Raw genomic sequence first — 57,671 nt, 5'->3', positions numbered from 1 at the left:
AAATTTAGTAAAATTTGTGGATATGGCTTTAGCTCGCCAAAAATTTCACTGGCTTTTTTACCTTTTTTAAGCATCATCGCGACAACTTGCATTGAGGTAACAAGGCCGTCGCCAGTTTTAGCGTAGTCGTTAAATATCACGTGACCGCTTTGCTCACCGCCAAAATTTATACCATTTTCTTTCATCATCTCAAGCACGTATTTATCGCCTACGTTTGAGCGAAGTAGTTTGATCTTATGAGCTTTTAGATAGTCATCAAGCGCGGCGTTACTCATTACCGTAGCCACGATGGCTCCACCTTTTAGAGCCTTTTGCTCGTGTAAAAATGCAGCCAACGAGCCAAGTATCGCGTCGCCATGCACGACTTCGCCGTTTTCGTCAACTACTACAAGCCTATCAGCATCGCCATCAAATGCAAAGCCGATGTCGGCACGAAGCCTTTTTACCTCGCTTGCTAGATCTTCTGGATGAAGCGCGCCACAGTTTTGGTTAATGTTGCTACCATTTGGCTCGTCGTTTATGACGATGACATCAGCTCCAAGCTCGCTAAATACAGTTGGCGCAACCTTGTAAGCAGCTCCATTTGCCACGTCTAAAACTACTCGTAAATTCTTTAAATTTAGCTCTTTTGGGAATGAATTTTTGATCTGCACGATATATCTGCCGATAACATCGTCGATCCTCTTGTTTGCGCCGATCTCTGTCATCGTTTTTTGGGCATTTGCGATGAGCTCGTCGTCGTAGAAGATTTTTTCTATCTCGGCCTCTATCGTCTCATCAAGCTTGTTGCCAAAGCTGTCAAAAAATTTGATGCCGTTATCGTAGTATGGGTTGTGCGACGCACTTATCATTATGCCAGCGTCACAGCGCATATTTTCTGTTAAAAATGCGATCGCAGGCGTTGGCATAGGGCCTATTTGAAGGACGTTGTAGCCAACTGCAGTTAGCCCCGCAACGATAGCAGTTTCGATCATATAGCCGCTTTTTCTAGTATCTTTTCCAACCAAAATCACATTTGTCGCTGAAGTCTTTCTAAAATAAATTCCAGCTGCCATTGCAAGACGCATAGATGTTTGAGCCGAAAGCTTCTCACCAGCCTTACCACGAACCCCATCCGTTCCAAATAGTTTCATAAATTTATCCTTTTTTATTATAAAATTGTGCTATTTTATCAGAATTTACCTAATTTAAAATCTAAAATTTTACTTTCATTAAGGATGACTTAAATTAAGGTTAAATTTATTATATCTTTAATATAATCACCGACTAAAATTATTCAAAAAGGTATATTATGGCAAACCATAAATCTGCTGAAAAAAGAGCTAGACAAACTATAAAAAGAACAGAAAGAAATAGATTTTACCGCACAAGACTTAAAAATATAACAAAAGCAGTGCGTGTAGCTGTAGAAGCTAAAGATCTAAATGCTGCAAATGAAGCTTTAAAAGTTGCTAACAAAAGTATCCATAGCTTCGTAAGTAGGGGCTTTTTGAAAAAACAAACTGCTGCTCGCCGTGTTAGTCGTCTTGCACAATTGGTAAATACTCTAAAAGCTGCTTAATCTATAAAATTTAATGTTTGCTGATAAACTTCATCCATTTTTGGATCGCTATAATGAAATTTCTGCGCTTCTTAGCGATCCAAATATAGCAAACGATATCGAAAAGATGACAAAGCTATCAAAAGAGCAATCATCTATCGAGCCAGTCGCAACTGCTGCAACAAAATATCTAGAAATTTTAAAAGACATCGATGAAAATAAAGCCCTACTTGAGGACTCTGAACTTGGTGAGCTTGCAAAAGACGAGCTTAAAAATTTAGAAATTTCAAGAGAGAAGCTTGAAGAAGAGATCAAAATTTTACTTCTTCCAAAAGATCCAAACGATGATAAAAATATATTTTTAGAAATTCGTGCAGGTACTGGTGGAGATGAGGCCGCGCTATTTGTTGGAGATCTTTTTAATGCTTACATCAGATATGCAGAGCTTCGTGGATATAAATTTGAGATCGTTAGCCAAAGCGAAGGCAATACTGGCGGCTTTAAAGAGATCATCGTACTTATAAAAGGCAAAGGTGCTTACTCAAGACTAAAATTTGAAGGCGGCACGCATAGGGTTCAGCGTGTGCCAGAGACTGAGAGTCAGGGTAGGGTGCATACTTCAGCTGTGACTGTGGCTATTATGCCAGAGGTTGAAGATAGCGAGATTGAGATCAATCCAAATGATATAAGGGTTGATGTGATGAGAAGCTCAGGCCATGGCGGTCAGTCAGTAAATACAACCGATAGTGCCGTTAGGATCACACATATACCAACAGGCCTTGTTGTCACAAACCAAGATGGCAAGAGTCAGCACAAAAATAAAGAAGCTGCGATGAAGGTGCTAAAGGCTAGACTTTATGAGCTTCAAGAGCAAGAGAGACTTGCAAAAGAGACTAGTGAGCGAAAGAGCCAAGTTGGTACCGGAGATCGTTCTGGCAGGATAAGGACATACAACTATCCGCAAAACCGCATAAGTGATCACCGTATAAATTTAACACTTTACCGCCTTGATGCGATTATGGCTGCGGGATTATTTGATGAGATCATTGAGCCACTTATTACGCATTATCAAGCAGAAGCTATGCTAGAAGCTGGCATTTAAACTTTCAAATTTTTACTTCAAATTTTATAATTTATTTCTTTACCTAAAAATATTACTTTAGCTTAAAATACTTTTAAATTTACCAATCTTTAAAGTCAAATTTACAAGAATTTTACAAAAATAGATATTTAGAAGTAGTAGTTAGTAATATTTTTTCTCGTTTTTTTTAAAATAATATAAATTAAATTTTTAGATTTTATTTCTCAAATAGCGATTTATAGGGCATTTAAATGTATAAAATTTTTATTTTTGATATTATAATTTTGTATAAATAGTTTCTAAGTTTTGCTTAATAATTATACCTTACAATTTTACCATAATTTAATTCAAAACAAGGAGACAAAATGTCAATAAGTGCAAGAAATCAACTAAATGTTGAGATCACAGAGGTAAGAACAGGTGCGGTAAATTCGCTAATATCTGCTAAGCTTGCAGGTGGTGAGGTGCTAAAAGCAACTGTTACAGTTGATAGTGAAAAAGGTCTTGATCTTAAAGTTGGCAAAAAAGCTATCTTTTTATTCAAAGCTTCAAGCGTTATCGTTTCAAAAGATGACAGCATCAAACTTAGCGCTACAAACCAAATCAAAGGTGTTGTTAGCGAGATAAAAGACGGAGCTGTAAATGCTGAAGTTATTATCGATGTAAATGGCAGTAAAATTTCAGCTATCATCACAAGAGAGTCAGTTAGCAGCCTAGCTTTAAAAGCGGGAGATAAAGTAACTGCAATTATCAAAGCAACTCAAATTATAGTTGGTGTTAAATAATTTACGGAGCAATTTTGCTCCGCCCTTCTAAACCAAATTCTATTCTTAAGTTAAAATCTAAAATACTATAAAATTTATCAACGAAATTATAAATTTAAATAAGTCGTAGTGAATATTTTTTAGAAAATTTATAGCTAAAATTTATATTATTTTTTACTTTTATAGCCTATCTGCCATTTTAAGCAGAGCGTAGCACGTCAAAAGTTTACCACACAAAGTTGCCTAAATATCAACATAAAAGCCCAAGTCATAAGCTCTCAAACGGCTATGCCTATACCAAATTTATATGCATCTGGCGAGAATATAGGTGGCGTTCATGAGCCACAGCCGTCTAGGGTCGTCGTGATAACTGACCGCTTGACATTTAGCATAATCACTGCTAAGACTATCGGCTAAAACTAACTATAAATTTTTAAATCTATAAACTCCATTTTTCACTCGCTCGAAAATTTTCTTCTCTTCAAGTAGCTTAAATGTATTTATCACGGTTGGTTTGCTCACATCCAGCTTTTCACAAATTTCTGAAATTTTTACTACAATAAAGCCATTTTCATCACAGCTTTTAACTAGCAAATTTATAATTTCTACCTTTTTCTCGCCAATGATTGCCTTGTAAATTTCTTCATTCATGCTAGCTCCAAAATTTATATCCTATCGCTACGCACCAAAGCGCGCCACATAAGAAATTTGCGATCATCACAGCCGCACTTCCAGCATCCTTTGCCGCCTTTGCTAGGACGTGATAGTCTGGGCTTGCAAGATCAGTCACTCGCTCTAAGCCAGAGTTTAGGCACTCGCAAACTAGCACAAATGCCATGCTAAAGATCGAAAATAGGTTAAAAACAAGGTTAAATTTCCAAAAAAATAGCGAGATCGTAGCTACCAAAAATATGCAAATTTCTATCCGAAAGCTCTTTTCGTTTTTGAAAATTTCAGCCAAACCCTCTCTTGCATAGCCAAAATTTTTAAAAAATTTATACTTTGGCTGGTTTCTCATAATTTTCCTTTTTGTGATTTTTGGCATAATTATAATTAAAAAAAGGATGAAAATTGAAACTTATTAGCTGGAATGTAAATGGCCTTAGAGCACTTGTAACAAAAGATGGTTTCGCTTGGCTTACTGAGCAAAAGCCTGATTTCTTAGCGCTTCAAGAGATTAAAGTCAAAGAAAGTGATGTGCCAAAGGAAATTTACAACCTTGGCTTTAAAGATATCAGTGTAAACTCGGGTGAGAGGGCTGGATACTCTGGTGTGATGAGCCTAGCAAATTTTGATATTTCGACACAAAAGGCAGCTTTTTTCGACGATACGGAGGGGCGTGTTTTGGAGCATAGATTTGGCGATATTGTACTTTTTAATATCTATTTTCCAAACGGACAAAAGGATGACGAGCGCCTAGCCTATAAAATGGACTTTTACGAGAAATTTCTAGCTTACTGCAAAGAGCTTATAAAAAGCGGCAAAGAGGTAATATTTTGTGGAGATGTAAATACCGCTCACCGTGAGATCGACCTTAAAAATCCAAAGGCAAATGCCAAAACTTCCGGCTTTTTGCCTATTGAGCGAGCATGGATAGATGAGGTGCTAAAAAGTGGCTTTATCGATACCTTTAGAGCCGTAAATGGCGACGTAGCGGACGCTTACTCGTGGTGGAGCTACCGCTTTAATGCAAGGGCTAAAAATGTCGGCTGGAGGATTGATTATTTCTTTATTTCACAAGGATTAAAAGATAGGCTAAAAGACGCATTTATCTTGCCAGAGACCACAGGTAGCGATCACTGCCCAGTTGGCATAGATATAGAAATTTAGCCACTATTCCATTCTGCGAGGCTTGCCCAGTAAGAAACCTTGTGCGTAAGGTATTCCAAAATTTTTGATTTGGTTTAAAATTTCTTCTGAACTTGCAAACTCGGCTACTATTTTGTAGCCTTGCTTTTTTGCAAAGCTTACGATGGTTTCTACTAGAACTCTAGCATTTTCGTCAAATGGAAGCTTTTTGATTATCGAGCCATCTATCTTTATGGTGTCTATATCAAGCTCTAAAATTCGGTAGTAGTTTGAGTATCCTGAGCCAAAGTCATCAATGGAAATTTTACATCCATAGCCCTTGACGCGTTTTATAAAAGAATTTACTGCAACATAGTCGCCAAGCTCTTCACTCTCTAGCATTTCAAAACAAATTTTATTAGGATCTTTGCACTCGTTTAGCTTGCTCTCTATAAGCTCTCTCATACTAGCATCAGCAATATCGGTAATTGATAAATTTATCGAAAACATATAATCTGGATATCTCTTGGCAAGATCAAACGCAAGACTTATCACCTTTTTGGTTATTTGCGGATATAGTTGCGTTTTCATAGCAATATCTAAAAATTCGCCCGGATAGTGTATCTTGCCATTTTGGTCGATTATACGAACCAAAACTTCATAATACTTTGCTTCAGTCTCATTTTCTTCTAAGTTAAAGATGCCTTGTGCTTCTACGATGACTCTATCGTTTTCTAACGCATCTTCGATTAGCTGAACTGCCAGCTGGTTTTTGTGATATTTCATCTCAATGGCGTCATTTTCTAGATAGTAGTAAATATTGCTACCATTTTCTATTGCGAGCTGATTTGCAAGGACTGATTGCATTAGGCGGTTAGTTTGTGGGGTATCATTTGGCAATGAAACACCAAATACTACCTTTATGCCTGGTAAATTTTCAAATTTTTCATCAATAGCGACATTTATTCTATTTGAGCCAAAATATTCTCTTATATATTCAATATCTCTTACGATATTGTCGCCTTCATACCACATATAAAATGCGTCATCTTGAAATCTAAATAGCTTTGCTTTTATCTCAGAAGTATCTATACAAAGCTTTAGTGTATCAGCTACTGCTTTTAGCATTGCATCAATAATCTTAGTTTGATAAAAGAATCTTAAAATTTTAAAATTTTTAATGCTTAAGCAAATTAGCACTCCATCTTTTTGTGCGTCTAAAATTTCAGTTAAAGCAAAGTAGTTACCAAAGCCTGTTAGCTTATCGATTGAAGATTGTATTTTTATTTGTTCATTTTTTTGAGTTAGTTCGTTTAGTATTAGCGTCTCTTTAGTCCTATCAAGCTTTACAGCTATGTAGCCTTCAAATTTATTTTTAAAGAAAAATGGTGAAAATTTTACCTTTTCATATAAAAAATCACCACTTTTTGTTCTGCTTATAAGCTCATCGCTCTCCCAAGGTAGAGATTTTTGCAGAGCATCTTTTATGGATTCATAAAAGCTTTGTGGGTGCATATATGATTTTAGTATTCTAGGATTTTTACCGATTACATCCTTTAGTTTGTAGCCAGTTTTTTCTTCAAAGGTTTTATTTACATATGAAATTCTATTGTACTTATCACAATAGACAACAGAGCTATGATCGTTTTCAACCGTGGATCTTAAGAGTTTTATTTGCCTTAAACGCTCTGAGGCCATTTTGATTTGAAAGAGGCCAAATGTACAAAATATTATAAATGTAAGTAAGCAGATTATCTGAGCTATTTTTGTGTTATCCACTGCGTCAGAGTGAAATTCTAGGATTTTGTTTCTAAAATTTTCTATTAGATTATCAAGATGTAGCTCTTTTGCACTATTTGAGATTGTATGTAAAGTTTTTGTAGCTTGAGTCGCATAAAGCATCTTGTCTAATACATTTTGAGCTTTTTGGTTATCTTTATACTCGTTTTTATACATTTTTATTTGCTTTGAAATATCATCTATTACTTCAGGACTAAGCATCAAAGCACCTTTTATCGCATAAAATATAGGCTCAAGCTTATTTGGAAGCGCTAGATTTTGTATCTCATATTGACTTATTTGGATATAAGAATCTATAGATGAGTTTACATAAGCTGATCTTTGTGTAAAAAATACTTTTTTAATAAATACATCTCTTATTTTTTGTAGGTCTTTTGTTATTTCATTTTGATGAAACAATATCATCTCATCACTAAGCATTGAAAGGTTGCTTAAATTTGTATCAAAAGAATTTATGTCAGCATTGAGTTTGTCGTAGTTTGAGATATCATAAATATTATTTAAAGAAAAAGTTATCTCATTGTCTATAAATTTTAGATTTAAAATCCCGTCATCAAATTTATGAGCCGTATCAATGGCTATATCTGCTTTATATATAAAAAATGCACTAATGAAAAATATAGCTACTAAGAAGCTAAGTACGGTTCTTGTTCGTTTAGTACTCATTTAGTATCCTAGGCTTTTTACCATTTAATGTCAGAAAAAATGAGTATAAAGCATCAATTTCATCTTTACTAAGCTCATATCCTAGCTGATAGTTACCAATAAAGCTTATGGCCTCTTTTAGATCATTTATCTCTCCATGAGATAAATATGGAGCAGTCTTTGTAATATTTCTTAGTGATGGCACTCTTCTTAATCTTTTGTTTGCATCTAAGGCAGAAATTCTTTCTCGGCCAATATCTTGTGTCAAATTCCCTCCCAAATTTCTACCATTGTGACAAGCGGCACAGCCTATATTATTAAATATCTCAAATCCTTTCTTTGCACTATCATCTATGGCATTGCTATCACCTGATATAAAACGATCAAATGGTGAATCAACACTCAAGACAGCCTTTTCAAACTCAGCTATTGCATCTGCAATATTATCAAAATTAATGCTGTCATTATAAATTTTTTTAAATAAAATTTTGTACTCAGAGATGTTATTTACAGAATCGACTATCTTGTCGTTATCCGAGTTTAGTTCTATTCTAGAAGTTATGGACTCTTTTACTTGATCTTTTAAATTGCTAATTTTTGCATCGCTATAAAATAGATAGTTTGCTGCAGCATTTAATATGGTTGGAGGATTTAAAGTGCCTTTTTCCATGCTATCTTGGTTGCTCCCGCTTAAATTCCAATACAAGTTGTGACAAGTTTGGCAAGAGTAGTTTTCATTTGGGCTTAGTCTTTTGTCAAAAAAGAGTTTTTTACCAAGCAGAGCCTTTTCTTCATTATATTTTACTACTGTGAGAGGTTTGTAGGATTCATATTTACAAAATGAAATCGTGATGATAAATAGACAAATTATAACGCCCTTCATAATACCCCTAAATTTTAATTTTCTTTTTTATATCGGCAAATTTTTGATTTTTTATATAGTACATTATTTTATTGTTTTTTTGAAATTTATGATACAATTCGCTCGATTTAGAAAATATTTATATTTCAGGGAGGAGAAGTCATGAAAAAAGGCTTTACGATGATTGAGTTGATCTTCGTGATCGTTATATTGGGCATATTAGCTGCGGTTGCTATACCAAAACTAGCTGCAACAAGGGATGATGCAGAGATATCAAAAACTGCTTCAAATATACAAACACTTATTTCGGACTTGGGTTCTTACTATACTTCACAAGGCGAATTTGCTTCTGGTGCAGATGCTGTTAAAAAGATGTCAAATGTTAAGAATCCAGTAAATGCAAAAAATGATAAGTGCCTAGAAGTGGGTGCTGGAAACAACACTAATGGTGAGATAAAGATGACTATTAGCGTAGGCGGTCTTTGTGAACAAGTTTGGAAATTGCCAGGCTTAGTAGATGTTAAAGCCTTAATCGAAAGTACTGCCGACAACAAGACAGCTAATTCGCTTAAATTTGGCGGTATGGGCATAAAATATAATGAATAAAATTTAGCAAGGTATTTTCCTTGCTTTTTATGATTTTTGGCTTACTAAATTTTTAATATAACAAAGACTGATAGAAATACGAATTTTTTACACAAATAATTTATATACATAAGATTAAAAGCTTTTAAGATTTAATGCATTATCAAAAAGTATCAATCCTAACTTATGCTAATAGGTAATGGCCTTTTATTAAATTTAATTGATTTTGTTCTTTACAAATTTTAAAGATAAAAAACGTAAAATCAAGCCATGGATTTACTAAAAGACCCACTAAATAAGCTTATCATCTCACTATCACTCCCAGCTGGCACCGCAATGATGTTTAATACTCTTTATAATGTTACCGGCACATTTTTTGCAGCAAAAATTTCTACCCTTGCCGTAGCTGGTATGGCTATGAGCTTTTTACTTTATCTAAGTATTGTAGGCATTGGGCTTGGTTTTGGCTCAGCACTAACTGCGCTAATAGGCAATAGCCTTGGAGCAGGAAAGATAAAAATGGCTAAATTTTATGCAGCAAATGGAATTATCTTTGTGCTGGTATTTGCTATTTTTATGGGGTTTTGTGGCTATTTTTTAGCACCAAACTTGCTCACTTTTTTAGGAGCTGATCATCACTATTTAAAAGAGGCGCTTGATTACGCAGGTGTTATCTTTCTTGCTGCACCATTTTTCTTGATTATCAAATCTCTAAACGGCGTGCTTGTGGCACTTGGAGATACAAAAAGTTACCGCAATTGGCTATTTTATGGCCTTTTTATCAATACATTTTTTTGCTACTTTTTTGCATTCATTTTGGGTCTTGGTGTAAAAGGACTTGCTCTAGCAACAGCTAGTGTTCAGCTTTTGGGCATGATCTACCTTTTTGTAAAAGTTAAAAAAGCTAAGATGATCGAGCCAAGAAATTTAAGCTATTTTGTGCCAAATTTTAGCATTTGGGCAAAGATTACAAAGCAAGCTCTACCAGCTTGTTTAAACTATCTATCGATGTCACTTGGCTCACTTGTACTTTTAAAATTTATAAGCTACTATGGCGTAAATGCCATAGCAGGGTACGGTATAGCTTTAAGGATAGAGCAAATTTTGGTATTGCCGACCATTGGTATGGCCGCAGCAGTTTTAAGTATCGTTTCAAGAAACTATGGTGCTAAAAATTTTAAAAGAGCTAAGCAATGCTATAAAATTTCGCTTCTTTTTTTACTTATTTATTGTGCATTTGCTTGTGTTTTTATTAGATTTTTTGGTGAAGATATGATAAGAATTTTTGATGATACGCCGGCAGTTTTAGAGATAGCAGGGCTTTATCTTGGTATAAATTCTCTTGCTTACGTAGCTTATGGCACGATAAATGTCTCAGGCAGCACTCTTCAGGCCATAAAACGCCCAGTGGCCATCTTTTTGCTAAATGGATTTAGGCAATTTGTACTTCAAGGATCACTTTTTTACGCAGTAGTTTTCTATTTTGGTCTTGAGATAAAATTTATATGGCTGGCTCTATTTTTTAGTGTCTATCTCACAGCCATTTGCTTCGTCTTTTGGACGCTTCATCAGTTAAGAATGGCTACTGGCGTAAGCTTTTAAATTTAAAACAAAATGCAAAAAAGCAAAGTGAAGCAACTAAGATTATGCTAGCTCCGCCTGTTAGGTTAAAATAAAAGCTAATAAATAGACCACTAAAGCAAAAAACGACTGAAAAGATAGTAGAGATTAGCATCATCAGCCCCAGTCTTTTGGCAAAAATTTGTGCTAAATATGGCGGTATAGTAAGAAGAGCGATGACTAAAATAAGCCCTACAACACGAATCGTGGCCACCACATAAAGTGCCATCATACATACTAATAAATAGTGAAAAAATGTTGTATTTACACCGCGCAGCTTTGCAAACTCTGCATCAAAGCTAATAGCTACAAATTGACGGTAAAAAAGGGCAATGAGTGCTAAAAATAAGATATCTAAAATACTCATAAATGTTATATCTTGCCCGCTCACTGCTAAGATAGAGCCAAAAAGATAGCTCATAAGATCGGCATTGTATCCCGGAGTTAAATCGATAAAAATGATACCAATAGCCATGCCAAATGCCCAAATAGCACCGATAACTGAGTCGATGTTGGTTTTATCTTTTAGCGTGATAGTGGCGATTATAAGGGCTAAAAAGAGTGAGAATATACTAGCTCCAAGAAGTGGTTCAAGCGAGAAGAAAAAGGCAAGTCCGATGCCGCCATACGCTCCGTGCGCGATACCGCCAGCGATAAAAGTCATTTTATTTATAACAACGAGCGAGCCTATGAGCCCACAAATAATACTAACTAAAATGCCAGCAATAAAGGCATTTTGCATAAAATTTAACTCTAAAATTTCACTCATTTTATCTCTTTAGCTTAAAAACATTACTTTTGATTTTGCACTCACATTCACCAAGTGCGATCTCGACATCGCAAAAATGACTATGAGATTTTGCCAAATGCTCTATAAATTCTCTTTTTGCGGTATCTTCATGAGTTTTATGAATATGTAAATTTTTACTCACATAGGCGATTTTTGTAGCATAATTTAGCACGATATTTAGATCGTGACTTACCAAGACTACGCCAACACCGCTTGCATTTATATTTTTTAAAATTTCATAAATTTCAGCCTGGCCCTTTGTGTCGATACTAGCTGTTGGCTCGTCTAAAACGAGGACTTTTGCATTTGCACAAAGCGCTCTTGCGATATACACGCGCTGTCTTTGGCCACCGCTTAGCTCACCAATTCTAGCGCTTGCAAATTCTTTCATGCCAACTTTCTCAAGGGCTACAAGAGCCATTTGTTTCTCAGCTCGCGAGTAAAAACCAAAAATTTTTTTATCGATTAGCCCCATTAAAACTATTTCTAAAACCATCATCGGAAAGCTTTGATTTGAGAGAAAATTTTGAGGTACATAACCTATAAATTTACTGACTTCGCTTGGCTCTTTTCCAAAGAGCTTTATCTCGCCACTTTGAGGCTTAAGTAGCCCTAAAATAAGCTTTAAAAGCGTACTTTTACCGCCACCATTTGGACCGATGATAGCTAAAAATTCATCGCTACTATAATCTAAATTGATACCTTCTAAAACCACTTGCTTATCGTAGCTAAAGTTTAAATTTCTAATTTTTATAATTTCTTTCAAAACAGACTCTTTTGCGTAAATGTCGTAGTAAAAATAAAAAGCCCAAGCCAAAGCATAACGCTAAGAGCCATAAATTCGGCATAGATTTTAAACTTTTTTAACTTAATGTTTGTGCTCTCATTTATCTTGGCTCCAAAAACAGCCGCTAAAAATATCACTGCACTCATGCCAAGCGCCATAAATACGCCACTTATAACGCCTGCAAAGTAGCTGCCTAGCTCATTTGCTAGCACAAAGACAAGTATCGTGCCAGGACAAGGAATAAGTGCCGCAGCAGCTGCAACCAGCCATTCTTCTTTGCTTTTTGGTTTTTTTGTAATGCAGATATTACAGCCACAGTCGCTAGTAAATTTTGTATTTTTACTCAAATTTTGGCTTAAACTTGAGCTAAAAATATAAAATTTATTTAACTCTTTTTTGCTTGAAAGATAAATTTTTACCTTTTTATAAAGCATAAAAATCGCTACAAAAAAGATAATAACGCCAGAAAATGCTGTCGTAACGCTTGCTGTATCTTTTGTCAGATCGCTACTGATCTCACGTAATATCATAAAACTAGCAAGCACAAAAATAAACGCTCCCACAACATGTAAAAATCCGATCTTTAAAGAGAAGAAAAAGGCTTTGGCGTAGCTTCCACCAGTTGCGGCGAAATATGAGCTTGTAAGCACCTTGCCATGTCCCGCAGATGCAGCGTGTAAAAAGCCATAACCAAATGATATGAGCGCTAAAAATAGCAGAGTTAGCGGACTTTTTTGATCAAAATTTCTTAGAATTTGCTTTAATCTATCAAGCATGCTTAGACTTGTTTTTGAAACAAGATCAAACTTAGCTTCATCGATCTTATCGATCTGGCTTAAATTTTCATCTTCAAAATTTACTGAGTTTGGCTCTTTTAGAAGCTCTTTTAATGCAGGTTTTTCGTTATGAGCTTTGGCTGCAGCCTTACTTGAAAATGTAAAAAATATTAAATTTGCATTTGGATTTGGTATCGTCCAAAACTGATCTGATACCAAAAATGCGTTGTTTTGCGTAAATTTAAAATTAAAATATCCCTCTTTATCGTCCATTTCGACAGACACCACAAAGCCATCTTTGATAAGCAAATTTGTCTTAAAACTAACATCAAATTTTAATCTACCCTCATCAAAATAGAGTTTATACTTTTTTAAATTTAACTCAAGCTTCGTAGCATTTTCATCTTTGTAAAAGTACTCAATATTCGTTAAATAGTGCCTTGGCACAAGATAATCAAGTAAATTTAAGCGGATCTTTTTGATCTCGCTTTCATCTATCTTTTCATCCTGATTTAGGTCAAAATTTTGCCTCATAAGCTCTGAGAAATTTTGTGAAAATGTCCATGAAAAAGCAATTGTAGTGATATTGTTTTCGTTTGAGTCAAATTTTACGCTCACGTGAGCGGTTGGGCTATAAAGCGAGCAAAGAGCACACCCGAAGGCATTTATAGCGAAGAAGCAAATGACAATCAGGCGTGCTAACATTTTTTATAGACTCTTAGCAAAAATTTCTGCTGTTTTTTTCATCTCATCTAGCCAATTTTCCGGTAGCTGATCAATACTTATGACCTTTGAGCCAGTCTCTTTTGCTACTAAATTCGCAGCCTTTGTTGGAAACTGCGGAGCTATGAAAATGACCTTTACGCCGTGCTCTTTAGCCTCTTCGATGAGCTCTTTTAGCTCAGCTGGTTTTGGCTCTTTGCCCTCTATCTCGATAGCGATTTGCTCTAAGTTATAGCGTTTTGCAAAATATCCCCAAGATGGGTGATATACGATAAATTCGCGAGTTTTAACATCTTTTAGAGTATTTTTGATAAAGCTATCAAGCTCGTCAAGACTAGCTTTAAATTTAGCCAAATTCTCCTCATAGAGCTTTGCATTTTGCGGGAATTTCTCTATTAATGCCTTAGCAATATTATCAGCTTGGGTTTTTACTAAAACCGGATCAAGCCAAATGTGCGGATCAAGGCCATCATGATGATGGTGATGATGTTCGCCAGCTTCGTGGTCATGGTCATGATGCTCGTGATGTTCATGTTTATGCTCGCCCTCGTGCTTGTGCTCGTGATGCTCGTGATGTTCATGATGCTCATGTTCATCACTCATAGCGATCTTTTCGATACCTTCTTGTGTTTTTACAATGCGTAAATTTTTAAAAGATTTTGAAAAACGCTCTAGCCAAGTATCTTCAAACTCAATGCCAATAGCAAAGTAAAGCTCGCTCTTTTCAAGCTCCTTCATCTGTTTTGGTTTTGGCTCATAAGTGTGCGGATCAGCACCTTTGCCAACCATTGTATTTACGCTTAGTGTATCACCAGCGATCTGCTCAACAAAAAATTTTGTAGGCAATATACTAGTCGTAACAACTGGCTTTGCAAAAAGTGACAAAGCACAAACTGCTAAGAAAACAAAAATCTTTCTCACCATCTCTCCTTTGTTTGAAAAAATATTGCGGAAGTTTAGCAGATTGCAACTTGGTTGCAACTTAAAGAACAAAAGCCTAAATATAGTGCTTTTTAAATGAAATTTAAAACTTTTAGCGTTAATATACAAAAAATAAAAAGGGCAAGGATGAATGCAAGAAATTTCTTAGAAGAGCATAGTATCAAGGCAACTGCTTTTCGCATAAAGCTCGTTGAAATTTTGCAAAATGCCAAAACTCCATTAAGCTATGATGAAATTCTAGAAAGCCTTAATGCAAATAAAACCACTTTTTATAGAAGTATAGAAATTTTTGAAAAAAAGGGCCTTGTCATAAAAACTGAAAATAATCATAAAAGCTACTACGAACTAGCAAATGAGGCAAAAGCGTACTTTATCTGCGATGTCTGTCATAAAGTCACAAACATCGATATGCCACATCTAAACGTCGCTAAAAATATAAAAAGCGCCGTGATAAAAGGCGTTTGTGATGAGTGTGATCACGAGTAAAGAGCGATTATCTCAGCCGGAATGGCTTTTGGGCGATTTGTTTTTAGATCAACATAAACAAACTCGGTCTTGCCAGTTGCTATTAGTTCGTCATCTTTTTTAAACTCAAAATATCTACACGAAGTCACCTTGCCTTCAGCTTGCGTATAAGTGTGAATTTCTATCTCATCCATCAATTTTACGCTTTTTATATATTTGGCTTCATTTTTTCTAATGAGCCAGATCTCGCCTCTTTTATACTGCGCCTCAACCGTGTCGCCAACCGCTGCAGAGTGTGCAAATGCAGCCTCTTGCATAAGAGTGAAATAATAGACATTATTCATGTGTCCGTGCATATCAATGGCTTGTGGAGGGATTATTACTTTGTAGATAAAATCTTTCATTTATGGCCTTTTTTGCTAGAATTATAACCAAAAATAAGGAGCTAAAATGCAAAATTTATGGGATAAAAAGGCGTCAAATTATCAAAGGTTTGATGGCAAAGTAAGTGCTATTCAGCAACAAATTTTTGCTAAAGCCTTAGCTTGGGGAGTTGATTTTAGCGGTAAAGAAATTCTTGATATAGGCTGTGGTACCGGTGTTTGGACGATATTTTTATCAAAAACTGCAAAAGATATAACTGGCATTGATAGCTCAAAAAATATGATAGAAATTTTAAATGAAGATGCCAAAAGATTTGGCGTGACAAATTTAACCAGCGAGGTTTGCTCTTGGAGAGAATTTAAGCCCACAAAGCTCTTTGATATTGCAATTTGCACGATGAGTCCAGCAATTGCTAGCGATGAAGATTTTGCTAAATTTCATAATATCGCAAAGCAAAAACTCTATCTTGGCTGGGATAAGCCTAGAAGCTCTGATTTGATTGAGCCATTTTTTAAAAAATTTGGACGCACTCTCTCTCAAAAAAATGTTGTAAATAGGCTTGAAGCGTGGCTAAATGAGCAAGGGATCGCTTATAAGAGTGAAATTTTAAACGAAACAAGGATCGCTAGACGAAGTGTGCAAGAAGCTGCTGAAAATATCTGCTGGCACCTTGAGATAAATGGAGCTAAAAACTACGATGAAAAAGCGGTTTTAGCGATGTTAAAAGAGAGATTTGAAGGTGAGTTTATAGATGAGAAAATAGACTCACAAATGAAGCTTTTTGTCTTTTAAGCTAGTTTTGATCTAGAGAAAAATTTTTTACCAAATTCGCTAAAAATAACTCCAAAGATTATTAAGATCGCGCCAAAAATTTGTATGAGTGTTAGCTTTTCATCAGCGAAAAAATAGCCGATAAAGCCAGCAGAAACTGGTTCAAGACAGAAAAATAAAGCTGCTTTACTGGCTGTTGTATATCTTTGAGCGATGGTTTGAACAAAGTAGCAAAAAATGGTGCCAATAAATGCAGTGATAAAAATTGCTATAAAAAATTCCCTATCGTAATTTGGCAGCACGCTACCTTCAATAAATGCAAAGACAAATGAGAGTAAAGAGACGGTGAGAAATACCACAAATACAAGCAAATAAAGCTCGCATTTTCTTACAAAGTGGCCATTTAAGCTCGTGTAAAGTGCATAAAATATGGCACAAAGTAGGGCAAATGCCTCGCCAGCTCCTAAAGTAAGAGCGGCTCCACTTAAAAGCCAAAGCCCAAAAATGGCAATAAATGCACCAAAAATAGCAAAAATGGTTATTTTATTTTTAAAAATAAAAGCCGCCATAAAAGGGACTATCACGCACTCAAGCCCCGTGATAAAGGCGACGCTCGAGCTAAAAGTAAGCTTTAGAGCGTAAGTTTGCGTTGTAAATGATAAAAAGAGCACCGCACCAAGGATAACGCCGTAGATGACGCTCTTTTTGTCAAATTTCTTAGTAAATTTAAGCGCGACAAAGCCCATAAAGATAGTCGAGAGAAAAAACCGGCAAAAGAGCATGACAAAGACACTATTTGTTTTTAGTGCGTTTGCCATAGGTAAAAACGTAGCGCCCCAAACGATGGCAACTACGATGAGTGCGATGTCGGCTTTGTTTTGCGCGCTTAAATTTTTCATTTAAAGATCGAGTCTAGCACCTTTTTGCCGCTATCTAGGCTAAAGCCACTTCTTAGCCCCTTTTCCTTCTCGCTCATCACGTTAAATAGCCCATCTAGCGTCTTTCTCGTGATATATGCGTTTAGGTCTTCGCCATCATCTGGCACATATTCGCTTGCGCCTAAATTTTTAGCTAGGCTCTTTACTGATTTTATCGTTTCGTTGTTTTTTGCTGAGCCGCCGATGAAAGAATTTAGCCCATTATAGGCAGTTGCAAAGCTATTATCACTCATCATTTTCTCAATTATCGGCGTAAATGCCGCCTTTAGCTTTTGGCTGGAGCTTTGCTGCAAATACTTCGTAACGCTGTCGCTGCCGCCATTAAAGAGCTTTTTGACATCGGCTTCGCTCATGTTTTTTATGCTCTCGCTAAAAATTTCAGCAGCCTTTGGCACAGCCGTGGTCGCAGCGTTATTTATCGACTTGCTAAGATCCTGCGCCCACTTCTCTCCGCCTACTTTTTTGGCTAAATTTGACGCCATTTCAAGGCTTTTTGGGAGTGGAATTTTAGCCGTAGCATTGTTTATAAAGCCCTCTTTTGAAAGCTCGCTAACAGCGGCATTTAGCGCTTCACTAACTAAGCTTTTATAGTCGCCGCTTGATGCGTGAGTGGCGATTTTGACGCCTTTGTTTATCATATCGTCCATATTTGTGGCTTGTAAATTTAAAGCAAGCGCGCCACAAAGAATAACAAGAGATCTTTTCATCTTCTTTCCTTTTTTAAAATTAAAGCAAAATCATACAAAAAATATCTAAACACTTAAAATAAATTTAATCTTTTTGCACTAGAATTTAACCTTTTTTTAAAGGAAGACTATGCAACTTTTACTTCTTAGCTTCGCTCTTAGTATGGATAGCGCGGCACTAAATATGGCAAATGGCGCAAGGTATAAAAATTTAGCTCTTAATAAAATTTTATTTATTGCTTTTACGCTTGGCTTTTTTCAGTTTCTTATGCCACTTCTTGGCTATCTTTTAGGTGTTAGTTTTGCAAAATTTATAAGCTCTATCGATCACTTCATCGCATTTTTTATACTTTGCTTTCTTGGTTTTAGAATGTTTAAAGAGGCCTGTAGCAAAGAGGAGTGCGAGTATCTTAAGATAGGATTTAAGACCATTTTGTATGGGGCATTTGCTACTAGTGTGGATGCTCTTGCCGTTGGTGTCACACTTAGCTTTGAAGAGATAAACATCTTTCAAAGCTCACTTATCATCGGTGTAGTCTGCTTTGCATTAAGTCTGGTTGCTTTTTATATAGGTAAATTTATGGGTGAAATTTTAGAGAAAAAGGCGCTCTTTCTGGGAGGAGCGATATTAATTTTTCTAGGTTTTAAAATTTTAATAACGCATTTAATTGAAAGCGGCACAGTTCAATAAAAATTTAAAATAACAATTAAAAATAATATTTAAGATTAACTATATTTTAAAGCTTATATGGATAAGATTTTGATTTTTAGAAGTGGTGACCCATACGAGACTCGAACTCGTGTTACCGCCGTGAAAGGGCGATGTCCTAACCGCTAGACGAATGGGCCACATGTCGGTTATGAAATTGGGATTATATTTCTTTTATACTTAATTTTAGATTAATAAGGAAAAATTTTTGAAAAATTTTTTATTTACTTTGTTATCTGTTTTTATTTTTACAGGTTGCGTGGCTACCAAAACGCCGCAAAATTCACAAGCTTTTCAAGTTACTTTATTTTCTCCGATGATCAAGATAAATGACGTTGGATTTTTCCATAAATATAAAAATGAGCTAAATTTGCAAATTTATAGCTCTGGCGTAAACACCGCAAACATAAACATAAGAGATAAAATTTGCGTAAATAGTGCTTGCTTTAACAAGACTGAGTTTAATGAGAAATTTTTTCTAGCTCCGCACTATGAGAGCCTTTTTGAAGAAATTTTGCAAAGAGAAAAGATTTATGATGGCAAAGGCTTGATAAATACGGAGTGTGGTTTTAGTCAAGATCTAAGTTCATATTTTATAAAATACGAGGTTTGCGACAACTACGTCAAATTTATAGATAGCAAAAATAAAATAAGAGTGATAATAAAAGAGTTAAAATGAGATACATAGGAGCTCACGTAAGTGCGGCTGGAGGCGTGTTTAACGCTCCGTTAAATGCTGCAAAAATAGGAGCAAATGCCTTTGCGCTTTTTACAAAAAATCAACGCCAATGGAATGCAAAAGAGCTAAGCATCAGCGAAATAGAGCAGTTTAAAGAAAACCTAAAAATTTCTGGCATAAGCACAAAGCATGTTTTGCCACACAGCAGTTACTTGATAAATTTAGGCCATCCAGATGAGGAGGCAAGAGCAAAGTCGCTTGAAGCCTTTGTGGATGAGATAGATCGCGCCAGTAAGCTTGGGCTAGAGCTTTTAAATTTTCATCCAGGCTCACACCTAAAACAAATAAGTGAAAAAGAGTGCTTAGATAATATCGCAAGCTGCATGAACGTGGCACTTAAGCGCACAAGCGGTGTAAAGCTAGTCATCGAAAACACAGCTGCTCAAGGATCAAATTTAGGCTTTAGTTTTAAGCAGATTGCTTATTTGATAGGGCGAGTAGACGATGAGAGCAGAGTTGGTGTTTGCTTTGATACCTGTCACGCATTTGCTGCTGGATATGATCTAAGAAGTAAAGAGGCCTATGCCAAGACGATGGGGGAATTTGATGCGATCATTGGCTATAAATTTTTATCCGGCATGCATTTAAATGATGCAAAATTTGGGCTTGGCTCGAAAAAAGATAGACACGAGAGTCTTGGCAAGGGCGAGCTTGGATTTAGTGCTTTTAAAAATATAATAAATGATGATAAAATAGGCGAAATTCCTTTAATATTAGAGACGATTGACGAGAGTATTTGGGAAGACGAGATAAAAATTTTAAGAAATTTCGAAAAGGAAAAACTATGAAAAAAGTGCTATTAAGCATTATTATGGCATCTACTTTGCTAAATGCTGGAGGTTATAAAGTTCCTGAGCAAAGTGCTGATTCTTTAGGTCTTGCTGCTAGTAACGTGGCCTTTAGTTTTGGGGCTGATGCGGCGTATTTTAACCCAGCAAATATGATGTTTTTAGATGGACGCCATCACATAGAAAGTACCCTCGGCTGGTTTCATATAAATAAGCTTGAGTTTAAAAGTGATAGTGGCAAAAGCTACAAGTCAGAAAAATTTGACTCGCTGGCTGGTACATTTAGTTTTGTAACGCCAGAAATTTATGAAAACTGGAAATTTGGTTTAGCTCTTGCCGTTCCTGCTGCTGTTGGTGTATCGTGGGAGGATCCAGCTACCGCATTTACCACTAAAAGGTTTAAGCTGCAAGTTGTTGAGTTAAATCCAACCGTGGCTTACCGCATAAACGATAAGCTTGCCTTTGCTCTTGGTGCTAGAGGTGTTTACACCAAAGGTAAGATAGCAAGTGACTTTGGACGAATAGGCTACAGAGAGATAAAAGGCGATGGTATGGGTTATGGCTACAATGTTGCACTTACTTATAGACCTATTGAGGATTTGAGCTTCGCTGTTACTTACCGCTCAAATGTAAATTTAGAACTTAAAGGCCATACAGATGCTGATTTTTATAACCTACCTATAAGCTACCATGGCAAAACAAAAGTAGAGATCCCGCTTCCTGCTCAGCTTGTGCTTGCAACTGGATATAAATTTAGCGACTTTACTCTTTTGCTAGCTTTTGAGAGGACGTATTGGTCTAAATTTAAAGGCTATGACTTTGAATACATGGATAAAGGCCCAGCTCACTCGCATCCAGCTTTTGCAAGATTCATGGACGATCCAGTCATAAAAAATGCAAAAGATACAAATACATATAGACTAGGTCTTGCCTACGACGTAAATGAAAAATTTAGACTAATGGCTGGCTTTGCTTATGATGAAGACATTACAAGTAACAAGCATACTGGCTTAGAGCTTCCAAATACTACGTCTAAGGTATATTCTTTTGGAGTAAATTATAAATTTACGCCAAATCTTGAAATGGCACTTGGATATGTTTATCAACACCGTGATAAGAAGCGTGCGACAGGTATTACCAACAGTATTGCCACAAAAATGTCAGGGGAATTTGATACTGGTACGATCCAAATCCTTGGTACGACTTTTAAATATACATTTTAATTAGGGTCAATAATGCGATACTCTTATAATAATTTTTATGAAATTTTAACCAAAGTAGCAAAGGAAAATCCAAATCAAGTAGCTCTTTTTGAAGAAAAAGAGAAGCTAAAATATCGCGAATTAAAGCAAAATGTCGATAAAGTGGCAGCTTATTTGCAACTTGCTGGAGTAAAATTTGGTGATAAAGTAGCTATGGCGGTTACAAACTCAAAAGAATTTATTATCTCATACCTTGCGATAACTGCAATAGGCGGTATCGCAGTGCCTATGAATACTTTTTTAAAAGCAAACGAGTTTGAATATATCATAAATGATTGCGGTGCAAAGGTGCTTTTTGCGTCTAGCTTGCTTGCAAAAGAGTTAATTGCATTAAATGAGCTTGAAATTTTAAGAAAGATAATCTGGATCGGAGCAATACCAAAGAAACTTCAAAGTGCCTCAAAAGATGAATATATAGACACTGACGAAGAGTATGGCGAGAGCGCATATCTCACTTCAACGCCTCAAATTTCAAAAGAGGATATGAGTAAGAGCTATGAAAATAATGGCCTTGTTAAAAACGTAAATTTTACAGAAACTTTAAATCACAAATACGCTCTTAGTATCACAAAGTATCCGGTAATAGATGACTTAATGCATATAATTTATACTTCAGGCACTACTGGCAAGCCAAAGGGTGCGATGATAAGCTATAAAAATATCTTTTCAAATTTAATTGGAGCCCATGATCGTTTTATAGTGAAAAAAAGCGATCGTTTCATAGTCTTTTTGCCGATGTTTCATAGTTTTACACTAACTGCAATGGTGTTGCTTCCGATATTTGCGAGTGCATCTATGGTTCTTGTAAAATCAGTATTCCCATTTTCAAATGTACTAAAACAAACTTTGCTAAAGCGTGTAACTGTATTTTTAGGAATTCCAGCCATCTATACAGCTATTGGTAAAGCAAAAATTCCTTGGTATTTTAGATGGTTTAACCGCATTAGATTATTTGTAAGTGGTGCAGCTCCGCTTGCAAAGCAGACGATAGATGACTTTAGAGTGAAATTTCCACGCGCAACACTTGTTGAGGGATATGGCCTTAGCGAATGCTCACCTGTCGTAGCTGCAAATTTATATGATAAACAAAAGCTTTTAAGTGTAGGGCCTGTGCTTGATGGCTATGAGGTAAAGATCGTAAATGATGAGATGATGGAGCTTCCAGTTGGCCAGATCGGTGAGATCATTGTAAAGGGCGACTGCGTCATGCAAGGCTACTATGGTATGCCAAGCATCACTGATGAGACCATAATAAACGGCTGGTTAAAGACCGGAGATCTTGGAAAAGTCGATGAAGAGGGCTTTATCTATATCGTTGATCGTAAAAAAGACCTCATTATATCAAAGGGCATTAACATCTATCCACGTGAGATCGAAGAGGTTATTTACAAACTTGAAGCAGTTGAAGCAACAGCAGTCATCGGCGTAAAAGACGTACATGCCGATGAAGAGGTCGTCGCTTTCATACAAGTAAAAGAGGGCATGGATCTTGATGAAAAAACAGTAAGAGAGCATTTGAAGAAAAATTTAGCAAATTTCAAGATACCAAAGAGTATCTATTTTGCCGAAGAGTTGCCTAGAAATGCCACTGGTAAGGTGCTAAAACGTGTATTAAAAGAGCAAATAGAGCAGATGAAGGATAAATTTTAGTGAAATACTTGCTTGATTTTTTAAACCAGGACCTCAAAAAAAGCAAAATTTATGAGCTGATAAAGTGCGGCGACGAAGAGGGAGAAATTTTAAAATATCTAAGTAAAGCTTATGTGCAAGGAACGGCTAATATGAGCGTTTTTGAGCTACTTGGAGCAGTCTTTGGCACGCAAAATGATAAGCAGCTTTTGTATCTAAAATTTATAAAAAATTTGCTTGATAGCGGTTGGATTGTACAAAATTATAGTCTTTTTAAAATACCTGAGAGCACGCAAAGGGCTTCAGCTCAAGGGCTTCTTTCGTTGCTTCATTCTGAAATTTCACTCTCAAGCACATTTTTAAAGATACTTGAAGATGGCAACGCTGATATAAATTTACCAGAGCTTGCGCCTTATGAAGATCATTTGGAGTATTTAAAAGATCAGTTTTTAAAGATAGAGCTTTACTCTAAGGCTGCGATATTTGAAGGTGGCTCAAATGACGCTAAAAAGCGCATAAACGAGCAAATTTCTGAGCTTACAAAGCGCATAAACGAGCGCGTAAAACTAAGTAAGATCAGCCTAAAAATAGAGCAAATTTTTAAAGAAAACTCGCTTGATGAAAAAGAGCAGATCATATTTTTAGCCCTTTTAAAAGAGGAGTATGCGGGCGACTTTGAAAATGGTCGCGACCTAAACACGCTAGTTGGGCTAATAAGCAAAGACGAGCTTGAACGCATCAAAAATCGCACTCTTTTAGAGGATGGCTCAAGGCTCATCGAGGGCGCACTGATCGACTACGACGAGGTTTTAAACGCTTATGGCAACGTTAGCAAGAGCTTTTTTATAAACGAAGAAATTTTGCAAAGCATAATGCACCCAAAAAATGACAAAAACAGCAAGAAAATCAAGATAGAAAGCCTAGTAAAAGAGCAAGAAATTTTTGAGCTAATAGAGCCAGTAACGAGCCTAGAAGACGTCGTGCTAAACGAAAAGACAAAGCAGCTTTTAAGCACGATACTAAAGCAAGTCGATAAAAAAGTGCTCGCTAGACTTAGCAGCTGGGGCATAAAAACTAGGAAAAACATAGACGCCAAGATTATCTTTTATGGCGAGCCTGGCACTGGCAAGACGATGAGCGCCGTTGGGCTTGCAAAGAGCCTAAAGAAGCAAATTCTAAGCTTTGACTGCTCAAAAATTTTAAGCAAATATGTCGGCGAGAGCGAGCAAAATGTAAGGAAAATTTTTGACACTTACAAAGAAATTTGCAAAAAAAGTGGCAGCGAGCCAGTGCTTTTGCTAAACGAGGCTGATCAGTTTTTAAGCACGAGAGTGGAGAGCTCAAGCGGGGCTGAAAAGATGCACAATCAAATGCAAAATATCTTTTTAGAGCAGATCGAGCGCTTTGAGGGCGTGCTGATCGCCACGACAAATTTCTTGCAAAGCCTTGACGTGGCGTTTTCTAGAAGGTTTGACTATAAGATCGAGTTTAAAAAGCCTGATTATAACGGCAGGCTTGCCATTTGGCGTAAAATTTTGCCTGAAAATGCGAGCTTTGAAGATGGCTTTAGTGTAGAAAGGCTGGCAGAGTTTAACCTAAGTGGCGCGCAGATCGTCCTTGCGCTAAAAAATACTGCTTTGAAAGTTGCTATAAAAGATGATGGGATTTTTACCTTTGAGGACTTCAAAACGACGATAGAGCGCGAGCTAAACTCAAGTTTTGGTGAAGATAAGAAGATGGGATTTGGCTCTTAAGCCTTTCTCTCTTGATTTTATTGTTTGTATAAATTTAAACAAATATAAAAATAGCAAGAGCCACTGACATTGGCGAGGAATCTGCTTTTATCTAATTAGAATTCGCACGTTTGTCACCGCCAAAGCTAGGAAAAGTGTGAGCTAAAGTCAAGTTTTGATGAGAAAAAATAGGTCTTGGCTCTTAAGCTCTTCCAAATTTTACTATCTCATGTAAGCATATGCTTTGCGTCACTTGGTAAAGTCTAAAGTGCTAGGGATTACTGATATAAACGTAAAATTTTGCTTTCATAGTTAAATTTACGCCATGATTGCTACCAAAATTTACAGCAAGATAGATATCAGCACATAATTACTTAGTATAAATTTAGCTTGTTTGCTTGTCTCAAATTTACTACCGCAGATTTTGTAAGTGGGTAAGTTTTTGTAAAACCCAAATTTTGAAATTAGCCCACTTTGTGATCATTGTTTGGAATGCGTATGGTACTTAGAAAGAGTTTTTAATGCTTTGTTATTTTACATAACACAAAAACCGTCCTTACGAAGTCTAAAATAAAAAGCCTCATAAATTTCAAATTCTCTTTCATGATATTTGTAGCAGCGCTTTTTGAAATTAAACAAGAGATGAGAAAATATAAATTTATAAGTCTTTGACCGCAATTTTTATATCCGAAGCAAAGAAGTAATGCGTGATCACTTTAAAAATTAATATAAAAAATTGATTATATTTTTAGTAGCCAAATTTTGTAAAAAGACTTATAAATTTTAGAAATCTACTGATTGATCTTATCAAGTAGCTTTTCGACCTCTTCAAGCGCAAAGGCCTCTTCTGAACTTTGCTTTAAAAAATTTTCCATAAATTCTTTTTTCGAGATCGCAAGGTCAAGCTCCTTGTCGCTACCCTTTTGATAAGCACCGATGCGAAGCAAGACTTCGTTTTCTTTTAAAAGCGAGTAAAGACGCTTAAATTTCATCGCATTTAGCTTATGCTCTTTGCTGATCACATCGCCCATGACACGCGAGGCCGAGTTTTGGATGTTGATAGGTGGGTAAATTCCAAAGTCCGTTAGCTCCCGGCTTAGCACGATGTGTCCGTCTAGGATAGAGCGGCTTTGGTCGGCTATCGGATCGCTCATGTCATCGCCCTCAACGAGTACGGTGAAAAATGCTGTGATACTGCCCTTGCCCTCCTCTTTGCCGGCGCGCTCCATTAGCTGTGGCAAGAGTGTGAGTGAGCTTGGTGGATAGCCTTTTGATGTAGGTGGCTCGCCAAGCGCAAGGCCGATCTCACGCTGTGCCATCGCGAAACGTGTCACGCTATCCATGATGAAGAGCACGTCATTGCCTTGTTGTTTGAAGTATTCAGCCACACTCATCGCACAAAAAGCACCGTATTTTCGCATGAGTGAGCTGTCATCACTGGTCGCTACGATGATGACTGTACCCTCCAGGTCGCCGCCTAGGTTTTTTTCTATAAATTCAGGTACCTCGCGACCACGTTCGCCTATTAGTGCGACTACTTTTATCGGTGCTAGTGTGTTTTTTACGATCATGCCCATGAGGGTTGATTTACCCACGCCTGAACCTGCAAAAATTCCCAGTTTTTGCCCCTTGCCGCAAGTAAGTAGTCCATCTATCGTCTTTATACCAACGCTAAATGGCTCGTTTATAAGCCCCCTTTTCATCGCATCTATCGGCGCTCTCATAATAGGCATGTACTCGGTCGTCTCGATCGCTCCTTTGCCGTCAATCGGCTTCATAAATGGATCGACTACGCGGCCTAGTAAATTTGGCCCCACCGGTATGCTCATGCCCTGATCGCTCTCATAGACAAAGTCGCCTATCCTAAATCCCTCAACAAAGCCAAACGGACTGATATAAGCGCCATCTGTCTTTATTTGTGTAACCATGCCAAGACCATTTTTGCTCTTATCTTTTGCGACTATTCGCACGATGTCCCCGATGCTTGGACGAAGTCCAGTGATCTCGATAGTTGTAGCTGTGATTTTAGTTATGATGCCAAAGGTGTTTGAGAGCTTCATGCCCTCTTTAAGCTTTAAATTTATATGCTCTAAGCTCAAAAATGCGTTTCCCTAGGAGAGTTTATAAGCGAGAAAAATTCTCGCCTTGTGTCCGCGTTTTTGATAAAGCAGCCTCTAAGCGCTGAGGTTGTCGTAGTTGAGTTTATCTTTTGCACACCCCTCATCTCAACACACATATGTCTGGCCTCAACTACGACACCAACGCCTTTTGGAGCGATTACGTCCTCAAGCGCCTTTGCGATCTGCTCAGTCATCTGCTCTTGAATTTGCAAGCGTCTTGCGTAGATATTTACCATGCGTGGAATTTTACTAAGGCCAACAACCTTGCCATTTGGAATGTACGCTACATGCACGCGGCCAATAATAGGCAACAAATGGTGCTCGCAAAGACTGTAAAACTCAATATTTCGCATGAGAACCATTTCATTATTTGAGCTAGTAAATAGCGCGTCACCAAGGACTTCTTTTGGGTCTTCATCATACCCGCTAGTTAGAAATTTAAATGCTTTAAAGACACGCTCAGGCGTCTTTATAAGGCCTTCTCTATTTGGATCTTCGCCTATAATCGTTAGCATGTTTTTAACCGAATTTTCAAAACTCTCTTGCATAAATTTTCTCCATAATTTTATTGCTAGATTCTACGTTAAAACGCCTTTTATATCTATAAAAATTTACAAATTTAAAATGAAATAAGGAAAATTCTGCTATATTTTGGGCTAAAAATTTGTATTCATAAAGGAATTAGATGGAAATCAAAATCAAAGCTCTAGATAGCGTAAATACCCTAGCAAGCACAACCATAAGTGCAGATGCTATAAAGTCTAGCGTAGAAAAACTAGCAAAAAAAGCAGCAAAAACTATGAAAGTAGATGGCTTTAGACAAGGCCATGTGCCAGTCGCTGTCGTGCTAAAACGCTACGAGAAAGAGCTAATAAACGACGCTGAGCAAGATGTCTTAAGAGATGTAGTCGAAGAGGCTATCAAAAAAGCAGGCAAGAAAAATGACGACCTTATCGGCGAGCCTATCGTTTCAAAATTTGACAGAAAAGATGGCAAGATCGACGTTGAGCTAACAGTTTCATTTAAACCAAGCGTCGATGTGAGCGGCTATGAGAGCTTGATACCTGAGTTTTCAAACCCACGTGTTTTGAAAAAAGATATCGATGAGAAAAAAACTGAACTTTTAAAAATGATAGCTCCACTTGAGAAAATTGATGGCAAAAGAGGCCTAAAAGTTGGCGATTTTGCTAAATTTGACTTTGAAGGCTTTGTTGACGGCGTTGCATTTGATGGTGGCAAGACTGAAAACTATGTGCTTGAGATCGGCTCAAATCAATTCATCCCAGGCTTTGAAGATGGTATGGTAGGCATAAAAGCTGGTGGCGAAAAAGATATCGAGGTTAAATTCCCAGAAAACTATGGCGCTGCACATTTAGCTGGCAAAGACGCTATCTTTAAAATAAAACTTCATGAAATTCAAGAGAGAAAGATCCCTGAAAAACTAGATGAAGAGATATTAAAAACTCTACTTCCAAATGAAGAAAAACCAACTGAAGAGTTGCTTGATGAGCGTATAAAAGAGCAAATCCGTCAAGAGAAAATTTATAAACTTATAAATGATGAGCTTAAGCCAAAATTTGCTGAAGCTGCGGTTGAGAAATTTAAATTTGACGTGCCAAAAAATATTGTCGAGCAAGAGATTGATATGCAGTTTAGAAACGCATGGAGCTCATTTACTCCAGATGATATGAAGAAATTTAGAGAAGACAAAGATGCTCTTTCTAAAAAACGTGACGAGTTTAGAAAAGACGCTGAAAATAGCGTTCGCCTAACTTTCATCATCGATGAGCTAGCTCGCGTAAGAGGCGTGAAAGTAAGCGATCAAGAGGTCGTTCAAGCGATCTATTTTGAGGCGTATAGAAGCGGTCAAGATCCAAAAGCACACCTTGAGATGTACCGCAACCAAGGCATGCTTCCAGCTATAAAGATGTCAATGATTGAAGAGAAGCTATTTGGTGAGCTCTTTAACAAAGAAAAAGACGAGAAAAAAGCAAGTAAAAAAGAGAAGGCTGAGTAATGAGCTATTACGTTCCTGTCGTAGTTGAAAGAACTAGTAGGGGTGAGCGAAGCTATGATATATACTCCCGTCTTTTAAAAGACAGGATCGTTATGCTAAGTGGCGAGATAGAGGACGGCATGGCCGCTTCTATAGTCGCTCAGCTTCTATTTTTAGAGGCTGAAGATCCAGATAAAGATATCTATCTATATATAAACTCACCAGGTGGCGTTATAACAAGTGGCTTTAGCATCTATGATACGATGAACTACATAAAGCCAGATGTTTGCACGATCTGTATTGGCCAAGCTGCTAGTATGGGTGCATTTTTGCTAAGCTGTGGCGCACCAGGTAAAAGATATGCATTGCCAAATTCTCGCATCATGATACATCAACCACTTGGCGGCGCTAGAGGACAAGCGACTGATATCGAGATACAAGCTCGTGAAATTTTGCGTATGAAAGAGATTTTGAATGGAATTTTGGCCAAAAATACAGGTCAAAAGCTAAGTAAGATCGTAAAAGATACTGAACGTGACTTCTTTATGAGTTCGGCCGAAGCCAAAGAGTACGGACTTGTTGATAAAATTTTGGAGAAAAGTTTTAAATAAGGCCCAAAGTGATAAAGATAGATAATGCACCAGACCCTAAGAAAAAAGCGGTTGAGGTAAAACATATTCTAGAAAAAGAAAAGGTAGATATCTACAAATTTTCAGAAAATGTTTTGCATGAATTAAGCGACGATAATGTTCCATCTACGCCAAACAATTACTCTATTTATTTTGAGAAAATGCTTGATGGACAGCCTGATGAATTTAGAAAAGAGATCGGTGATATGATAGTTATAAATTCCGAGATCTCAGTACCATTAGGCAGTAATATCTCTATTGAAAAAGAGATAAAGCAAGGATTTATCCAAATAAAAAGCATGCTTCAAGCCGTGGTGCTAATCTATAAAAATTTAGGCATCATGAGAGGCCTAGTGCAAAAGCGCATGGATGCACTCAAAAATAATACAAATATCCTAGCTCTTCAAAATGTTTTAAGTGCATTTAACCATGACCTAATAAAATTAAACAGTCTTATGGATAAGCATCTTGATGTCATTAAAGTAAGCTATGACGAAGTAGCTAAGATGCTTAAATCTATTGAAGAGCAGTCGATTTATGATACGACATATGACGTTTATAATAAAAAATTTCTAGTAGCCACAGTGCAAAGTGAAGTAGAAGCCGTTAAAAGATATGGCTATAACGCATCGTTCTTACTAGTAAGAGCAAAAGATAGATTTACAAATCGTGTTAAAAATTTAAAAGAGCGAAACAATATGTATAAAGCTATATCACAGCTTCTTTTAAGAACTTCTAGAAGAAGTGATATAGTGGCTCATTACGGTGATGGCTGTTTTGCTATGGTTATGAAATATACTGATGAAAATGGCACAAGACAAGCCGGTAGCAGAATTTTAAATATGCTTTCATCTATACCTTGGAAGATAGATGGTGAAGAGTGTAAGCTTGATATCCAAGTGGTTTCAAGCATGATAACAAAAACAAGAAGTGCTGAAGAATTAATCTCTTACTCGTTAGATCAACTAATACTAACACAAGATGATGAGCAGCCTATATTTTTGGGTGAATAAGTAGGAGTTTGGGCTTGATCTTAGAGGTTTTATCTTATCCAAATAAAAAACTTTATGAAGTCTCAAAAGAGGTTAAAAATTTTGATGAGGAACTTCACAAACTACTTGATGATATGTATGATACGATGATTGCAAAAGAGGGTATCGGCCTTGCTGCTATTCAGATAGGTGTTGCAAAAAGAATTTTTATTATAAATCTAGCCAATGATGAGGGCGTACAAGATAAAGAAAATTTAATCGAAATCATAAATCCAAAATTTGAGCTACGTGAGGGTGAGTGTGTCTATCAAGAGGGTTGCCTTAGTGTGCCCGGATATTATGAAGATGTAAAAAGAAATGAAGTTGTGGCTATCAAATATCAAGATCGCTTTGGCAAAGAGCAAAGCTTAAAGGCTGATGGGCTTTTAGCTATCGCTATCCAGCATGAAAATGATCACTTAGATGGACATCTTTTTATAGAAAAAATCGGCTTTAATAAACGCAAAAAATTTGACAAGGAATACAAAAAGCAAAAAAAAGAAAAAGCTTCATGAAGTCTTTAAGATGTGCTACTTACGGCGATGGGCTAAAGATAATTGATGTTGAGTCTATCTTCTCTCGTGGGCTTCCTGGTTTTAGCATCGTTGGGCTTGCAAGCACAAGCATAAAAGAGAGCACAGAACGCGTAAAAGCAGCACTTCTAGCACTTGATTTTTCCTTTCCAGCACAAAAGATAACCATAAATTTATCCCCTTCAGATCTACCAAAGAGCGGATCACATTTTGACCTAGCTATCGCTCTTCTTATAGCTCTTCAAAAGGCAAAAAGCTTAGAGAAAATTTTTGTTTTTGGCGAGCTTGGACTTGATGGAAGTGTAAAAAGCACAGCAAATTTATTCTCAATCCTTCTTTTTTTAAGCACACAGGTAAAAAACGTAAAAGTCTTAGTACCAAAAGAGATAGCACAAAAAGCTTCTATGATCCCAAATTTAGAGATTTATGCGGTTAGTACTCTAGAGGAAGCGATTAGGTTTTTTAATGACGCAGAATTTGCAAAAAGTATACGTTTTACCGCTACTCATGAACTATTTTCAAACGTGATAGAAATTTCTGGTAAAAGATACGTTCCAAATTTAAACTTCGAGCTTGATTTTAAGGATGTTTTGGGTCAAGAAAGAGCTAAAAGAGCCTGCGTCATCGCAGCTGTCGGCATGCACAATATTTTATTCGAAGGCAGCCCAGGCAGCGGCAAAAGCATGTGCGCAAAACGCCTAGTTTATATCATGGCGCCACAAAGCCTAGAAGAGGTGCTAAAGTCTGCCGCTTACCGCTCGCTAAACCTGCAAGATAGCGAATTTACAAGTATTAGAGCCTTTCGCTCGCCGCACCACACCTCTACTAAAAGCTCGATCTTTGGAGGAGGCTCAAATGTAGCAAAGATCGGTGAAATCGCACTTGCAAATGGCGGAGTGCTATTTTTTGATGAGTTTCCTCACTTTGCAAAGCAGGTGATAGAAAGCCTAAGAGAGCCACTAGAGGACAATCAAATCCACATCGCAAGGGTAAATTCAAAAGTGACTTATGAAACTAAATTTATCTTTGTAGCAGCTCAAAATCCATGCCCTTGCGGAAATTTATTCTCTCGCAACCTAAACTGCAAATGCAGCGAAAATGAGATAAAAAACTATAAATCAAGAATTTCAGCTCCAGTGCTCGACCGCATTGACTTAAAAGTTGCTATGGACGAGAGTTCGCCAGGCGACAAGGCAGGTTTGAGCTCACAGCAGATGAGTCAAATGGTCCTAAAAGCCTTTATCTTTCAAAAAAAGCGCGATCAAGATGAGCTAAATGGCAAGCTAAATGATGCACAAGTAGAAAAATTTTGTCTACTGGATAATGAAGCAAGAGAAATTTTACAAAAGGCAGCCTTGAAGTACAATCTTTCCCAAAGGGGCATAAAAAGGACACTTAGAGTGGCTAGAAGCATCGCTGATATTGATGAGAGTGAGCAAATTTTAAAGCCCCACATCCTAGAGGCGCTTAGTTTTAGGGCATAAAATGAAAAATTTATATTTAGACACGAGAGTTTTGGACGAGAGGGCGAGAGAGAAATTTGACCTCAGTGAAGAAATTTTAATGGAAAATGCAGCCGCAGCCATAGCAAATTTCGTACGTAAGAAATTTAAAAAAGGTGAGAGATTGCTTGGCATTTGCGGCGGTGGAAATAACGGCGCAGACGTGCTTTGTGCTTTAAGGATGTTAGAGGGCGAGTTTGAGTGTGAATTTATCTTAGCTAGTCAGAATTTAAAGCCACTAGCCATTAAGCAGCTTGAGCGAGCTAAATCTGCTGGCGTGCGTGAGAGTAAAGATGTAGAAAATGGCTTAAATGGTGCAAAATGCATCATGGACGGGCTTTTTGGCTCAGGGCTAAATAGAAATTTAGATGAAAATCACATAGAGCTTGTCTCAAAGATAAACAAAAGCTCTGCCTACACCATCGCTTGCGATATGCCAAGTGGACTAAGTGGCGATGGTAAGGTACTAGGTGCTTGTGTAAAAGCAGATATTACGATCACGATGGGAGCTAGAAAGCTTGGGCTTTATAGCGACGCTGCAAAAGACTTTGTTGACAAGGTAAAGCTCGCTACTCTTGGCATAAGCGCTCAAAACTATGAGTGCGAAAGCGACTATCATTTGCTTGAAAAATGCGACCTTGTGCTTCCAAATAGAAAAAATCAGTGCGTAAATAAGGGCGACTTTGGCCATGCTTTTATCATATCTGGCGAGCACATAGGAGCTAGCATGCTTTGCGCAAAGGCGGCATTTGCCTTTGGGACCGGGCTAGTTAGCGTGATAGGCGAGCAGGGCTTAAATTTACCAACGCATATCATGCAAGCTAGCAAGATAAGCGATAAAATGAACGCTGGAACCGTTGGCATGGGGCTTGGCAAAAAGGGCATAGAAGAGCTTGATGCGCAAATTTTAAAGGGTAAAAATCTAGTGCTTGACGCTGATATTTTTTACAGTGCAAAAGTACTTGATCTACTAAATGAAAACTGTGTTTTGACGCCCCATCCAAAGGAATTTTGCTCACTTTTAAGACTTTGCAATATAGCAGATATCGACGTAAAAACATTACAAGAAAATAGATTTGCCTATGCTAAGTCTTGGAGCGAGAAATTTAAGGCAGTACTTGTTCTAAAAGGCGCAAATACAATAATTGCTAAAGATGGAGAAATTTATATCATGCCTTATGGTAAAAATACGCTTGCAAAAGGTGGTAGCGGTGACGTGCTAAGCGGACTCGTACTTGCCCTTTTAGCTCAAGGCTACGAGCCTCTAGATGCTGCCATCTCGGCTACACTAGCTCATGCGCTTAGCCTTAGAAATTTTGGCAAAAACAGCTACGCGCTCGAGCCAACAGACATTATAAAAGGAGTAAAATGCTTACGAAAAAAATAGCCGTACTTTTTAGCGGTAGTGGCTCAAATTTAGAAGCGATACTTAAAAAAGTTCATAATCAAATTTTTAATGGCGTAAAAATTGAAGTTTGCCTTTGTATCTGCAACAAGCCAGGCGCATACGGTATAGAGCGTGCTAAGAAATTTGGGCTTGATACGACGATAATAGAGAGTGCCAAATTTGTAAATAGAGAAGAATTTGACGCTGCAATTGTGGAGCAAATTTTAAAAAGTGGTGCCGAGTTAACGGTGCTTGCTGGGTTTATGAGGATATTAACTCCTGTTTTTACATCAAAGATAAAAGCCATAAATTTACATCCTTCTATATTGCCACTTTTTAAAGGCGCTCATGCGATAAAAGAGAGCTTTGAGAGCGATATGATGATAGGCGGTGTCAGCGTGCACTACGTGAGCGAGGAGCTTGACGGAGGTAAACTCATCGCACAAAGAGCGTTTGAAAGAGAAGACGGTATGAGCTTAGAGGATTGGGAGAGCAAAATCCATGCGATAGAGCATGAAATTTTGCCTGATAGCATAATAAAAATTTTAACAAAGGAAGCAAATGTTTGAATGGTTTAGTTCTCCAGAAGCGTGGATATCACTACTTACGCTAACTGGCTTAGAGATAGTTTTAGGCATAGATAACATTATATTTATCGCTATTTTGGTAGGTAAACTGCCTCCAGAGCAGCGCGGTAGTGGTAGGATTGTTGGCTTAGGGCTAGCTATGGTGACTAGAATTTTACTTTTACTTTCATTGTTTTGGATCATGAAGCTAACAAAGCCACTCTTTACTATCGCAGAATTTAGCATAAGTGGCCGAGATTTGGTGCTTATACTAGGCGGTCTATTTTTACTTGTAAAATCAACTCTTGAAATACATTCTAGTGTTTCTGGTGAGGGCGAAGAGCATAAAAATAGTAAAAAATCACATGCAAATTTCTTGGTTATCGTAAGCGAGATAGCAGTTTTGGATATTGTTTTCTCTCTTGATAGTGTTATCACAGCTGTTGGAATGGCTGAGCATATAGAGATAATGATCATAGCTGTTATTTTAGCAGTTGGCGTAATGATGATAGCGTCAAAAGGTATTTCTAATTTTGTAGATAATAACCCTACTATAAAAATTTTAGCACTTGCATTTTTGGTGCTTGTGGGCATGACGCTCATTGCTGAAGGATTAAGATTTCATATTTCAAAGGGATATATCTATTTTGCGATGGCATTTTCATTGGCAGTGGAAAGTATAAATATCTATGCTAAAAAGAAAATGTTAGCTAAATAATATTTTTACGATAATGAAAAGCTAATGATATGATGGATAAAATGTCAATCAAAAAATTCTAGCCCGAAAAGATAAATCTGTTAAAATTTGAAGGTAAAATTTTGATAAGCATAAAATGCATAATATATAATAGATTGATATTTATTCCGTTGTAATATTAGTGTAAAATATTCTTGTCAAGCTACTAAAATCCTTGAAATAAAGGTCATACTTTATGGTTAAGCAATAAGATAGAGAAGCAAAAAAATATGGTTTGTGTAAAAAATTAAGTATTTGGTGAAGTATTAATTAATATTTTTGATTGAATTATTTTTTATATATAATTTCTATTAATTTAAGTGTTTTTTAATTGACTTTATAAAAAAAACAAGTTAAAATACGACTTTTTAATGAGGTAGTGGCATAAACTTACAAACACGACTCAGGCGGGGTGTAGCGCAGTCTGGTTAGCGCATCTGGTTTGGGACCAGAGGGCCGAAGGTTCGAATCCTTTCACCCCGACCATGTTAAATGGTGAGTGTAGCTCAGTCGGTTAGAGCATCAGATTGTGGTCCTGAGGGTCGTGGGTTCGATTCCCATCACTCACCCCATTTTGGGCGCTCGTAGCTCAATTGGATAGAGCGACAGACTTCGGATCTGTAGGTTATGGGTTCGACTCCTATCGGGCGCGCCACTTAAAATACTTTATGCGCTCATAGCTCAGCTGGATAGAGCAACGGCCTTCTAAGCCGTAGGCCTCAGGTTCGAATCCTGATGGGCGTACCACTTTATTATTGTTGTGCGGATGTGGTGAAATTGGCAGACACGCCAGACTTAGGATCTGGTGCCCCACGGCGTGAAGGTTCAAGTCCTTTCATCCGCACCATTCTTTTTTTTATAATTTGAGATAAACTTATATTATTAAAAATTAAAGTTAGCCTTTATTGTAAAGCACTGGATACTTTTTCTTGTTTCTTGACATGTAATAATGTTTTTTGTATAATCTCAATTCTTTTTTAAGCAAATGTCTTGCTAGCTCAGTCGGTAGAGCATCTCACTTTTAATGAGGGGGCCGTTGGTTCGAATCCAACGCAGGACACCATTTTTGGGTTTATGACCCTTTCGTCTAGTGGCTCAGGACTCTACTTTCTCTGTGTAGAAACAGAGGTTCAAATCCTCTAAGGGTCGCCAGATATTTTTTAAATTTTAGGTCGCTTAGCTCAGTTGGTAGAGCGCCACCCTTACAAGGTGGATGTCATAAGTTCGAGTCTTATAGCGACCACCATTTTTAGGTGCAGCGGTAGTTCAGTTGGTTAGAATGCCGCCCTGTCACGGCGGAGGTCGCGGGTTCGAGCCCCGTCCGCTGCGCCATCTATTAAACCTTAGGTTAAGGTTGCGTCTCATAGAGCACCCATTATTGAGTGTCAAATTAAATTTTAAGATTATAAGTTCTAAGATAACACTTTAAGATTTATTATTACTATTTAATCTTGCCTCGTTAGCTCAGTTGGTAGAGCATATCACTCTTAATGATGGGGTCGTAGGTTCGAGGCCTACACGGGGCACCATCCATTTGGCCCATTCGTCTAGCGGTTAGGACACCAGCCTCTCACGTTGGTAACACGAGTTCGAGTCTCGTATGGGTCACCATTTCTCTAACCCTTGTTGCTTTTCAATTTATTACACAGAAATTTTTCTAGAAAATTTCTTCAAAATTTGTACTGATTTGCTTAGAAAATTGCTACTAAAAAAGTAAAATTATTTTTTATAATGTTGCTCAATGGATGTGTAATAAAGTAATAAATTTTAGAAGCTAATTTACAATAAGCTAAAAATTTCTATAAATACAATAAAACACATCATATAAATATAATTACAAGCGTTACAAGTTATTTTTTGCTTTGATCTATTGGGTAAAACTCATTAAGTATTTTTAATTTTTAAGCTTATAAATCGTAAAACAGCCTACATTTAGTATTGTTGATTTAATAAAATGGCCAATTCTCTTTATTTATGAGAAAGATGCTTAAAATTTAAACATACCAGTCATGCTCGTGCGTTAAAAATACATTAAGGCTTACGATAAATATAGTTCTTTTTATAATATAAAGAGTATTTGGTGGCAATGTAAAAAATATTAAAGACTCAATTATAAAGAAAGCTCAATTTAAATAGCAAAAATAAAGCCTACTAATTTTAAGCTCAAATATAAAACTTAGCAAGCAAGCTTTAGCTTTTGCCTATCATGTCAAGCTTAGCTTTGCAAGCATCTTTATACGGGCTTATAAAATTTGAGTCAGAGCACTCATTTAAATAAGGCCTAGCCAACTTAAACTGCTTTTGCCTTATATAAATTTCACTTATCAAATTTAAAGCGTGTAAGCGGTCTTCTGGTCCAAGTTTCATATTTAGTATAAATTTCGCCTCGTCAAGCGCCTCACCTAGGTTATCTGTCTTTAGTGAAGCTTCTGAGTAGTTAAAATTTATCTTTGGCGAAAATGTATTTATTTTGGCTTTTGTTTGTAGCTCAAGAGCTTTTTTGGCATATGTTGTAGCGATGGCGTAGTCATTACTTTTCATCGCATAGTCACTTATGGCTGTATATGCTTCGATAATCTTGAAGTCTTGGCCTCTTAGCTGCTCAATAGCGCTAATGGTTGAGATCGCCTCCGTAAAGCGTTTTAATGCAAGCAATGAGTAAAACCTGTCAAAAAGAGATGGTGTTGGATCTGAGTATTCGACTGATGAGCCAAGTGAAAGCGCGTCATTTGCAGCAATGATCGCATGCTCGTAGTCTTTATTTTTATATAAAATTTTGCTCAAATTTACCAGCCACTCAACTCTATCTTCTAAATTTTCATCTTTTGCATGAGCTTTTGCGAGCTCAAGTGCATCGTTGTAGCGGGCCGTTCTGTAATAGCAGTTAAAGAGCTTAAATTGCGGTAATGAGATTTTATTTATATCGTAGTTTTCAAGTAAATTTATAACAGCCGTGCAATCATCTTTTATAAAATACTCTTTTGTAAGCTCTAGCGCAGCCTCATTTATCAGCTCCATTGCCTTACTTAAATTTCCATCTTTTGCCATGGTTTTGTAAGATAGTGCATCGGAGAATTTACGCTCTTTAATATCCAGCTCAAGCTCGCTTATTAGAGCCTTTTGGCTAATATTTGTCCCAGCATATTTTTCAATTAGCTCTTTATATCTAGCATGAAGTGCAGTAGCATTTTTATCCTTTTCTTCAAAAAATAACCCATCTTTTGCTTTAGTCACCTCATCGATATAATCACCATATTTAAACTCTGTCTCATATCTATTTAAGTATTCGTATGCTTTTTTCTCATCTTTTGTTTTGGCTAGATTGAGCGCTAAATTTTTTAAAGCAACTTCATAAAAATCTTTCGTTCTATCGCTATTATTTATCAAGATTTCATAAATTTTAGCAGCCACATCAGGCATATCTTTACTTGCAAATGTGGTTGCAAGATTCATCGACTTTGTTGGGTTATTCATAAAAAATTTTTCATTCGCATTTGCGATTTTTAGTATAAATTTCTTTGCTTCATCAAATTTTTCTTTATCGATATTTGCATCAGCTAGGCTTAGTGCTGCTCTACTTGCAAGGTCGATGTCGTTTGTGGAGTAAAGCACTTTTTCATAGTCTTTTAGTGCCTCTTTTTGTCTGCCTATCTTGTAGAGATAATCAGCATAATCAAGCGCTGCAAGTTTTGTAAATTTTGAGTTTGCGTGCTCTTCGTTTAAGATATCAAGCATATATTTTGCATCACTTGCGATGCTATCTTTTAGGTAGGCTCTGGCGATCAGATATAGCACCTCTGGATAGTTTTCATCAGATGGGAATTTTCTGATCCAAGCCCTACCTTCACTTACGATGTCTTTTGGCTCGATCTCTTCAAACTCATTTTTTGTCTCAAAAATTTTATCAAGAGCCCTTAGACGAAATAGTAAAAATTCACTTGAAAAAAGGCTATTTGGATGCCTTTTTATTGCTGTTTGAGTATCTTTTACTACATTTTCATAAGCGCCCTTTTCATAAGCTCTTTTTATACTTATGTAGATATCAATGTCATTACTATCAAGCCCAGCAATAGGAGCTTTGTTAAGATCAAGCGCTCCGATACTAGGATTTAGCATATCTTTAAAATCAGGTTTAAAATTTAGCCCAGACTTTCTTTTGCTATTTTCACTGAGCGAAGTATCTATAATTATGCTAAAGTGTTTTGAAATGGTTGTTTTTGGGCTATCTTGTACGTTTTGGCTACTATAAAGCTCAGTTTTTATATTTAGCAGTTTTGACGGTGCTTTTGGCATTATGACGATAAAAAGCTTGCCATCTTGCTTTTTATATTTTATATCCATTAATGGCAGTGTCGTATCTTCAATTTTTGGCAAAATTTCATCATCAAGCATGCAGACATAGCGTTTGGTGTCGTAAGCTAAAATTTGCTCCACGCATTCAAATTCTTGCTCATCGCTTAGCTGAAGAACGCTATAAGGTTTATCACCATTTGCGCCGCTATTTAGGCTAAGATTAAAAGCGGTTAGATAAAGCGGAAAAAATAAAATAATTAAGAGCTTTTTCATGCCGCAATTATAGTTAAATTTTCTAAAATCCTGAAGCAAAGACAAAATGCTCAATAAATTCTAAAATCGCTCCAGAAAATAAAAAAGAAAAGGCCGTTCCAGCTACCGCAATGCCAACAATTACTTTTAGCGCCATCGAGATATTTGCAGTGTAGAGATTTTTATCTTTTACGATCGGCTCTTTTAGAAACATAAAGACGATTAGCTTTAAATAGTAATAAATCGCAATGGCAGAATTTATCATAATTATAACGCTAAGCACGACGTAATCAGACTTTATGAGCGATGAGATAAGCACCATCTTACCCCAAAATACGCTAAAAGGCGGTATGCCAGCAAGGGCGATCATGAAAATTCCCATTATCACGGCGTAACTTGGTAAAATTTTTATAAGCCCTGAAAATTTCTCAAATGGATGCTTAAAGCGCTTGTCCCAGCAGACCACATCGTCGCACCTTGCCACCCAGAGCATAGAAAATGCGCCCAAATTTGCAAACAAAAACATGATCCAGTAGAAAAATAAGGCGACATTTGCCTCGTGAGAATTTGCCACAAGCGCACAGAGCACGACACCAGCGTGAGCTATGGAGCTAAAAGCAAGCATCCTTTTTACGTCTTTTTGCACTAGCGCCATGATGTTTGCAAGGCTCATCGTAAGCACGGCGATGATATAGAGCATATCTTTTATCCACAAAATTTGTGAGCCCTCAAGCATCGCAAAAATTCTTAACGCAACGATAAAAGCTGCTACCTTTGGCACGATCGACATATAGCCTGCTAGCGGGGCATTTGAGCCCTCATAAACGTCTGGTATCCATGTGTGAAATGGTATGAGTGAGAGCTTAAAACCAATGGCTGAGGCGATGAAAACACAGCCAAGCAAAATGATCAAATTTTGATTTAGGCTAAGATCTTTTATCACAACGCCGATACGAGCGATGTCTATTGAGTTTGTCGCTAGATAAAACATCGCTATTGCCATCGCAAAAAAGCCAGCTGAGAGCGAGCCCATCGCAAAGTATTTTATCGCAGCTTCTACGCTTTTTGCCTTGTTGTGAAGGGCGATTAGGGTGTAGAGGCAAAGCGAACTGATCTCAAGTCCTAAAAAGATGATGAGTAGGTTGTTTGAGCTCACCATAAATAAAAATCCAGCGATCATAAACAAAAATAGAGCATAATACTCGTAAATTTTGTACTCAAAATACTCTTTTGTGCTAAGTGCGAGCGGGATAAAAAGAGCTGAGGCGATTAGGATGATGACTTGAGAGATGACCGAAATGCCATCAACCAAAAGCATATCCCAAAAGCTAAGGCTAAGACCATTAAAATCAAGTATTAGACCCAAATTTACAAATATTGCGATGATACAAAATACGCAGTAAAAATTTCTTGAAAGATCTTTTTTTATGGTGCCAACGATTAAGATAAAAAGCGCAAAGATTATCATACTAAGCATCGGAGCAACCGAAGATAAAGAAATTTCTTTAAGGTCTAAAAAGGCTATTTCATTCATAGTTTGCTCCCACCATTTAAAGATGAAATTTTATCCTTTGTGTCGCTATTTACGGCTCTAGTTTGCATTTTGCTTATGATATTTTGCACGCTTGACTCAAGCGGCTTTAGGATTAAATTTGGAGCGACGCCAAGAGCGATTATAAGCAAGCAAAGCGGCACAAGAGCGACTAACTCTTTAAAATTTAGATCTTTTAGGCTTAAATTTTTCTTCTTACACTCGCCAAAAAATACTCTTTTATAAAGCACTAGCATATAAACAGCGCCCACGATGATGCTAAAGCCACCAAGTAGCGCAAAGAGCTTGTTTAGCTTAAAGATGCCAAGCAGGCTCAAAAACTCGCCCACAAAGCCAATGGTTAGTGGCAGGCCGATACTTGCAAGTGTTGCTATAAAAAACACAAGCGCATACTTTGGCATAACCTTAGCAAGGCCGCCAAATTCGCAAATTTCTTTTGTGTGAGCCCTCTCATATATGACGCCAACTAGTAAAAATAGCGCACCACTTACGATGCCATGGCTTATCATTAAAAATATTGAGCCGCCAAGGCCTATTAAATTTAGTGAAAAAATGCCAAGCATGATAACGCCCATGTGTGAAATGGAGCTATAAGCGATCACTTGCTTCATATCGCTTTGTGCGTAGGCAACGAGGGCTGCGTAGATGATCATGATGATCGCTATGACGCAGACAAAGCCACTTAAAAGCAGGCTCGCATCTGGAAAGAGTGGAAGTGAAAATCTCAGAAAGCCGTAAGTGCCCATCTTTAAAAGCACGCTAGCAAGCAGCACCGAGCCGATAGTCGGAGCCTGTCCGTGTGCGTAAGGCAGCCACGTATGAAATGGAAATAATGGAGTTTTCACACCAAAGGCGAAGAAAAACGCTAAAAATAGCCAAATTTGAGCATTTTCTCCAATGCCAAGCTTATACCAATCAAGCAGATTAAAGCTAAAGACGCTGCTTTTTTGATAGCACAGATAGCCGATAAAGATGATCGCCACGAGCATAAAGACAGAGCCTAAAAACGTATAGATGAAAAATTTAATCGCAGCGTAAATTCTATTTTTACTGCCAAATGCGCCGATAATGTAAAGAAGCGGTATGAGGCTAAGCTCCCAAAAGCTGTAAAACATTATCATATCAAGCGCGCTAAAGACGCCCATCATCGTGGTCTCTAAAAAGAGTACGCTAATAACAAGGTGTTTTAAATTTCCATCATCGCTAAGTGCGGCGATAGAGATGAAGCTCATAAACGCACTAAGCACGATAAGAGCTAGTGAAATGGTATCGATGCCGACAAAATAGCTGATATTTAGGCTCGATATGAGTGGGGCTTGATGCGTTAAAACAAAGTCGTAGCCTTTAAAATCAACATTAAAACAAATAAAAAGCGTTAGCAAAAGCTCGATCAGCGCGATGCTTGCTCCATAAAATTTTATGCTTTTATTTTCTATTAAAAAGCCAAGTATTGCGCTTATTGCAGGGAAAAATATGATTACACTTAGCATTATTTGGCTCCGTTTAATAAAAATATAAAGCTTAAAAGCAAGGCAAATCCTGCAACCATAAATCTAAGCATGATGCTTAAGTCGCCACTTTGCATTTTGTTTGCTAAAAATGCAAATTTATTTAGCGCTGTTGCGACTAGATCGACACTACGATCAATTATCATCTCATCAATCTTTTTACAAATTTGTGAAACTAACGTGTAGCCATTTATGAAAAATTTCTCATAAAATTTTGGTATAAAGTAGGCATTTTGTAAAATTTTATAAGCTCTGCTCTCACAAATATTCTCTTTAAAAATTTCTCTTTTATAGGCAAATATAGCAAAGCCAGCACTTGCTAGCACTAGGCTAAGTGTTAAAACGAGTAAGAAAATTTCGCTGCCGTGAGATAAATTTAGTGAAAAATCTTTTAAACTTTTTTCTAAAAACTCACTAAAATTGCTCCAAAAAAAGCCACTTATGACTGAGAGAATTCCAAGTACGCCCATGCCAGCTAGCATATAGTTTTTAGCTTCATGCACGTGTTTCTCGCTCTTTGGCTTTGTAAAAAAGACGAGCATAACAAGCCTAAAGCTATAAAATGCCGTAAGCACCGCACCAAAGAGTAAAATGATCCATAAAAATTTATTTTCACTAAAGGCAACCTCTAAAATTTTATCTTTAGAGAAAAAGCCAGCAAATGGATAAAATCCAGCTAGCGCACAGCTTGCGATGATAGAAAGGAGTGCAGTTGGTTTCATAAATTTATAAAGTCCGCCCATTTTTTTGATATTTAGCTCATCATTCATCGCGTGCATGACGTTGCCAGCACATAAAAAGAGAAGTGACTTAAAAAATGCGTGCGTGACAAGGTGAAAAAGTGCGATCTTATAAGCGCCAAGGCCAGCAGCTACGAACATATAACCAAGCTGCGAAAGCGTCGAGTAGGCGACTATTTTTTTAAGGTCGTTATGCACAAGCGCGATGCTAGCGGCAAAAACCGCTACAAATGTGCCAAGATAAGCGATAAAGTGCGATACTTCAGGCGCGTTTGTAAAGATAAAATTTGAGCGTATGACTAGATAGACGCCAGCTGTTACCATGGTCGCAGCGTGGATGAGCGCAGAAACTGGTGTTGGTCCCTCCATGGCGTTTGCAAGCCAAGTGTGAAATGGAAACTGCGCGCTTTTACCCATGGCACCTATAAAAAGAAGTGTGGCGATGATGCCTAAATTTAGCCCAGAAAAGTCGCTTCTGGCGTTAAAAACCTCGCTAAATTTAAGTGAGCCAAAGCTATAAAATATATAAAAGATACCAACAAGCATAGCAAGATCAGCAACCCTATTCATTATAAAGGCCTCGTTTGCAGCGACGTTTGCACTAGGCCTTTTATACCAAAAGCCAATGAGTAGCCAAGAGCAAAGTCCAACACCCTCCCAGCCGATGAAAAGTCCTATGAAATTATCGCTTGATACAAGGACGTTCATGCAAAATACAAAGAGCCCCAAATAACTAAAAAAGCGGTTAAAACTTGCATCATCTCTCATGTAGCCAACCGAGTAGATATGCACGATGCTTGCCACGATACCAACGGTGCTAAGCATAACAAGGCTAATGGCGTCAAGATAGAAGCCAAAATTTAAATCCAGACCGCCAAAATTTATAAATTCTTTTAGTGATAAATTTAGCGGTTCATCTATGCCAAGGCTAGCTGTTAGCATGAGTGAGGCAGTTGTGCTGATTATCATTAAAAGTGAGCAAAAGATACCAAGTAAAAAATTTTTACTGCTATGTGAAAAAAGTCCGGAAATGATAAAGCTAAGAAGAGGGAAAAATAGTGAAATGCAAAATAAAGTCATCTCTTAGCCTTTCATATTTGTCATCGACTCTAGGCTAATGCTGCCAGTCTTTTTGTACCAAAGCACTAGTAAGCCAAGTCCCACGGCGACCTCACTAGCGGCGATTGCAACTATAAAAAATGCAACTATTTGTCCAGTTAGATCAAAGTGGTATTTTGAAATGGCAGCAAGTGCGATATTTGCCGAGTTTAGTAAAATTTCACTTGAGAAAAATAGCATGATCAAATTTTTTCTTCGCATTATGCCAATTAGCCCTAAGACAAAGACCAGACTTGCAAGGATGAGGTAGTGGGTAAGCCCTATCATAGCATCTCCTCTAGCGTATTTTGAGTGTTTAGGTCTTTATGTATTAAGATAATGCCAGCAACCATTGCTACAAGAAGCATTACAGCACACATCTCAAAAGCGATTAAATACTTGCTAAAAAGCAAAATTCCAATAGCCTCGATATTGCCAAGCTCGCTAGCAATGGGACTTAATCCATCAAATTTTGCACCATAAAGAGGTGCTAAAAATATAAATATCAAAAGAAGCGCTATAAAGCTACTTAAAAAATAGATAGTGATCTTTGCTTTTTTGCTACTTTTTGGCTCACATTCTTTACTGCTATCAAAAAACATCATTGCAAATGCATATAAAACGACCACAGCGCCTGTGTATACGATGATCTGTACTACGCCTAAAAATTCCGCTCCAAGTAAGAAAAATATAGCCGAGATAAATACCATGCCAGCAGCTAGCGCAGAGACTGCATTTAGTGCATTTTTACAAAATACACTAAAAGAAAAGCTAACTAAAACCAAGGCACTAAAAAGATAAAATGCAAAGCTCTCATACATCTTTTGCCCTTTTAAAATTTATACTACTCATCACTTTTTGTCTCATCTTCATTTTCGCTTATAAATGCATTTGGTGTCTTTTTGATTAAGCTATCAGCATTTTTAGGAAGCGCTCCGTATCCTTCAAACTCGCTTTGATCTTTTAAAAATTTATCCTTTGTCAAAAACTCATCTTTTGTACCAAATATGATCCTGCTCTCGCTAGCAACTTCGTACTCTTGTCCGCAAACTATTGCAAGCTCAGGACAAACATCAGCACAAAATCCACAATACACGCATCTACTTAAATTTATCGAGTAGCTTGCGACCTTTTTGCGGCCATCTTCGCCAAGTGAAGTTTTCATCGAAATGCAGTTGCTAACGCAAATTTTCTCACATAGCCCACACCCAATGCAACGTTCATTTTCACTTTCAACAAATTTCAAAAGCTTGTGAATACCCCTATATCTAGCATTTAGCTCCATCTTTTGCATAGGGTATTTTAAAGTGTGCGACTTACTAAAGAGCATCTGCTTTATAGTGACTTTTAGTCCGATCAAAAGATCAGGCTTAAATGTGACAGCGATGAAGTGCTTAAATTTATCAAACGCACTCTTTGGCTTTAACTTTTCATCTATTAAAATATATTTTTTCTCACTCATTTTTCGCCTTAGATTAGTAGCATAAAGCCAGTGATTACGATATTTAAAATTCCAAGCGGAAGCAAAATTTTCCAGCAAAATGCACTTAACTGATCAACTCTTAAATGTGCCCATGAAGCCCTTACCCAAAGAAAAAAGAAAAAGACAATGCTTGATTTTAAGATGATCATCAAAGCACCTGGGATAAATAAAAATTCGTTAAATCCACCTAAAAATAAAATCGTAATGATGATGCTAGCAGCGATCATATTTGTGTACTCGCCGATGAAAAACATCGCCCATCTCATGCCGCTATACTCGGTGCCATAGCCTGCCACTATCTCTGTTTCGTTTTCTGTTAAGCAAAATGGCGTTCTATTGCACTCCACAAAGCTTGCTATTAAAAATAGCAAAAAGGCAAGTGGCTGCTTAAATATAAGCCAGCCAAAAATTCCTTTTTGATAGTTGTTTATATCCACAAGTGAGAGTGAGCTAGTTACCATTACGACGCTTAAAAGAGCCATGCCAGCGACTATTTCGAAACTAAGAAGTGAGACTACTGCGCGAGCCGCGCTAATTAGTGCAAATTTATTATAGCTTGCAAGACCTGCTGCAAGTGGAGAGAAGACGCAAACTGAAGCAACACCAGCGATGTATAAAATACCAACATTTATATCTGAGAGAATCGGACGTAATGTATGTCCAAAAATTTCAAACTCAGGCAAAAACGGCACAGGTGCAAGCGCTGCAAATGCGGCGATGGCTGATATTAGTGGAGCTATTAAAAAGATAAATTTATTCGTATTTGCTGGCACGATGTCCTCTTTTGTAAAGAGTTTTATCATGTCAGCTACTATCTGTAAAATCCCAGCAGGTCCAACCATATCAGGCCCAACGCGGCGCTGCATGTAGGCTAGTACCTTTCTCTCAGCGTAAGTTGCTAGTCCTGCAAGGCTTGCCATGACGGCTAAGATGACCACGGCTTTAATGATAGTGCTTAGCACAAAAAATAGTGTTTCACTCATCTTTTGCCTTTGTGATTTTAACTGCGGCGTAGCTTTTGCCATTAAATATAACGTTTACATCAAGTTTGTCATCATAATCACCTAAATACGCACCAACTCCGCCAAGTTCGCTATCAAGCTCCACGCAAATGGCAAGCTTGTGCCCATCTTTTTCTAAAATAATCGCTTCATTTTGTGAAATTTCAAATTTAGCCATAAATTCGCTACTTGCATAAAGCTTCGCTCTTTTGGCTGTTTGCGTGGCATAGTTTGCGAAAAATGATGGCAAATTTATAGGATTTGCAAGACTTATAAGTGCCTCGTCATCTTTTAAATTTATGCTCTTATTATCTTTTAAAAGTGGTTCTATATCATCATTTGGTGTGAAATTTGAAATTTCAAGCTTATAACCTCTGTGACTTGTGCCGTTGTTTGCGTAAAAATTTTCTAAATCATCAAATTTAATGCCTCTATATCCTTTTTCTTTTGGCAAAAGTGGCGTGTAATCAATCGTATCTTTAGCCATTAGTCCAAGTGCGTTTGCAATATCGTTTAGAAAATAACCTTTGTGCGGTATCGCCACATTTGTTGGCACTAGGGCGTCATTTATGCTTGTAAATGTTCCTTCTTGCTGATTTAGCGCGCTAGCATCGATATCGCCTTCAAAAATGCTAAATTTATAATCGCCATTTTCGTTATAGCCAAGCGTCTTACCAGGCTTTTTCTCGCTTGCGAGCGTACAAATTTTAGCAACGCCAAGTGAGTTTGTGCGTGGTGGTATTAGCATCACACGAAAAGGCGTAGCTCTAGCGATCACTCCAGTAAGTGTTGCTAGTAAATTTGCATTTTCATCTGTGTAAAAATCGCTTCCTAAAATGAGCGTAAATTTGCTTTTGCCATCACTTAAAGCCGGTATATCTAAGCCAAAATTTTCATCAAAATTTTCAAGCTTTGATGTAAGTGCGCTAGATAAATTTTCGCCCCAGTTTTTAAGCACAAAGAGTAAAATTTGCTCTAATTTTCCAGCTTCATGCGCTACATAGATAAAATTTTTAGAATATTTTTTAACGATCTCATCGGCTATGTGATGAAAGTAAATTCCAGCTGCTTTATTCATTTTTAAAGCGTTATTTAACTTAAAGCTTGTCACTGGGCTTTCGTGTCTTAAAAAACTACCAGCACTGATGATAAAATCGCTATTTTTAATATCTTCAAAGTCTGCGTTATATGAGCTAAGCCCGCTAAATTCGCTAAATTTATTTAAAAATTTTTGATAATTTAGCGCCTCATTGTTTATTAGATTTAGATCAAATTTCTCTCTTAAACGCTCTAAAATAAGGGCTTCTTCGTTCGTGATGAAGCTATTAAATTTTATATTTTTGATCGTGCCATTTTTAATATTTAAAACAATCTCTTCAAATTTCTCTTCATTTTTACAGGCAAGCTCGTTGTGAAAGTCATAGCCAAACCTAGCTGCTCCACTTATTTCGCCAAATGTAAAATCATTGTTGACGCGGTAAATTTGCTTACTTCTATCGCTAGTGCTCTTTTCTTTTACGTCATAGTAAATTAGCTCGCAATCGCTTTGGTGAGGATTTGCTGCTGGGATAGGGTTTAGCTCCCAGATATTTGTGCTATATTGAAAATGCGAACTAATAAGTGCTCCAGTTGGACAAACGCTGATACACTCGCCACAAAATGAGCAGCCAAGACTCTCGCCCACGCTTGGACCTATTAAGCTTTTTTGCATCTTACTAAAAACTGCGTAGGCATCTTTTGGCATACTCTCTTTTAGCTCTTTTGGCACCTCAACGCCCCTTGGTACGGTCTTTAGTGCACTCTCTCCGATCCTGTCCTTACAAACAGTGACACATCTTTCGCAGACTATGCAAAGAGCTGGATCGTAGTTGATTAGCCCCCATTTTTTATGTGGTTTGTGCGTGTCAGCGATGGCAAATTTTTGTTCATTTACTTTTAGATGCGTAGTTAAATTTTGTAGTTCGCATTCGCCGCTTTTATCACAAACGCCACATTGAATCGGATGATTTACGCAGTAAGTCTGCATGATCGCATTTCGCTCGGCAGCGATTTCTGGCGTGTTTGTATAAATTTGCATATCCTCTTTTGCTTTGGCATTGCAGCTATAAACTACTTTGCCATTTGCCTCGACCATGCAAAGCCTACAAGCAAGAGTTGGTGAGCAGCCACTAAGATAGCAAAGAGCTGGGATATAAATTCCATTTGCTCTTGCGATATTTAGGATGCTCTCGCCTTCATCTGCTTCTAAAATTTGATCATTTATGCTTATTTTCATTTACTAACTACTACTTGTTTAAATGCGTATCCATCAAACTCTTTTGCGCCAAATATCGCAACTGTGCCTTTTAACGAATGGTCTAGTTTAAATTTTGCCCTCACGCTAAAATCTTTTGCTTTAAGATCTAGCATATCGCCATCTTTTGCCTTTGCTACGATACCAAACTGCACACCACCTACGATCTCATCGCTTGCGTTTTTGTTTAGATAAACGACTGCTCCGTCAAAATTTTCAAGCTCTTTTAGCTCGTCTATTTTGTGATAATCGTTAAATTCTTTCCTGCAACCACCAGCTAAAACGACATTTTTGCCTAAAATTTCAAGTAACCAAAAGATCGCATCTTTATCTGGATGAGTAAAAAATGAATCATCAATAACGATGTTTTTAACGTCCTTTATCCACTCGCCTAGCTCTTCAAATTCCTCTTCACCAACATTGCACTCGCCACTTATCAGCCCATCATCAAGCTCGCTAAAAAACTCATCGCAAGATAAATTTGCGTATTTGCAAAGAAGAGCTAAGACGTAGCTTATTGAGCCTATTTCGCAGCGGATTAAATTTTCGCCGCCAAGCTCGCTATCTTCGATGCAAGAGATGTATTTAAACTCGTGCTCTTTTATCTTTTTTGCTAAATTTTTATCACTCAAGCTTAGTAAATTTGCGATGCTTAAGCTTTTACCTGCTATTAAATCATTAAATTTCATATCTTGCCCTTTTTTATGGTTAATACCCAATCAACTTGGTTAAATTTAAGCGAGTTCATCACTTCGCAGTTTAGATTATAGGCTAAATTTACAGCCTTTGTCACACCACTAAAATCGCCTATTTCAAATAAAAATATAATCACTTCATCAGGCTTGCTAGCCTTTATCTGCTGTCCAAGAGCGCTCAAAAACTCACTCTTTAAGTGCCTAAGATCGACCCTTCTCATCTATCGACCTCGCCTAAGATGATATTTGTACTACCAATTATCGTAGCGACGTCAGCGATGTACTGGCCTACCAATAAATCTTCATAAATAGCGCAGTGCCAAAAGCTTGGCGTGCGAATTTTTAGGCGGTATGGGCTTGCGCTGCCATCTGAGTTTATATAAATTCCAAGCTCGCCCTTTGGCGACTCACTAGCGAAGTAAATTTCACCTTTTGGTGGCTTTAGACCCTGAGTTATAAGCACAAAATGCTGCATTAATGAGTAGTTTTGGCTCATTATTTGCTCTTTTGAAGCGCTCACGTAATCTGGCGCGTCGGCGATGATGGCGGGGCTGCTGGTCTGATACTTGCTAACGCACTGCTTTAAAATTTTCACGCACTCACGCATCTCTTTCATGTAAAGCAGATACCTTGCGTAGCAGTCGCCGTGTGTCGCATAAGGCACGTCAAATTCTAGCTCATCATAGATGAGATATGGCTCTTCTTTTCTTATATCACGCGCCACACCGCTTGCTCTTAGCATGACGCCAGAGCAGCCACTACTAAGGGCTAGCTCTTTGCTAATTATGCCCACATCAACAAGCCTTGCTTGCCAAATTCTATTTTCACTTAGCAAATCTTCATAAAGCGTGATATCGCTTGGAAATTTTTCACAAAATTTAAGCAGCTCCTCGCACCAGCCATCAGGCAGATCAAGCGGCACGCCACCGATCCTTATCGAGCTATGTGTTAGCCTTGCGCCGCAGTATTTTTCTATTAGATCAAGGACGTATTCGCGCTCTCTAAATGCATATAAAAAGACGCTCATTGCCCCCACATCAAGGGCGTGCGTAGCTAAAAATAAAAGGTGCGAGCTGATGCGGTTTAGCTCTAAAAGCATCACTCTAATAATCTGCGCACGGCGAGGCACTTCTATAGCGCAAAGCTTCTCCACGGCTGCGCAAAATGCGTAGTTATTGGCACTCGATGCGATGTAATCAACCCTATCAGTCACTGGGATAAATTCTTGATAGGTCATATTTTCAGCCATTTTTTCAACGCCTCGGTGCATGAAGCCAACCTCTGGCATAGCGCGCACGACCTTTTCGCCATCAAGCTCAAGCACGAGTTTTAGCTGGCCATGAGCACTTGGGTGCTGTGGGCCAAAATTTAGTATCATCTTGCCGTCATTTTGCTCAAATTCTAAATTTTCAAAAAATGGTTTTAAGCGGTTTGGTGACTGGCTCAAGGTCTTTCCTTTACTATCTGGCTCTGGTTAAATTTAGCCTTTTTGACAAATTTTACGCCGCCATCTTCTTGATACTCGTACTCCTCGCTAAATACTCTTGAAAATCCAAAGGTATCTTTCTCTTCAATATAAGCTGGATCGCGGTTCTCTTCGCCGATTTGCTCTCTAAATTCACGCCCAAAAATTTTATCCACCTCGTACCATTTGGCCGCTTCGTCGCCCACTAGCGGATAGCTCTTTAGTAGTGGATGTGAGTGCCAGTCATCAGGCATGATGAGGCGCTTTAAATTTGGATGATCTTTAATGAGAACGCCACTTAGATCATACATCTCGCGCTCAGCCCAGTTTGCGCTTTTGTAAAGCCCACAAACGCTTTTTAGCATTTCATCCTTTTTTACAAAGCATTTTACACGAGCGCGTCTATTTTTACTAATGCTAAGAAGCTGATAAAAGACCTCATATCCGCCTTTTACACTTATAAAATCAAGTGCTGCAAGCTCACTAAGCTGTTCGTAACCAAAAGATTTTAATACTTCAAGAGCTTTAAAATTTTCACTAGAATTTACATAAACTATAAGCTGATCAAACTCCACGTAGCTAGATAAAATTTCTACACCGCCCTGTTCTAAAATTTCTATTTCATCTTCAAATTTACTGCCTTTTACTTCATCTTTTAAAGTCTGCTTTTCTATGTAAAATTTCTCTTTGTAATACTGCTTTTTTTGTAGATCGTTTTTTGGCTTATACTCTCTCATATCTCAAGTTTCCTTGGCTTTTGCGCCCTAAATGCACTTTGCTTTCTTATCTTTTTTTGAAGCATCATAAGTGCGTATTGAAGCGTCTCTGGACGCGGGGCGCAGCCTGGGATGTAGATATCAACTGGTATTATGCGGTCTACACCTTGAACGGTAGAGTAGGTGTTAAACATGCCGCCAGTGTTTGCACAGCTACCCATTGAGATGACCCATTTTGGCTCAGGCATCTGATCATAAAGACGTCTTGTAAACTCAGCATGTTTTTTAGTTAGCGTGCCAGCTATGATCATCACCTCTGAGTGTCTTGGGCTAGCCCTAAAAATGGTGCCAAACCTATCAAAGTCATATCTGCTAGCGCCACTTGCCATCATCTCGATAGCACAGCAAGCAAGCCCGTAGCTAAGTGCCCAAAGTGAGTTGCTCCTGCCCCACTGAACTAGCTTGTCAACTGTTGTTAAAACTACTGGCAAACCGCCATTTGCAGCGTAGTTTATCTGATGCTTTGCCATTTAAAGACTCCTTTTTGCCAAGCATAAGCAAAGCCGATAAGTAAAATCGCCACGAAAAGCAACATTTCGATTAGTCCAAAAATTCCAAGTAGCCTAAAATCCACCGCCCACGGATACATAAAGATGACTTCAACATCAAACAAAATAAATAAAATTCCATAAAAAAAGTAGTGGATATTTATCTTATTTGGCTGTTTTACGGTGGTTGGACCACACTCATAAAAGCCAAGTTTTAGACGCTGGGTATTGCGGTTGGCTAATTTTTTACTTATTTTTGAAGATAAGAATGTTATTAAACAAAATGAACAAGTCGCTAGTAAAAGTATGATAAATGCACCAAAATAGGTGCTTTCAAGCTCTGAATGTGACATACTTTGCCTTTTTTAATTTTTAAGATTCTACTAAATTTAAATTTATTTGAGCTTGAAACGGCTTAAGAGTAGGGTGAGTATTGTGCTTTTGTGTAAAAATTACTCCTATTTTATCTTCTCGACTGCATCCTTTGCGGCACTTATTCGCTCGCTCTCGTCTAGCTCACGCACAAAGCCATCTTTTACCAAGATGATCCTAGTTGCTACATCAAAATAGCTATCATCGTGGCTAACAGCGATTATGCTGATGCCCTTACTTTGTAAAAATGGTAAAATTTCTTTGTAAAATTTTCGTTTAAAGAGCGGATCTTGATCGGCTGCCCATTCATCTAGGATAAGAATAGAGCGGTGCTCTAATATGGCTATTAGTAGGCTTAGGCGCTTTCGCTGGCCGGTTGAGAGTTGCGTGGTGCTAAGCTTATTATCTATGACACTTACTTTTTTATCAATCTCAAGTAAGGCTAAAAGCTCGTCTATTTCGCTTTGGCTAGCAAAGCCATTATGAGAGAGCGTTTGCGAAAATAGATAAAAATCGGCAAAAATAGCGCTAATCTTTGCCTGATAACTTTGTAAATTTCTTTCATCTATCTTTGTGCTATCAAGGTAAATCTCGCCACTACTTGGGCGCATTAGCCCGCAAAGTAAATTTATAAGCGTACTTTTGCCGCTACCATTTTTACCGATGATAAACGTTATCTCACCGCGTTTGATCTCTAAATTTACATCTTTTAGGCTAAATTTGCCGTGAGCGTAGTTGAAATTTATATCTTTTAGCTTTATGTTTTGCCAATTATCGCTTAGGCTATCGTCAAATTTAAAGCCTTCCTTAAATTTATTTAAATTTAAGCTCATGATCTTTTCTAAGCTCACTTTTGCGCTAAGTGCAGCTGGTATGGAGCCAACCATACTCATAAAAGAGCCTCTTAAAAATAGTATCGTAAGACTTATGCTAAGCGCAGTTTGCAGGCTCGCCCAGTCAAATGCCACGCACAAAAATACACAAAGTCCTACTGAGCCAAGAAGCATAATGTTTGTGAAATTATCGCTTAATGCGTGATAAATATCGGCCTTTACCATATTTTGGCGTTTTTTATCGCCTGTAAAATTTAACTCATCAAAGCAGACACTTGCCCTTGCTCTATTTAAACTAAGCTCTCTATGCCCCTCTACGATATCGTCGTAGTGCTTTTGCAATGCGTCATCTTGAACTCTAGAATACTTAAAATAAAGATGAATTTTTTTCATAAAAAGTGTATTTATAAAAAGAGTCGCACCGATCCAAATGGATAAAAAGATAAAAATTTTTGGAGCAATTACACAAAGGTAGATGCTAGCGCAGACGATAAAAACTAGGCTTTGTATAAAGCCAGTAGCACTCATAAAGGCAAATGTGATCGTTTTTATATCATTGTTTAGGCTAGCTATGATCTTTGCCTTGCCGATCTCGTTTATCACGCTATTTGGCGTATCTAAAATTTGCTTTACACTTTGATATCTTAGCTCGTAGATAAATTTATGTCCAAAATTTGTAAGCGATATATTTGCGGCGATGGCGCTTATAAAAAATAAAAGTAAGACTGCTATAAATTTAATCGCAAGAATCGGGTCAAATTCTTTTAAACTTACAAGCTCATTATTTATAAATGAAAGGGTCCAGACACCAAGTCCGCTAAATACGAGTGTTAATAACACTATTTTAGAAATTTGATAGATATTTTTTTTGATTAAATTTGCTAGCATTACATCGCAGCTCGCGGCTGAATGATATTTGGCTCATACTTTTGTTCAGTATTTTCGCTCATTATGCGAAGTACCTTGCTTCGTTTTATCTTAGCGTCATCCTTAAATATCGCACGCACTTTGTCCATACCAGCGTAAAAATCACGCATAAGCACGATGCAGATATATTTGCCAAAAAATGTCGGCTTAATAATGCCATTTTCTTCATATATTGCATTTACAAGCTTAAGCAAGCTAAGCTCCATAAATAAGGCTTTGTTAATGTTTATGTTATTTTCGTCATTATATCTTTTAATATCAACTCCGCCATCAAAAAGCCTTGTTAAAAACGTGTATTTAAGTCGCTCTTTCTTGCTAAAACCACATTTTGCAATGACTGGACTTTGCCTATTTTTTATCCTTTTGCCGTATTCAAGTAGATTAAACGCATTTATTACAAGCTCACCGTTAAGAAAGCTAAATGCTCCGCTACCAACGCCAAGATACTCTAAATTTGAGCCAACATATTCGTCGCGAAGGTCAGCACTTTTTTCATTTGAAAATGCCCAAGCATTGCTTTGTTTGTAGTTACTTTTGCTAAATTCTTCAGTGATTATCTCATAAAATTCACGCTCATTATCTACGTTTGAAACGCCAAGTGAGCGAGCTATATTCTCTCTTGTTAGCTCTGATTTCATAAGTGGATAGAAGGTGATTTGTTGCGGAGAGATTGATTTTGCAGTATTTATGTCGTTTATGAGCTGCTCTTTTGTTTGATTTGGCAGGTTAAAAATGAGATCGAGGCTAATGACTGGGATCTTTCCAAGAGCAAGCTCAAGTTTTCTTTTTACCTCCTTGGCTGAGCCAAATTTCTCATATCTGCCAACTCTTTTTAATGTTTCATCATCAAAGCTTTGTACGCCAACACTTAAGCGATCAATTAATCCATCAAATCTAGCTAAACTCTCGGGTGAGATGTGGTTTGGATCGCTTTCTGCTGAAATTTCATCTATACTAAAAAGCTCTTTTGCAAGCTTAAGTGTCTTCTCAAGCTCAGGCTCGTTTATAAGCGTCGTACCACCGCCAACATAAAGTGAATCAAAGTCAAATCCATCCTCTTTAACCTGCCTCATCTCCTCACGTAAATTTTCAAAGTAAATTTTTGCAAGCTCTTGTTCATAGTGGTACTTATGAAACGAGCAATATGGGCAGAATGTGTGACAAAATGGTACATGCGCGTAGAGCATATACTTTTTGTCTTTTTTGGGAGTTTTGGTGTAGGTTGTGGTTAAAATGTCTATATTAAATTCATTATATAGTGATCTTTGAATAGAATTATGAGCGTAATTTACGGCAAAATTCTCGACAATATTTTTAAAGATCATAACTAATCGCCTTAAATAAGTTTGGTTTTAAATTGATGTGTTAGGATAGCTAACTTTTAATAAATTTAGCCTTGTGCTAAAGAAATTTTTAGCTTAGCCAGATAAATCTGGCCTATAAATTTTAATTTTTAAATCTGCAAATTTTATGTATCGATCAAATTTTAGCCCCCAAAGCTTAAGGAAGTTACTCCTTAGATCCTGAGATAATTTTGCTTGCATCAAGCTCAAATTTTATTCCATCTTTCGTCTGCAAATAATAAAATTTACCAATATTGCAAAGCGACTTCACGTCGTAAATTTTAACTGCCTTTTCATCTATCTCGCAAGCCGTTTGGTCTTTATCTTTTTCCTCGCAAAACGAGCTTGGCAAAGCTTTTAAAGCGCTTTTGTCAATAAGTAAAAATTTATAATCAACATTTCCTATAGCAAGCGTTTTTGCTGTGTATTTTATAAATAAAAGTGAGTTTGAAATGATCATGAAAATGAGCGCCGAATAAAAAATAATAGTAAAATCTTTCGTCTCTTTTATGCTAGCTATTCCAAGAATGAATGAGAGCATAAAAGAGCAAAATAATATCCAAAGTGCCAAAAATCCACTAATGCTATTTGAAATAATAATCGATGTGATAAATAAAATAAGCATTATAATAGTCAAGAAATATATAACAAAATTTGATCTATCCTTAAAGAAAACCGCTAAATTTACACAGATATAAGAGAGCGGAAATAGCGATAGTATCATTAGCAAATTACAAGAAAGCCTATGAGCTATAAAAGCAAAAATGAAAAATGATATGGATGTCAAAAAATATATGAAATTTGAGCTATAGAAAAAGAGAAATTTTGGCTTTTTAAATTTGTATTTTTTATTATCATTTTGATAAAGGTTTGAGACAAAGACTAAGATACCGATCTCAAAAACCGTGATAAATGCAGTCGCACAAAATAGCAAAATGCCCGTAAATATCATTTCTGAGCTGTCTAAAATCGGAAAATATTTTACTTCAAAGCCAAAATATAAAAAGTAGCAAAAGATACTAGCGATTGGCACAATAAAATTTGAGTATTTAAAAAAATTTGCCACGCAATTTTTTATAAAATTAGTCTTTAAATTTGCCGAATATTCGCTAAGTCTACTCTCAAAATAAGTGTTATTTAGTAAATCATTTTTAATTTTTTCAAAATATTCTGGTTCCTTATAGCTTGCACCTATACAAATTTCATAGTTTTTCTCATCGAAATCTTTTATAATCTCATCTTTTA

General features: G+C 37.2%; 55 protein-coding genes and 12 tRNA genes (1 of these 67 running past the window's edge). 34 read left to right on the top strand and 33 right to left on the bottom strand.

Going from position 1 to position 57,671, the window contains the following annotated elements; all coding sequences use genetic code 11:
• Positions 1-1,133 carry the 5' portion of a phosphoglucosamine mutase gene (gene glmM, locus CYP28_RS00385; protein ID WP_021086624.1) on the bottom strand. The gene continues 208 nt to the left of window position 1, outside the view, so the window shows 1,133 of its 1,341 coding nt (coding positions 1-1,133); its start codon is at positions 1,131-1,133; the stop codon falls past the left edge of the window.
• 158 nt (positions 1,134-1,291) lie between these two features.
• Here glmM and rpsT point away from each other — a divergent pair, with 158 nt between their 5' ends.
• From rpsT to CYP28_RS10520, 4 genes are all read left to right on the top strand, one after another.
• Positions 1,292-1,561: a 30S ribosomal protein S20 gene (rpsT, locus tag CYP28_RS00380; protein ID WP_004317319.1), complete on the top strand. Its 270-nt coding sequence runs from the start codon at positions 1,292-1,294 to the stop codon at positions 1,559-1,561.
• A 13-nt stretch (positions 1,562-1,574) separates the two neighbouring features.
• On the top strand, positions 1,575-2,642 hold the full coding sequence (prfA, locus tag CYP28_RS00375) for a peptide chain release factor 1 (RefSeq protein ID WP_103592689.1): 1,068 nt from the start codon (positions 1,575-1,577) through the stop codon (positions 2,640-2,642).
• A gap of 344 nt (positions 2,643-2,986) precedes the next feature.
• Complete coding sequence (locus CYP28_RS00370) at positions 2,987-3,406, top strand: TOBE domain-containing protein (protein WP_054195983.1); 420 nt, start codon at positions 2,987-2,989, stop codon at positions 3,404-3,406.
• Positions 3,407-3,673: 267 nt separating this feature from the next.
• The gene (locus tag CYP28_RS10520) at positions 3,674-3,802 is read left to right on the top strand and encodes a hypothetical protein (RefSeq protein ID WP_258032522.1); all 129 of its coding nucleotides are present in this window, start codon (positions 3,674-3,676) and stop codon (positions 3,800-3,802) included.
• 6 nt (positions 3,803-3,808) lie between these two features.
• Here the strand turns inward: CYP28_RS10520 and CYP28_RS00365 are convergent, their stop codons facing one another.
• Positions 3,809-4,036: a replication/maintenance protein RepL gene (locus CYP28_RS00365; protein ID WP_072594035.1), complete on the bottom strand. Its 228-nt coding sequence runs from the start codon at positions 4,034-4,036 to the stop codon at positions 3,809-3,811.
• Position 4,037: 1 nt separating this feature from the next.
• Positions 4,038-4,403 carry a diacylglycerol kinase gene (locus tag CYP28_RS00360; protein ID WP_103592688.1) on the bottom strand — a complete coding sequence of 122 codons (366 nt, stop codon included), beginning with the start codon at positions 4,401-4,403 and terminating at the stop codon, positions 4,038-4,040.
• 53 nt (positions 4,404-4,456) lie between these two features.
• Here CYP28_RS00360 and CYP28_RS00355 point away from each other — a divergent pair, with 53 nt between their 5' ends.
• Positions 4,457-5,215: an exodeoxyribonuclease III gene (locus CYP28_RS00355; protein ID WP_103592687.1), complete on the top strand. Its 759-nt coding sequence runs from the start codon at positions 4,457-4,459 to the stop codon at positions 5,213-5,215.
• 3 nt (positions 5,216-5,218) lie between these two features.
• Here CYP28_RS00355 and CYP28_RS00350 read toward each other — a convergent pair whose 3' ends face one another.
• Positions 5,219-7,639 carry a bifunctional diguanylate cyclase/phosphodiesterase gene (locus CYP28_RS00350; protein WP_103592686.1) on the bottom strand — a complete coding sequence of 807 codons (2,421 nt, stop codon included), beginning with the start codon at positions 7,637-7,639 and terminating at the stop codon, positions 5,219-5,221.
• Complete coding sequence (locus CYP28_RS00345) at positions 7,629-8,501, bottom strand: cytochrome-c peroxidase (RefSeq protein ID WP_103592685.1); 873 nt, start codon at positions 8,499-8,501, stop codon at positions 7,629-7,631. Before CYP28_RS00345 ends, CYP28_RS00350 begins: the two co-directional genes overlap by 11 nt.
• A gap of 159 nt (positions 8,502-8,660) precedes the next feature.
• Between CYP28_RS00345 and CYP28_RS00340 the strand changes: the two genes are divergently transcribed.
• Positions 8,661-9,086 carry a type II secretion system protein gene (locus CYP28_RS00340; RefSeq protein ID WP_430516115.1) on the top strand — a complete coding sequence of 142 codons (426 nt, stop codon included), beginning with the start codon at positions 8,661-8,663 and terminating at the stop codon, positions 9,084-9,086.
• 249 nt (positions 9,087-9,335) lie between these two features.
• Positions 9,336-10,667: an MATE family efflux transporter gene (locus tag CYP28_RS00335; protein WP_103592683.1), complete on the top strand. Its 1,332-nt coding sequence runs from the start codon at positions 9,336-9,338 to the stop codon at positions 10,665-10,667.
• Here CYP28_RS00335 and CYP28_RS00330 read toward each other — a convergent pair.
• From CYP28_RS00330 to CYP28_RS00315, 4 genes are read right to left on the bottom strand one after another with little or no spacing between them, the layout of a single operon-like run.
• Entirely contained in the window at positions 10,648-11,454 is an 807-nt protein-coding gene (locus CYP28_RS00330) for a metal ABC transporter permease (protein WP_103592682.1), read from the bottom strand. The genes CYP28_RS00335 and CYP28_RS00330 overlap by 20 nt on opposite strands.
• Before the next feature lies 1 nt (position 11,455).
• Positions 11,456-12,241: a metal ABC transporter ATP-binding protein gene (locus tag CYP28_RS00325; RefSeq protein ID WP_103592681.1), complete on the bottom strand. Its 786-nt coding sequence runs from the start codon at positions 12,239-12,241 to the stop codon at positions 11,456-11,458.
• Positions 12,238-13,743 carry a nickel/cobalt transporter gene (locus CYP28_RS00320; protein WP_103592680.1) on the bottom strand — a complete coding sequence of 502 codons (1,506 nt, stop codon included), beginning with the start codon at positions 13,741-13,743 and terminating at the stop codon, positions 12,238-12,240. The genes CYP28_RS00325 and CYP28_RS00320 overlap by 4 nt, the downstream gene beginning before the upstream one ends.
• 3 nt (positions 13,744-13,746) lie before the next feature.
• Positions 13,747-14,682, bottom strand: coding sequence for a metal ABC transporter solute-binding protein, Zn/Mn family (locus CYP28_RS00315; RefSeq protein ID WP_103592679.1), 936 nt, complete (start codon positions 14,680-14,682; stop codon positions 13,747-13,749).
• A 147-nt stretch (positions 14,683-14,829) separates the two neighbouring features.
• Between CYP28_RS00315 and CYP28_RS00310 the strand changes: the two genes are divergently transcribed.
• Positions 14,830-15,189 carry a Fur family transcriptional regulator gene (locus tag CYP28_RS00310; protein WP_054197362.1) on the top strand — a complete coding sequence of 120 codons (360 nt, stop codon included), beginning with the start codon at positions 14,830-14,832 and terminating at the stop codon, positions 15,187-15,189.
• Here CYP28_RS00310 and CYP28_RS00305 read toward each other — a convergent pair.
• Complete coding sequence (locus CYP28_RS00305) at positions 15,180-15,572, bottom strand: acyl-CoA thioesterase (protein WP_103592678.1); 393 nt, start codon at positions 15,570-15,572, stop codon at positions 15,180-15,182. The genes CYP28_RS00310 and CYP28_RS00305 overlap by 10 nt on opposite strands.
• A 46-nt stretch (positions 15,573-15,618) precedes the next feature.
• Between CYP28_RS00305 and CYP28_RS00300 the strand changes: the two genes are divergently transcribed.
• Positions 15,619-16,344 (top strand): class I SAM-dependent methyltransferase, encoded by a 726-nt coding sequence (locus CYP28_RS00300; protein WP_103592677.1) that lies wholly within the window; start codon positions 15,619-15,621, stop codon positions 16,342-16,344.
• On the opposite strand, the gene CYP28_RS00295 is transcribed toward CYP28_RS00300, so the two are convergent.
• Positions 16,341-17,222 (bottom strand): DMT family transporter, encoded by an 882-nt coding sequence (locus tag CYP28_RS00295; protein WP_103592676.1) that lies wholly within the window; start codon positions 17,220-17,222, stop codon positions 16,341-16,343. The two genes, CYP28_RS00300 and CYP28_RS00295, sit on opposite strands and share 4 nt — an antisense overlap.
• Positions 17,219-17,968: a DUF4197 domain-containing protein gene (locus CYP28_RS00290; RefSeq protein ID WP_103592675.1), complete on the bottom strand. Its 750-nt coding sequence runs from the start codon at positions 17,966-17,968 to the stop codon at positions 17,219-17,221. The genes CYP28_RS00295 and CYP28_RS00290 overlap by 4 nt, the downstream gene beginning before the upstream one ends.
• 109 nt (positions 17,969-18,077) lie before the next feature.
• Between CYP28_RS00290 and CYP28_RS00285 the strand changes: the two genes are divergently transcribed.
• A complete protein-coding gene (locus tag CYP28_RS00285) occupies positions 18,078-18,638 on the top strand; it encodes a manganese efflux pump MntP family protein (protein WP_103592674.1) in 561 nt (186 codons plus the stop codon).
• Positions 18,639-18,721: 83 nt separating this feature from the next.
• Here CYP28_RS00285 and CYP28_RS00280 read toward each other — a convergent pair.
• A tRNA-Glu gene (locus CYP28_RS00280) sits at positions 18,722-18,796 on the bottom strand.
• A 68-nt stretch (positions 18,797-18,864) separates the two neighbouring features.
• On the opposite strand from CYP28_RS00280, the gene CYP28_RS00275 reads away from it, so the two are divergent.
• Genes CYP28_RS00275 through CYP28_RS00255 form a run of 5 tightly spaced genes read left to right on the top strand, consistent with a single transcriptional unit; the run spans position 18,865 to position 24,828 of the window.
• Positions 18,865-19,335 carry a hypothetical protein gene (locus CYP28_RS00275; protein ID WP_103592673.1) on the top strand — a complete coding sequence of 157 codons (471 nt, stop codon included), beginning with the start codon at positions 18,865-18,867 and terminating at the stop codon, positions 19,333-19,335.
• Entirely contained in the window at positions 19,332-20,183 is an 852-nt protein-coding gene (gene nfo, locus CYP28_RS00270; protein WP_103592672.1) for a deoxyribonuclease IV, read from the top strand. The genes CYP28_RS00275 and nfo overlap by 4 nt, the downstream gene beginning before the upstream one ends.
• Positions 20,180-21,406: an OmpP1/FadL family transporter gene (locus CYP28_RS00265; protein ID WP_103592671.1), complete on the top strand. Its 1,227-nt coding sequence runs from the start codon at positions 20,180-20,182 to the stop codon at positions 21,404-21,406. Before nfo ends, CYP28_RS00265 begins: the two co-directional genes overlap by 4 nt.
• A gap of 12 nt (positions 21,407-21,418) precedes the next feature.
• A complete protein-coding gene (locus CYP28_RS00260; protein WP_103592670.1) occupies positions 21,419-23,095 on the top strand; it encodes a fatty acid--CoA ligase in 1,677 nt (558 codons plus the stop codon).
• Complete coding sequence (locus CYP28_RS00255; RefSeq protein ID WP_103592669.1) at positions 23,095-24,828, top strand: ATP-binding protein; 1,734 nt, start codon at positions 23,095-23,097, stop codon at positions 24,826-24,828. Before CYP28_RS00260 ends, CYP28_RS00255 begins: the two co-directional genes overlap by 1 nt.
• Before the next feature lie 770 nt (positions 24,829-25,598).
• Here CYP28_RS00255 and fliI read toward each other — a convergent pair.
• The gene (gene fliI / locus CYP28_RS00250; protein ID WP_430516116.1) at positions 25,599-26,891 is read right to left on the bottom strand and encodes a flagellar protein export ATPase FliI; all 1,293 of its coding nucleotides are present in this window, start codon (positions 26,889-26,891) and stop codon (positions 25,599-25,601) included.
• Between the two features lie 11 nt (positions 26,892-26,902).
• On the bottom strand, positions 26,903-27,475 hold the full coding sequence (folE, locus tag CYP28_RS00245; RefSeq protein ID WP_021090409.1) for a GTP cyclohydrolase I FolE: 573 nt from the start codon (positions 27,473-27,475) through the stop codon (positions 26,903-26,905).
• Positions 27,476-27,612: 137 nt separating this feature from the next.
• Between folE and tig the strand changes: the two genes are divergently transcribed.
• From tig to CYP28_RS00150, 19 genes are all read left to right on the top strand, one after another.
• The gene (tig, locus tag CYP28_RS00240; RefSeq protein ID WP_103592667.1) at positions 27,613-28,944 is read left to right on the top strand and encodes a trigger factor; all 1,332 of its coding nucleotides are present in this window, start codon (positions 27,613-27,615) and stop codon (positions 28,942-28,944) included.
• A complete protein-coding gene (clpP, locus tag CYP28_RS00235) occupies positions 28,944-29,534 on the top strand; it encodes an ATP-dependent Clp endopeptidase proteolytic subunit ClpP (RefSeq protein ID WP_054196008.1) in 591 nt (196 codons plus the stop codon). Before tig ends, clpP begins: the two co-directional genes overlap by 1 nt.
• 8 nt (positions 29,535-29,542) lie before the next feature.
• A complete protein-coding gene (locus tag CYP28_RS00230; protein ID WP_103592666.1) occupies positions 29,543-30,565 on the top strand; it encodes a GGDEF domain-containing protein in 1,023 nt (340 codons plus the stop codon).
• Between the two features lie 14 nt (positions 30,566-30,579).
• Entirely contained in the window at positions 30,580-31,098 is a 519-nt protein-coding gene (gene def / locus CYP28_RS00225) for a peptide deformylase (RefSeq protein WP_103592665.1), read from the top strand.
• The gene (locus tag CYP28_RS00220; RefSeq protein ID WP_103592664.1) at positions 31,095-32,600 is read left to right on the top strand and encodes a YifB family Mg chelatase-like AAA ATPase; all 1,506 of its coding nucleotides are present in this window, start codon (positions 31,095-31,097) and stop codon (positions 32,598-32,600) included. Before def ends, CYP28_RS00220 begins: the two co-directional genes overlap by 4 nt.
• A 1-nt stretch (position 32,601) precedes the next feature.
• The gene (locus CYP28_RS00215; RefSeq protein ID WP_103592663.1) at positions 32,602-34,005 is read left to right on the top strand and encodes an NAD(P)H-hydrate dehydratase; all 1,404 of its coding nucleotides are present in this window, start codon (positions 32,602-32,604) and stop codon (positions 34,003-34,005) included.
• A complete protein-coding gene (gene purN, locus CYP28_RS00210; RefSeq protein ID WP_103592662.1) occupies positions 33,987-34,574 on the top strand; it encodes a phosphoribosylglycinamide formyltransferase in 588 nt (195 codons plus the stop codon). The genes CYP28_RS00215 and purN overlap by 19 nt, the downstream gene beginning before the upstream one ends.
• Positions 34,567-35,289 (top strand): TerC family protein, encoded by a 723-nt coding sequence (locus tag CYP28_RS00205; RefSeq protein ID WP_103592661.1) that lies wholly within the window; start codon positions 34,567-34,569, stop codon positions 35,287-35,289. The genes purN and CYP28_RS00205 overlap by 8 nt, the downstream gene beginning before the upstream one ends.
• Before the next feature lie 426 nt (positions 35,290-35,715).
• A tRNA-Pro gene (locus CYP28_RS00200) sits at positions 35,716-35,793 on the top strand.
• 9 nt (positions 35,794-35,802) lie between these two features.
• Positions 35,803-35,879: transfer RNA gene (locus CYP28_RS00195), tRNA-His, on the top strand.
• Positions 35,880-35,885: 6 nt separating this feature from the next.
• A tRNA-Arg gene (locus tag CYP28_RS00190) sits at positions 35,886-35,962 on the top strand.
• A 15-nt stretch (positions 35,963-35,977) separates the two neighbouring features.
• A tRNA-Arg gene (locus tag CYP28_RS00185) sits at positions 35,978-36,054 on the top strand.
• A gap of 15 nt (positions 36,055-36,069) precedes the next feature.
• Positions 36,070-36,154 (top strand) — tRNA-Leu (locus tag CYP28_RS00180).
• 140 nt (positions 36,155-36,294) lie between these two features.
• Positions 36,295-36,370, top strand: a tRNA-Lys gene (locus CYP28_RS00175).
• Positions 36,371-36,383: 13 nt separating this feature from the next.
• Positions 36,384-36,459: transfer RNA gene (locus CYP28_RS00170), tRNA-Glu, on the top strand.
• An 18-nt stretch (positions 36,460-36,477) separates the two neighbouring features.
• A tRNA-Val gene (locus CYP28_RS00165) sits at positions 36,478-36,553 on the top strand.
• 9 nt (positions 36,554-36,562) lie between these two features.
• Positions 36,563-36,639 (top strand) — tRNA-Asp (locus tag CYP28_RS00160).
• 121 nt (positions 36,640-36,760) lie between these two features.
• Positions 36,761-36,836 (top strand) — tRNA-Lys (locus tag CYP28_RS00155).
• A gap of 7 nt (positions 36,837-36,843) precedes the next feature.
• Positions 36,844-36,918: transfer RNA gene (locus CYP28_RS00150), tRNA-Glu, on the top strand.
• A 579-nt stretch (positions 36,919-37,497) separates the two neighbouring features.
• Here CYP28_RS00150 and CYP28_RS00145 read toward each other — a convergent pair.
• The 18 genes from CYP28_RS00145 to CYP28_RS00060 all read right to left on the bottom strand — a co-directional run.
• A complete protein-coding gene (locus CYP28_RS00145) occupies positions 37,498-39,873 on the bottom strand; it encodes a tetratricopeptide repeat protein (RefSeq protein ID WP_103592660.1) in 2,376 nt (791 codons plus the stop codon).
• A 22-nt stretch (positions 39,874-39,895) separates the two neighbouring features.
• The gene (gene nuoN, locus CYP28_RS00140; protein WP_103592659.1) at positions 39,896-41,386 is read right to left on the bottom strand and encodes an NADH-quinone oxidoreductase subunit NuoN; all 1,491 of its coding nucleotides are present in this window, start codon (positions 41,384-41,386) and stop codon (positions 39,896-39,898) included.
• Entirely contained in the window at positions 41,383-42,894 is a 1,512-nt protein-coding gene (locus CYP28_RS00135) for an NADH-quinone oxidoreductase subunit M (RefSeq protein ID WP_103592658.1), read from the bottom strand. Before CYP28_RS00135 ends, nuoN begins: the two co-directional genes overlap by 4 nt.
• The gene (nuoL, locus tag CYP28_RS00130; RefSeq protein WP_103592657.1) at positions 42,894-44,732 is read right to left on the bottom strand and encodes an NADH-quinone oxidoreductase subunit L; all 1,839 of its coding nucleotides are present in this window, start codon (positions 44,730-44,732) and stop codon (positions 42,894-42,896) included. The genes CYP28_RS00135 and nuoL overlap by 1 nt, the downstream gene beginning before the upstream one ends.
• Before the next feature lie 3 nt (positions 44,733-44,735).
• Positions 44,736-45,038, bottom strand: coding sequence for an NADH-quinone oxidoreductase subunit NuoK (gene nuoK / locus CYP28_RS00125; RefSeq protein ID WP_103592656.1), 303 nt, complete (start codon positions 45,036-45,038; stop codon positions 44,736-44,738).
• The gene (locus CYP28_RS00120; protein WP_103592655.1) at positions 45,035-45,571 is read right to left on the bottom strand and encodes an NADH-quinone oxidoreductase subunit J; all 537 of its coding nucleotides are present in this window, start codon (positions 45,569-45,571) and stop codon (positions 45,035-45,037) included. Before CYP28_RS00120 ends, nuoK begins: the two co-directional genes overlap by 4 nt.
• A gap of 23 nt (positions 45,572-45,594) precedes the next feature.
• Positions 45,595-46,212 carry an NADH-quinone oxidoreductase subunit NuoI gene (gene nuoI / locus CYP28_RS00115; RefSeq protein ID WP_103588756.1) on the bottom strand — a complete coding sequence of 206 codons (618 nt, stop codon included), beginning with the start codon at positions 46,210-46,212 and terminating at the stop codon, positions 45,595-45,597.
• A gap of 8 nt (positions 46,213-46,220) precedes the next feature.
• The gene (gene nuoH, locus CYP28_RS00110) at positions 46,221-47,216 is read right to left on the bottom strand and encodes an NADH-quinone oxidoreductase subunit NuoH (RefSeq protein WP_084041825.1); all 996 of its coding nucleotides are present in this window, start codon (positions 47,214-47,216) and stop codon (positions 46,221-46,223) included.
• Positions 47,209-49,509: an NADH-quinone oxidoreductase subunit G gene (locus tag CYP28_RS00105; RefSeq protein ID WP_103592654.1), complete on the bottom strand. Its 2,301-nt coding sequence runs from the start codon at positions 49,507-49,509 to the stop codon at positions 47,209-47,211. Before CYP28_RS00105 ends, nuoH begins: the two co-directional genes overlap by 8 nt.
• Positions 49,506-50,216, bottom strand: coding sequence for a hypothetical protein (locus CYP28_RS00100; protein ID WP_103592653.1), 711 nt, complete (start codon positions 50,214-50,216; stop codon positions 49,506-49,508). Before CYP28_RS00100 ends, CYP28_RS00105 begins: the two co-directional genes overlap by 4 nt.
• Positions 50,213-50,443 (bottom strand): NADH-ubiquinone oxidoreductase subunit E family protein, encoded by a 231-nt coding sequence (locus tag CYP28_RS00095; protein WP_103592652.1) that lies wholly within the window; start codon positions 50,441-50,443, stop codon positions 50,213-50,215. The genes CYP28_RS00100 and CYP28_RS00095 overlap by 4 nt, the downstream gene beginning before the upstream one ends.
• Positions 50,440-51,669 carry an NADH dehydrogenase (quinone) subunit D gene (gene nuoD, locus CYP28_RS00090; protein ID WP_103592651.1) on the bottom strand — a complete coding sequence of 410 codons (1,230 nt, stop codon included), beginning with the start codon at positions 51,667-51,669 and terminating at the stop codon, positions 50,440-50,442. Before nuoD ends, CYP28_RS00095 begins: the two co-directional genes overlap by 4 nt.
• On the bottom strand, positions 51,666-52,424 hold the full coding sequence (locus CYP28_RS00085) for an NADH-quinone oxidoreductase subunit C (protein WP_103592650.1): 759 nt from the start codon (positions 52,422-52,424) through the stop codon (positions 51,666-51,668). Before CYP28_RS00085 ends, nuoD begins: the two co-directional genes overlap by 4 nt.
• A complete protein-coding gene (locus CYP28_RS00080; protein WP_012001120.1) occupies positions 52,421-52,933 on the bottom strand; it encodes a NuoB/complex I 20 kDa subunit family protein in 513 nt (170 codons plus the stop codon). The genes CYP28_RS00085 and CYP28_RS00080 overlap by 4 nt, the downstream gene beginning before the upstream one ends.
• The gene (locus CYP28_RS00075) at positions 52,915-53,304 is read right to left on the bottom strand and encodes an NAD(P)H-quinone oxidoreductase subunit 3 (RefSeq protein ID WP_021090439.1); all 390 of its coding nucleotides are present in this window, start codon (positions 53,302-53,304) and stop codon (positions 52,915-52,917) included. The genes CYP28_RS00080 and CYP28_RS00075 overlap by 19 nt, the downstream gene beginning before the upstream one ends.
• Before the next feature lie 105 nt (positions 53,305-53,409).
• Entirely contained in the window at positions 53,410-55,044 is a 1,635-nt protein-coding gene (locus CYP28_RS00070) for a multidrug ABC transporter permease/ATP-binding protein (RefSeq protein ID WP_103592649.1), read from the bottom strand.
• A complete protein-coding gene (locus CYP28_RS00065) occupies positions 55,044-56,408 on the bottom strand; it encodes a coproporphyrinogen III oxidase family protein (RefSeq protein ID WP_103592648.1) in 1,365 nt (454 codons plus the stop codon). Before CYP28_RS00065 ends, CYP28_RS00070 begins: the two co-directional genes overlap by 1 nt.
• 184 nt (positions 56,409-56,592) lie before the next feature.
• Positions 56,593-57,671: hypothetical protein (locus tag CYP28_RS00060; protein WP_103592647.1), on the bottom strand; the 1,079-nt coding region annotated here is incomplete at its 5' end.

The organism is Campylobacter concisus (assembly GCF_002914195.1).
Classification (GTDB): domain Bacteria; phylum Campylobacterota; class Campylobacteria; order Campylobacterales; family Campylobacteraceae; genus Campylobacter_A; species Campylobacter_A concisus_M.
The sequence above is the reverse complement of the archived record's forward strand: the minus strand, read 5'-3'. Positions and strand labels throughout refer to the sequence as shown.

Bases quoted from the DNA above. Each gene is read 5' to 3' on its own strand.
- CYP28_RS10520 (WP_258032522.1), top strand. From the start codon at position 3,674: ATGCCTATACCAAATTTATATGCATCTGGCGAGAATATAGGTGGCGTT.
- nuoI (WP_103588756.1), bottom strand. From the start codon at position 46,212: ATGAGTGAGAAAAAATATATTTTAATAGATGAAAAGTTAAAGCCAAAG.
- CYP28_RS00205 (WP_103592661.1), top strand. From the start codon at position 34,567: ATGTTTGAATGGTTTAGTTCTCCAGAAGCGTGGATATCACTACTTACG.
- CYP28_RS00220 (WP_103592664.1), top strand. From the start codon at position 31,095: ATGAAGTCTTTAAGATGTGCTACTTACGGCGATGGGCTAAAGATAATT.
- nfo (WP_103592672.1), top strand. From the start codon at position 19,332: ATGAGATACATAGGAGCTCACGTAAGTGCGGCTGGAGGCGTGTTTAAC.
- CYP28_RS00120 (WP_103592655.1), bottom strand. From the start codon at position 45,571: ATGTATGAGAGCTTTGCATTTTATCTTTTTAGTGCCTTGGTTTTAGTT.
- CYP28_RS00290 (WP_103592675.1), bottom strand. From the start codon at position 17,968: ATGAAAAGATCTCTTGTTATTCTTTGTGGCGCGCTTGCTTTAAATTTA.
- CYP28_RS00095 (WP_103592652.1), bottom strand. From the start codon at position 50,443: ATGAGAAGGGTCGATCTTAGGCACTTAAAGAGTGAGTTTTTGAGCGCT.
- clpP (WP_054196008.1), top strand. From the start codon at position 28,944: ATGAGCTATTACGTTCCTGTCGTAGTTGAAAGAACTAGTAGGGGTGAG.
- CYP28_RS00340 (WP_430516115.1), top strand. From the start codon at position 8,661: ATGATTGAGTTGATCTTCGTGATCGTTATATTGGGCATATTAGCTGCG.
- CYP28_RS00320 (WP_103592680.1), bottom strand. From the start codon at position 13,743: ATGTTAGCACGCCTGATTGTCATTTGCTTCTTCGCTATAAATGCCTTC.
- nuoH (WP_084041825.1), bottom strand. From the start codon at position 47,216: ATGAGTGAAACACTATTTTTTGTGCTAAGCACTATCATTAAAGCCGTG.
- nuoL (WP_103592657.1), bottom strand. From the start codon at position 44,732: ATGACTTTATTTTGCATTTCACTATTTTTCCCTCTTCTTAGCTTTATC.
- folE (WP_021090409.1), bottom strand. From the start codon at position 27,475: ATGCAAGAGAGTTTTGAAAATTCGGTTAAAAACATGCTAACGATTATA.
- CYP28_RS00350 (WP_103592686.1), bottom strand. From the start codon at position 7,639: ATGAGTACTAAACGAACAAGAACCGTACTTAGCTTCTTAGTAGCTATA.
- CYP28_RS00145 (WP_103592660.1), bottom strand. From the start codon at position 39,873: ATGAAAAAGCTCTTAATTATTTTATTTTTTCCGCTTTATCTAACCGCT.
- CYP28_RS00310 (WP_054197362.1), top strand. From the start codon at position 14,830: ATGAATGCAAGAAATTTCTTAGAAGAGCATAGTATCAAGGCAACTGCT.
- CYP28_RS00345 (WP_103592685.1), bottom strand. From the start codon at position 8,501: ATGAAGGGCGTTATAATTTGTCTATTTATCATCACGATTTCATTTTGT.
- CYP28_RS00260 (WP_103592670.1), top strand. From the start codon at position 21,419: ATGCGATACTCTTATAATAATTTTTATGAAATTTTAACCAAAGTAGCA.
- CYP28_RS00300 (WP_103592677.1), top strand. From the start codon at position 15,619: ATGCAAAATTTATGGGATAAAAAGGCGTCAAATTATCAAAGGTTTGAT.
- purN (WP_103592662.1), top strand. From the start codon at position 33,987: ATGCTTACGAAAAAAATAGCCGTACTTTTTAGCGGTAGTGGCTCAAAT.
- CYP28_RS00070 (WP_103592649.1), bottom strand. From the start codon at position 55,044: ATGCTAGCAAATTTAATCAAAAAAAATATCTATCAAATTTCTAAAATA.
- CYP28_RS00080 (WP_012001120.1), bottom strand. From the start codon at position 52,933: ATGGCAAAGCATCAGATAAACTACGCTGCAAATGGCGGTTTGCCAGTA.
- CYP28_RS00285 (WP_103592674.1), top strand. From the start codon at position 18,078: ATGCAACTTTTACTTCTTAGCTTCGCTCTTAGTATGGATAGCGCGGCA.
- CYP28_RS00105 (WP_103592654.1), bottom strand. From the start codon at position 49,509: ATGAAAATAAGCATAAATGATCAAATTTTAGAAGCAGATGAAGGCGAG.
- CYP28_RS00330 (WP_103592682.1), bottom strand. From the start codon at position 11,454: ATGAGTGAAATTTTAGAGTTAAATTTTATGCAAAATGCCTTTATTGCT.
- CYP28_RS00085 (WP_103592650.1), bottom strand. From the start codon at position 52,424: ATGAGAGAGTATAAGCCAAAAAACGATCTACAAAAAAAGCAGTATTAC.
- nuoN (WP_103592659.1), bottom strand. From the start codon at position 41,386: ATGAATGAAATAGCCTTTTTAGACCTTAAAGAAATTTCTTTATCTTCG.
- CYP28_RS00135 (WP_103592658.1), bottom strand. From the start codon at position 42,894: ATGCTAAGTGTAATCATATTTTTCCCTGCAATAAGCGCAATACTTGGC.
- nuoK (WP_103592656.1), bottom strand. From the start codon at position 45,038: ATGATAGGGCTTACCCACTACCTCATCCTTGCAAGTCTGGTCTTTGTC.
- CYP28_RS00360 (WP_103592688.1), bottom strand. From the start codon at position 4,403: ATGAGAAACCAGCCAAAGTATAAATTTTTTAAAAATTTTGGCTATGCA.
- CYP28_RS00065 (WP_103592648.1), bottom strand. From the start codon at position 56,408: ATGATCTTTAAAAATATTGTCGAGAATTTTGCCGTAAATTACGCTCAT.
- prfA (WP_103592689.1), top strand. From the start codon at position 1,575: ATGTTTGCTGATAAACTTCATCCATTTTTGGATCGCTATAATGAAATT.
- CYP28_RS00335 (WP_103592683.1), top strand. From the start codon at position 9,336: ATGGATTTACTAAAAGACCCACTAAATAAGCTTATCATCTCACTATCA.
- rpsT (WP_004317319.1), top strand. From the start codon at position 1,292: ATGGCAAACCATAAATCTGCTGAAAAAAGAGCTAGACAAACTATAAAA.
- CYP28_RS00215 (WP_103592663.1), top strand. From the start codon at position 32,602: ATGAAAAATTTATATTTAGACACGAGAGTTTTGGACGAGAGGGCGAGA.
- CYP28_RS00370 (WP_054195983.1), top strand. From the start codon at position 2,987: ATGTCAATAAGTGCAAGAAATCAACTAAATGTTGAGATCACAGAGGTA.
- CYP28_RS00075 (WP_021090439.1), bottom strand. From the start codon at position 53,304: ATGTCACATTCAGAGCTTGAAAGCACCTATTTTGGTGCATTTATCATA.
- CYP28_RS00265 (WP_103592671.1), top strand. From the start codon at position 20,180: ATGAAAAAAGTGCTATTAAGCATTATTATGGCATCTACTTTGCTAAAT.
- CYP28_RS00295 (WP_103592676.1), bottom strand. From the start codon at position 17,222: ATGAAAAATTTAAGCGCGCAAAACAAAGCCGACATCGCACTCATCGTA.
- CYP28_RS00100 (WP_103592653.1), bottom strand. From the start codon at position 50,216: ATGAAATTTAATGATTTAATAGCAGGTAAAAGCTTAAGCATCGCAAAT.
- CYP28_RS00305 (WP_103592678.1), bottom strand. From the start codon at position 15,572: ATGAAAGATTTTATCTACAAAGTAATAATCCCTCCACAAGCCATTGAT.
- CYP28_RS00365 (WP_072594035.1), bottom strand. From the start codon at position 4,036: ATGAATGAAGAAATTTACAAGGCAATCATTGGCGAGAAAAAGGTAGAA.
- tig (WP_103592667.1), top strand. From the start codon at position 27,613: ATGGAAATCAAAATCAAAGCTCTAGATAGCGTAAATACCCTAGCAAGC.